Annotated in this window: 21 protein-coding genes, 2 tRNA genes and 7 rRNA genes (2 of these 30 running past the window's edge); 16 read left to right on the plus strand and 14 right to left on the minus strand. The window is 58.3% G+C overall.

What is annotated here, in order from left to right:
* The 7 genes from L1P09_RS00550 to L1P09_RS00580 all read right to left on the minus strand — a co-directional run.
* On the minus strand, nt 1-292 hold the 5' portion of the coding sequence (locus L1P09_RS00550) for a DUF2388 domain-containing protein (RefSeq protein WP_029885365.1). 26 nt of this gene lie to the left of the window's left edge; 292 of the gene's 318 nt are visible here — the first part of the coding sequence; the start codon lies at nt 290-292; its stop codon lies off the left edge, out of view.
* A 301-nt stretch (nt 293-593) separates the two neighbouring features.
* Nucleotides 594-809: a DUF1127 domain-containing protein gene (locus L1P09_RS00555; RefSeq protein WP_054904517.1), complete on the minus strand. Its 216-nt coding sequence runs from the start codon at nt 807-809 to the stop codon at nt 594-596.
* Nucleotides 810-1,139: 330 nt separating this feature from the next.
* Nucleotides 1,140-2,633 carry an acetyl-CoA hydrolase/transferase family protein gene (locus tag L1P09_RS00560; RefSeq protein ID WP_029885367.1) on the minus strand — a complete coding sequence of 498 codons (1,494 nt, stop codon included), beginning with the start codon at nt 2,631-2,633 and terminating at the stop codon, nt 1,140-1,142.
* Nucleotides 2,634-2,817: 184 nt separating this feature from the next.
* Complete coding sequence (locus tag L1P09_RS00565; protein WP_009683557.1) at nt 2,818-4,269, minus strand: NAD(P)(+) transhydrogenase (Re/Si-specific) subunit beta; 1,452 nt, start codon at nt 4,267-4,269, stop codon at nt 2,818-2,820.
* Between the two features lie 2 nt (nt 4,270-4,271).
* A complete protein-coding gene (locus L1P09_RS00570; protein WP_003256966.1) occupies nt 4,272-4,586 on the minus strand; it encodes an NAD(P) transhydrogenase subunit alpha in 315 nt (104 codons plus the stop codon).
* Between the two features lie 11 nt (nt 4,587-4,597).
* Entirely contained in the window at nt 4,598-5,719 is a 1,122-nt protein-coding gene (locus L1P09_RS00575) for a Re/Si-specific NAD(P)(+) transhydrogenase subunit alpha (RefSeq protein WP_009683556.1), read from the minus strand.
* Nucleotides 5,720-6,127: 408 nt separating this feature from the next.
* Nucleotides 6,128-7,042 (minus strand): LysR family transcriptional regulator, encoded by a 915-nt coding sequence (locus L1P09_RS00580; protein ID WP_054904518.1) that lies wholly within the window; start codon nt 7,040-7,042, stop codon nt 6,128-6,130.
* Nucleotides 7,043-7,205: 163 nt separating this feature from the next.
* On the opposite strand from L1P09_RS00580, the gene L1P09_RS00585 reads away from it, so the two are divergent.
* The 11 genes from L1P09_RS00585 (at nt 7,206) to rrf (L1P09_RS00635) (ending at nt 21,011) form a co-directional block, all read left to right on the plus strand.
* Complete coding sequence (locus tag L1P09_RS00585) at nt 7,206-8,387, plus strand: acyl-CoA dehydrogenase (RefSeq protein WP_054904519.1); 1,182 nt, start codon at nt 7,206-7,208, stop codon at nt 8,385-8,387.
* Nucleotides 8,388-8,401: 14 nt separating this feature from the next.
* Nucleotides 8,402-9,622 (plus strand): CaiB/BaiF CoA transferase family protein, encoded by a 1,221-nt coding sequence (locus tag L1P09_RS00590; RefSeq protein WP_054904520.1) that lies wholly within the window; start codon nt 8,402-8,404, stop codon nt 9,620-9,622.
* A 568-nt stretch (nt 9,623-10,190) separates the two neighbouring features.
* Nucleotides 10,191-11,727: ribosomal RNA gene (locus L1P09_RS00595) — 16S ribosomal RNA — on the plus strand.
* Nucleotides 11,728-12,008: 281 nt separating this feature from the next.
* Nucleotides 12,009-14,901, plus strand: a 23S ribosomal RNA gene (locus L1P09_RS00600).
* Between the two features lie 134 nt (nt 14,902-15,035).
* Nucleotides 15,036-15,151, plus strand: a 5S ribosomal RNA gene (rrf, locus tag L1P09_RS00605).
* 444 nt (nt 15,152-15,595) lie between these two features.
* Nucleotides 15,596-17,132: ribosomal RNA gene (locus L1P09_RS00610) — 16S ribosomal RNA — on the plus strand.
* A gap of 85 nt (nt 17,133-17,217) precedes the next feature.
* A tRNA-Ile gene (locus L1P09_RS00615) sits at nt 17,218-17,294 on the plus strand.
* A gap of 24 nt (nt 17,295-17,318) precedes the next feature.
* Nucleotides 17,319-17,394, plus strand: a tRNA-Ala gene (locus tag L1P09_RS00620).
* A gap of 249 nt (nt 17,395-17,643) precedes the next feature.
* Nucleotides 17,644-20,536 (plus strand): 23S ribosomal RNA (locus L1P09_RS00625).
* A gap of 134 nt (nt 20,537-20,670) precedes the next feature.
* Nucleotides 20,671-20,786: ribosomal RNA gene (gene rrf, locus L1P09_RS00630) — 5S ribosomal RNA — on the plus strand.
* A 109-nt stretch (nt 20,787-20,895) separates the two neighbouring features.
* Nucleotides 20,896-21,011 (plus strand): 5S ribosomal RNA (gene rrf, locus L1P09_RS00635).
* Together the 16S, 23S and 5S rRNA genes with 2 tRNA genes alongside form the textbook arrangement of a ribosomal RNA operon.
* 97 nt (nt 21,012-21,108) lie before the next feature.
* On the opposite strand, the gene L1P09_RS00640 is transcribed toward rrf (L1P09_RS00635), so the two are convergent.
* The 4 genes from L1P09_RS00640 to L1P09_RS00655 all read right to left on the minus strand — a co-directional run bounded on the left by L1P09_RS00640 (nt 21,109) and on the right by L1P09_RS00655 (nt 25,991).
* Nucleotides 21,109-23,595 carry a TonB-dependent siderophore receptor gene (locus L1P09_RS00640; RefSeq protein WP_235768310.1) on the minus strand — a complete coding sequence of 829 codons (2,487 nt, stop codon included), beginning with the start codon at nt 23,593-23,595 and terminating at the stop codon, nt 21,109-21,111.
* Between the two features lie 122 nt (nt 23,596-23,717).
* Complete coding sequence (locus L1P09_RS00645; RefSeq protein ID WP_192441382.1) at nt 23,718-24,686, minus strand: FecR domain-containing protein; 969 nt, start codon at nt 24,684-24,686, stop codon at nt 23,718-23,720.
* Nucleotides 24,687-24,690: 4 nt separating this feature from the next.
* Nucleotides 24,691-25,194, minus strand: coding sequence for a sigma-70 family RNA polymerase sigma factor (locus L1P09_RS00650; RefSeq protein ID WP_054906154.1), 504 nt, complete (start codon nt 25,192-25,194; stop codon nt 24,691-24,693).
* A 107-nt stretch (nt 25,195-25,301) separates the two neighbouring features.
* A complete protein-coding gene (locus L1P09_RS00655) occupies nt 25,302-25,991 on the minus strand; it encodes a GntR family transcriptional regulator (RefSeq protein WP_054906150.1) in 690 nt (229 codons plus the stop codon).
* Between the two features lie 204 nt (nt 25,992-26,195).
* On the opposite strand from L1P09_RS00655, the gene lapG reads away from it, so the two are divergent.
* On the plus strand, nt 26,196-26,957 hold the full coding sequence (lapG, locus tag L1P09_RS00660) for a cysteine protease LapG (protein ID WP_172828432.1): 762 nt from the start codon (nt 26,196-26,198) through the stop codon (nt 26,955-26,957).
* Between the two features lie 10 nt (nt 26,958-26,967).
* Nucleotides 26,968-28,914: a cyclic di-GMP receptor LapD gene (lapD, locus tag L1P09_RS00665; RefSeq protein ID WP_192441385.1), complete on the plus strand. Its 1,947-nt coding sequence runs from the start codon at nt 26,968-26,970 to the stop codon at nt 28,912-28,914.
* 100 nt (nt 28,915-29,014) lie between these two features.
* On the opposite strand, the gene L1P09_RS00670 is transcribed toward lapD, so the two are convergent.
* Both L1P09_RS00670 and L1P09_RS00675 read right to left on the minus strand, forming a co-directional pair.
* Nucleotides 29,015-30,391 carry an HlyD family type I secretion periplasmic adaptor subunit gene (locus L1P09_RS00670; protein WP_009685658.1) on the minus strand — a complete coding sequence of 459 codons (1,377 nt, stop codon included), beginning with the start codon at nt 30,389-30,391 and terminating at the stop codon, nt 29,015-29,017.
* Nucleotides 30,381-32,537 carry a type I secretion system permease/ATPase gene (locus tag L1P09_RS00675; protein WP_054906148.1) on the minus strand — a complete coding sequence of 719 codons (2,157 nt, stop codon included), beginning with the start codon at nt 32,535-32,537 and terminating at the stop codon, nt 30,381-30,383. The genes L1P09_RS00670 and L1P09_RS00675 overlap by 11 nt, the downstream gene beginning before the upstream one ends.
* Nucleotides 32,538-33,493: 956 nt before the next feature.
* On the opposite strand from L1P09_RS00675, the gene L1P09_RS00680 reads away from it, so the two are divergent.
* On the plus strand, nt 33,494-55,789 hold the full coding sequence (locus L1P09_RS00680) for a retention module-containing protein (RefSeq protein ID WP_329608869.1): 22,296 nt from the start codon (nt 33,494-33,496) through the stop codon (nt 55,787-55,789).
* Between the two features lie 212 nt (nt 55,790-56,001).
* Nucleotides 56,002-56,343 carry a hypothetical protein gene (locus tag L1P09_RS00695; RefSeq protein WP_054906178.1) on the plus strand — a complete coding sequence of 114 codons (342 nt, stop codon included), beginning with the start codon at nt 56,002-56,004 and terminating at the stop codon, nt 56,341-56,343.
* Between the two features lie 23 nt (nt 56,344-56,366).
* Here L1P09_RS00695 and L1P09_RS00700 read toward each other — a convergent pair whose 3' ends face one another.
* A complete protein-coding gene (locus L1P09_RS00700; protein ID WP_054906179.1) occupies nt 56,367-56,927 on the minus strand; it encodes a WCX domain-containing protein in 561 nt (186 codons plus the stop codon).
* A gap of 207 nt (nt 56,928-57,134) precedes the next feature.
* Here L1P09_RS00700 and L1P09_RS00705 point away from each other — a divergent pair, with 207 nt between their 5' ends.
* Nucleotides 57,135-57,671, plus strand: partial view of a tetratricopeptide repeat protein gene (locus L1P09_RS00705; protein ID WP_192441389.1) — the 5' portion only. Its footprint extends 258 nt past the window's final position; 537 of the gene's 795 nt are visible here — the first part of the coding sequence; it begins with the start codon at nt 57,135-57,137; the stop codon falls past the right edge of the window.

Consider the following 57,671-nt stretch of genomic DNA (forward strand, 5'->3'; position numbering starts at 1 on the left):
GTTCGGCGTCGCTGGCCTGCAGGCTTGGCATTTGTGCGCGGATGTGCCGGAACGCGCTTTCCAGCTTGGCACCGCGGATATCGCCTTGGCTGCCTACGAAGCTGGCAGCGTCGTCACGGGCGGCCTGGACGATTTTATCGTCACGGAACGACGAAGAAACATCCGAGGTGGCGTCGGTGGACGCAGCTACTGCCCCTACTACAGCGTCAGTGGTGACGACGAAACTGGTGGCGTTTGCGGTGCCAGCCAGGCTCAGCATAAGAGCGGCGCCAATCAGATATTTACGGGACATTTCGTGCACTCCTGAACTCGGGTCGGGTGGTTCTGCTTATCGGACGCTCGCATTGCTGGTCGCGGTACTTATGACAGTGGTTTCTACCAGACTGCCAAGCCAAGCGTATCACGCGCGGGTGTTTCCAGATGTTAACGAAGAACGGGCCGTCAACTGTATCGGTTTGGATTTGTACTACACAAACTGTATCTGTTCAGCGCTTGGCGCTGACCTCTGCATGCCACAAACAAAAAACCCGTCGCAGTTGCCTGCAACGGGTTTCAGGAATTCGCGGTGCCGGCCGAAGCCGGCAAGCCGGTGCTTAGCGCCAGAAAGGCTTGCTCAGCTCTTCGTAACGCTGCGACTCGCTGATGCCAGCGTCGGCCAGCAGGCGAGCGTCCAGGCGAGCCAGTTGACGGCGGCTTGCCATGCGGCGCTGCCACAGCACCAGAGTGGACAGTGCGCGCAGCGGCAGCGATGCGTTGGATTGCTGGGCATTGCTTTCAAAAACCAGACCGGAACTGAGGGTACGTTCCATGATGCTTCATCCTTCCGCTTATGGCGGGATTAGGTAGTGATTTAACTGATGCCAATGATCCTCCTCTCTTGTCCAGAACAGTAGATACAGTTCATGCGAAAGACGATGGCTCAGTTAACTGTGTAACCCTACTGTTGCACTCGAAACAGGCGAAACTGTACTGGTCTGCATCTTTATGGTGCATTTTTGGTATGTGGCGATGTTCTGCAGGCTTGAAAGAAGCCTAGGACAGGTACAGTAGTACAGTTCTGGATATTCTTGGGTCTGGACGTGAAACGCGAATGGGCTGGAACAGCAGAAGCGGGGCTGCTGTTCCATGCCGCCGCTGGATCAGCTCGCTTGCATGCGGCCGGTTTCTTCCAGGTTCTCGTGCCAGCTCAGCGCTTCGCGCAGGATATGTGGCGTATGGCCGCCACGTTGGCAGGCGCGCTCGAAGTAATCGTTCAGTGCCGCGCGGTAGTCTGGGTGCACACAGTTGTCGATGATCACGCGTGCCCGCTCGCGCGGGGCCAGGCCACGCAGGTCGGCCAAACCTTGTTCGGTGACCAGGATGTCCACGTCGTGTTCGGTATGGTCCACATGGCTGACCATTGGCACCACACTGGAAATTGCACCGCCTTTGGCAATCGACTTGGTAACGAATACAGCAAGGTGGGCGTTACGGGCGAAGTCACCCGAGCCACCGATCCCGTTCATCATCCTGGTGCCACACACGTGGGTGGAATTGACGTTGCCGTAGATGTCGAACTCCAGCGCGGTATTGATACCGATGATGCCCAAGCGCCGCACGACCTCCGGATGGTTGGAGATTTCCTGCGGGCGCAGTACGAGCTTGTCCTTGTAGCGTTCGAGGTTACCGAATACATCGGCATTGCGGCGGGTCGACAGGGTGATGGAGCTGCCCGATGCAAAGCGCAGCTTGCCGGCGTCGATCAGGTCGAAGGTCGAGTCCTGCAGCACTTCGGAGTACATGGTCAGGTCTTCGAAGGGCGACTCGATCAAGCCGCACATCACGGCGTTGGCAATGCTACCGATGCCGGCCTGCAGTGGGCCGAGCTTGTTGGTCATGCGGCCAGCTTCCACTTCCTTCTTCAGGAAGTTGATCAGGTGGTTGGCGATACCCTGGGTTTCGTCATCTGGCGGCAACACGGTAGATGGCGAGTCCGGTTGGTCGCTGATGACGATACCCACGATCTTCGCCGGGTCGATCGGGATGGCGGTGCTGCCGATACGATCGTCGACCTTGACCAGCGGAATGGGCGTGCGGGTCGGGCGATAGGTGGGGATATAGATGTCGTGCAAACCTTCGAGGTTGGTGTTGTGCGAGAGGTTGATCTCGACAATCACCTGCTTGGCGAAGATGGCGAAACTGGCCGAGTTACCCACCGATGTAGTAGGTACGATGTGGCCCTGCTCAGTGATGGCCACGGCTTCGATGACCGCGATGTCCGGCAGCTTCAATTGCTGGTTGCGCAGTTGTTCGACGGTTTCCGACAGGTGCTGGTCGATGAACATCACCTTGCCGTCGTTGATGGCCTTGCGCAGGGTGCTGTCTACCTGGAAAGGCATGCGGCGGGCCAATACACCGGCCTCGGTCAGTTGCTTGTCCAGGTCGTTGCCCAGGCTGGCGCCGGTCATCAGGCTGATCTTCAGTGGCGACTGTTTGGCACGTTCGGCCAGTGCATGCGGGACGGCCTTGGCCTCACCGGCGCGGGTAAAGCCGCTCATGCCGACAGTCATGCCGTCCTCGATCAGACCAGCGGCATCAGCCGCACTCATTACCTTGCTGTGCAGAGAGGACAAGCGGATACGGTCACGGTACATGGATTGTTATCTCGGGCTGCTGAAACTACTGCAGCGCAGTCTAGAGATTTCGCCCATTGCCGTCCCACGACCATGGTCGTATGAGAAGCCTCTCGGTAGAGCCGTTGATCCGGATCAATAAAAAGAAAGCCCCGGTAGATGCTTACCGGGGCTTCCTTTATATCGGCGGGTTTGCTGCGGCGCTTTATTCCACAGCCTTGACCATGTCTTCGATGACCTTCTTGGCGTCACCGAATACCATCATGGTTTTGTCCAGGTAGAACAGTTCGTTATCCAGGCCGGCGTAGCCACTGGCCATCGAGCGCTTGTTGACGATGATGGTCTTGGCCTTGAACGCTTCGAGAATCGGCATGCCGGCAATGGGCGACTTGGGATCGTTTTTTGCCGCCGGGTTGACCACGTCGTTGGCGCCCAGCACCAGTACCACGTCGGCCTGGCCAAACTCGGCGTTGATGTCTTCCATCTCGAAGACCTGGTCGTAAGGGACTTCGGCTTCGGCCAGCAGCACGTTCATATGCCCAGGCATACGCCCCGCAACCGGGTGAATCGCGTACTTCACGGTTACACCGTTGTGGGTCAGCTTTTCGGTCAGTTCCTTGAGTGCATGCTGGGCACGGGCCACCGCCAGGCCATAGCCCGGAACGATGATCACGCTGTCGGCATTGCTCAACAGGAAGGTGGCATCGTCAGCCGAGCCGGACTTGACCGGGCGCTGCTCTTGCGAGCCTTGCGCCGCCCCCGCGTCGGTGTCGCCACCAAAGCCGCCGAGGATGACGTTGAAGAACGAACGGTTCATCGCCTTGCACATGATGTACGACAGGATGGCGCCAGAAGAGCCCACCAACGAGCCCGCGATGATCAGCATCGAGTTGTTCAGCGAGAAGCCGATACCCGCAGCTGCCCAACCCGAGTAGCTGTTGAGCATTGAAACAACCACCGGCATGTCGGCGCCGCCAATCGGAATGATGATCAGCACACCCATGACAAAGGCCAAGGCCAGCATCAGGGTGAAGGCACTGTAATGGCCGGTGAACGTGAACAGCAGGCCCAAGGCGATGGTGGTCAGGCCCAGGATCAGATTGAGCTTGTGCTGACCGGCGAACTGTACGGGTGCGCCCTGGAAGAGGCGGAATTTGTATTTGCCCGACAGCTTGCCGAAAGCGATCACCGAGCCAGAGAAGGTAATGGCACCAATGGCTGCGCCGAGGAACAGTTCCAGGCGGTTACCGGTAGGGATCGGGTCGCTGATGGCTGCAACGATGCCCATCGACTGCGGTTCGAGCACTGCGGCGATGGCGATGAACACCGCAGCCAGGCCGATCATGCTGTGCATGAAGGCGACCAGCTCGGGCATCTTGGTCATCTCGACCCGCTTGGCCATGATCGAACCGGCGGTACCACCGACCAGCAGGCCGACCAGTACGTAACCGATGCCGGTCGTAGCCCCACCGTTGCCGATGGAGAGCGCCGCGAGCTTGTAGATGAGGCCAACCGTAGTGAGGATGGCGATGCCCATGCCGATCATGCCGAACAGGTTGCCGCGCCGCGAGGTTGTCGGGTGCGACAGGCCCTTGAGCGCCTGGATGAAGCACACCGAGGCGACGAGGTAGAGGAGCGTTACCAGATTCATGCTCATGCTTACTTCTGCGCCTCGTTCTTGGTTTTCTTCTTGAACATTTCCAGCATGCGGCGGGTGACCAGGAAGCCACCGAACACATTGACTGCGGCCAGGGCCACCGCCAGGGTGCCCATCAGTTTGCCGGCAGGGGTCACGGTCAGGGCGGCGGCCAGCATGGCACCGACGATGACGATCGCCGAGATGGCATTGGTGACCGCCATGAGTGGGGTGTGCAGCGCCGGGGTGACGTTCCACACCACGTGGTAGCCCACATAAATGGCCAGCACGAAGATGATCAGGTTGTAGATGCCGTGGGAAATCAGCATGTCTTCCATTGTCGTGCTCCTTAGCCGTTCTTGCGGACGACCTGGCCATCGCGGCACATCAGGCAGGCCGCGACGATGTCGTCTTCGAGGTTGATGGTCAGTGCGCCGTCCTTGTCGAACAGCAGCTTCATGAAGTCCAGCAGGTTGCGCGCATACAGCGCCGAGGCATCGGCGCCGACCTGGGCCGGCAGGTTGGTAGGGCCGACGATGGTCACGCCATGCGCCTGAACGACCTGGTCCGCCACGGTCAGCGGGCAGTTGCCGCCTTGGGCCGCGGCCAGGTCGATGACGACCGAGCCAGGCTTCATCTGGGCCACTGTTTCGGCACTGAGCAGGGTTGGCGCCTTGCGGCCAGGGATCAATGCGGTGGTGATGACGATATCCGCCTGCTTGGCGCGCTCGTGCACGGCCTGGGCCTGGCGTTGCATCCAACTGGCTGGCATCGGCCGGGCATAGCCGCCGACGCCTTCGGCGCACGCCCGTTCTTCGTCGGTCTCGTAGGGGACGTCGATGAACTTGGCGCCCAGCGACTCGATCTGCTCCTTCACCGCCGGGCGTACGTCGGACGCCTCGATCACTGCGCCCAGGCGCTTGGCCGTGGCGATGGCCTGCAGGCCGGCAACGCCCGCACCCAGGATCAGTACCCGGGCGGCTTTGACCGTACCGGCGGCGGTCATCAGCATGGGCATGAAGCGTGGGTAGTGATGGGCAGCCAGCAGCACGGCCTTGTAACCGGCAATGTTCGCCTGTGACGACAGCACGTCCAGGCTCTGCGCCCTTGACGTGCGGGGCGCGGCCTCCAGCGCGAAGGCGGTGATCCCGCGTTCGGCCATCTTGCCGATCAGTTCGCTGTTGAAGGGGTTGAGCATACCTACCAGCAGGCTGCCGCTGTTGATCAGGGCCAGTTCCTGGTCGTTGGGCGCGACCACCTTCAGGACCAGTTGGGCGCCGTATGCATCGGCTGCGGTCCCCAGGGAAGCACCCACGGCCTCATAGGCACTGTCCGGAATGGCGGCGTTGAGCCCTGCCCCCCGTTGAACGGTGACCTGATGGCCCTGGCCAATCAGTTTCTTGATGGTTTCGGGGGTCGCAGCGACCCTTGTCTCACCGGTCTGCGTCTCGAGAGGAACACCAATGTGCACGACTATTTCTCCTGCGGTGACCTTTGTTTTTGTCAAAGCCAGCGCACTGCGAATGGTGTGCTGGGTGGCTGTGGAGCGCCATCCCGCCGGATCCTGGGCGGGCGAAGCATTTTGCAGACGAACCCATAGGGCTTCAACCGGTTCTGGAGCGAAACGAAGTTAAAACTACAAGTCACCCTGTGACCGCTTGTCGCACGCATAAGGTCGCAGCCCATCAACTACGGGCTTTTGCCAGATTAGGAGGAAAAAACAAAAAAATTTTGGCCAGTTCGCTGATGGCTTGTTCGATGTCGCAAAATAACCCGCAAAGCCCCGTAGTCAGGACGGTTAGCGGGTATTTTTGTGCGTACGTAACAGTTTACGAATATGCGACAAATATATATATCTGTAGGTGTTAAAAATAATTGACTACGGGGTCAGGTTGTCCCGTTCCTGGGCATATGCCTGCGCTTGGCTCACCAGCCAGTCACGGAATGCGCGCAGAGATGCGGACTCCACCTTGCGTTCTGGAATCATCAGATAGTAGGCCTTGTCGCTAGTCAGGACGTGTCTGTTAGCGACTACCAGCCTACCCTCCTGCAACTCGCGCTGGATCAGAAACGGCGGTATCAGCGCGACGCCCATCTCGTGCATGGCCGCTTGGGCAAGCATCGAAAACAGCTCATAGCGTGGGCCGGTCATGTCACGTTCCACATTCATGGCCACGCTTGCGAACCATTGCCGCCACGCGTACGGCCGCGTGCTCTGCTGCAACAGTGGCAGCTCAGCGATGTGCCGTGCTTCGAGCGTGCCTTGCCCGCCCAGCAGTGCCGGGCTGCATACGGGTAACGGGTTTTCCCCCATCAGCCGCTGCGACTGTGTGCCAGACCAGTCGCCATCACCAAAATAGATGGCGGCATCGAATGTTGTGTCCGCGAACAGAAATGGCCGGGTGCGGTTGGTGAGGTTCACGGTGACCTCCGGGTGGCGCTGCTGGAAGTCTTTGAGGCGCGGTAGCAGCCATTGGGTACCGAAGGTCGGTACTACTGCCAGTTCGATCACGCTGGCGCCCTGCTGTCGCATCACTGACAAGGTGTCGCGCTCCACTGCGTCCAGTTGCGCGGCAACCTGTCGGCTGTACGACAGGCCCGCCTCGGTCAGCTTCACACCACGGCGCGAGCGGCGGAACAACTCTACGTTAAGGAACGTTTCCAGGCTGGCAATCTGTCTGCAGACGGCGCCTTGGGTCAGGGAAAGCTCCTGGGCGGCCTTGGTGAAGCTCTGGTGACGTGCAGCGGCCTCGAAGCAAACCAATGCAGAGGTGCTGGGGATCTTGCGTCGCATGTACGTCAACCTCACTCGTAAGGCCGAAAATGTGGCGGGGTTCTGATTTTCGAAGTGACAAAATATCACTATATGGTGCGCAATCCTCGTTTGTATCAGCGGGCAATCAGTCCTAGGCTCAAAGGCACATAAAAACTCCGCCCCCTTCTCGAGGATTCCGCTCATGGCTGGTAAAGCAAGCTTCAACTGGATCGATCCACTGCTGCTGGATCAGCAGCTCACTGAAGAAGAGCGCATGGTGCGTGACAGCGCTTATCAGTTCGCCCAGGGCAAGCTGGCCCCGCGTGTACTCGAGGCGTTTCGTCATGAGCAGACCGACCCGGCGATTTTTCGCGAAATGGGGGAAGTGGGCCTGCTGGGTGCGACCATCCCCGAGCAATACGGCGGCAGTGGCTTGAACTATGTGTGCTATGGCCTGATTGCCCGCGAAGTGGAGCGCATCGACTCCGGTTATCGCTCGATGATGAGCGTTCAGTCTTCGCTGGTGATGGTGCCGATCAACGAATTTGGCACCGAAGCCCAGAAACAGAAGTACTTGCCCAAGTTGGCGAGTGGGGAATGGATCGGTTGCTTCGGTTTGACCGAGCCTAACCATGGCTCTGACCCGGGCTCGATGATTACCCGGGCCAAGAAGGTCGAGGGCGGTTATCGCCTGAGCGGCAGCAAAATGTGGATCACCAACAGCCCGATCGCTGACGTATTCGTGGTCTGGGCCAAGGATGACGCCGGAGATATCCGTGGCTTCGTCCTGGAAAAGGGCTGGCAGGGCCTGAGTGCGCCTGCAATTCATGGCAAGGTCGGTCTGCGCGCGTCGATTACCGGCGAGATCGTCATGGATAATGTGTTTGTGCCGGAAGAGAACATCTTCCCCGATGTGCGTGGCCTCAAAGGTCCGTTCACTTGCCTGAATTCGGCCCGTTACGGCATTTCCTGGGGGGCGCTGGGTGCTGCAGAGGCCTGCTGGCACACCGCCCGCCAATACACGCTGGACCGTCAGCAGTTCGGTCGCCCACTTGCTGCAAACCAGCTGATCCAGAAAAAGCTGGCCGACATGCAGACCGAGATCACGCTGGCGCTGCAAGGCTGCCTGCGCCTTGGGCGAATGAAGGACGAAGGCACCGCGGCGGTGGAAATTACCTCGATCATGAAGCGCAACTCCTGCGGCAAGGCGCTGGATATCGCACGCATGGCGCGCGACATGCTTGGTGGTAACGGGATTTCCGACGAGTTCGGTGTCGCCCGTCATCTGGTCAACCTGGAGGTGGTCAACACCTATGAAGGTACGCACGACGTGCATGCGCTGATCCTGGGCCGCGCGCAAACCGGTATCCAGGCTTTCTATTGATAAGGAGCCAGTCCATGGGCGCGTTATCACATCTGCGGGTGCTGGACCTGTCGCGCGTGTTGGCCGGTCCGTGGTCTGGCCAGATCCTCGCTGACCTGGGGGCTGACGTGATCAAGGTCGAGCGGCCGGGCAGTGGGGACGATACCCGCTCCTGGGGGCCGCCCTTCCTTAAAGGTGCCAATGGCGAGAACACGAGCGAGGCGGCTTATTATCTGTCGGCCAACCGCAATAAGCGGTCGGTGACGATCGATTTCACGCGGCCCGAGGGCCAGCGCCTGGTGCGTGAGCTGGCGGCGAAGTGCGATATCGTCATCGAGAACTTCAAGGTGGGTGGGCTGGCGGCCTATGGGCTGGATTACCAGAGCCTCAAGGCCGACAATCCGCGGCTTATCTATTGCTCCATTACCGGTTTCGGGCAGACCGGGCCTTATGCCCGGCGCGCTGGCTATGACTTCATGATCCAGGGGCTAGGTGGGCTGATGAGCCTGACGGGGCGCCCGGAAGGTGAGGAAGGCGCAGGCCCGGTCAAGGTGGGTGTCGCCCTTACCGACATTCTGACCGGGCTGTACTCAACGGTGGCCATGTTGGCTGCCCTCGCCCACCGTGACCAGACTGGGGTCGGTCAGCACGTCGACATGGCGCTGCTGGATGTGCAGGTGGCTTGCCTGGCGAACCAGGCAATGAACTACCTGACCACGGGCACGGCGCCCCGTCGCCTGGGCAATGCGCACCCCAACATCGTGCCTTATCAGGATTTTCCGACGGCGGATGGCGATTTCATTCTTACCGTGGGCAACGACAGCCAGTTCCGCAAGTTCGCCGAGGTGGCCGGGCAGCCTCAATGGGCGACTGACCCTCGCTTTGCCACCAACAAGCTGCGTGTGGCCAACCGGGCTGAGCTGATTCCATTGATTCGCCAGGCCACCGTGTTCAAGACCACGGCCGAATGGGTGAGCAAGCTGGAGGCAGCGGGTGTGCCGTGTGGGCCAATCAATGATCTTGCCCAGGTGTTCCGCGACCCCCAAGTGCTGGCTCGCGGGCTGGCGGTCAGTATCCCGCATGCGTTGGCAGGCAATGTGCCGCAGGTGGCGAGCCCGATACGTTTGTCGGCGACGCCTGTCGAGTATCGGCTGGCGCCGCCTATGTTGGGTGAGCATACCGAGGTGGTGCTTGAGGAGGTGTTAGGGCTAGGAGCGGAAGAAGTGCGCCAGTTGCGCAGCGTTGGCGTGTTGTAGGGAATGCTGGTCTAGCTATATAACGGGGAGGCCGCCAGGCCTCCCCGCTTTGCTTTTTAAGCGCCCTGAAAGTTTATTTGAATTAAAGGTTGACGCCCTCTCGAATCCCCTTATAATGCGCCCCACTTCCAGCGACAACGGAACGACAAACTCCTTGAAATTCAATGAGTTGAACGATTCGGAAGGCGCTGTAAGGGCTACGATCGAATGATCGAATGCGGTTGAGATGATGGTTGACAGCGCTTCTAAACGCTGTATGATTCGCCTCCCGCTACGAGAGATCGCAGCGAGTCAAGTGTTTGAAGCTAAACGAGTTTCTCGCAAAAAACTTCAAAATAAACGCTTGACAGCAAATGAGGAAAGCGTAGAATGCGCGCCTCGGTTGAGACGAAACGCTCTTAACCACCGCTCTTTAACAAATCGAATCAAGCAATTCGTGTGGGTGCTTGTGAGTACGGACTGATAGTCAAAAAGATTATCAGCATCACAAGTGGCCATGCGAGAAATCACATAGTCATTTGAGATTGCTGAGCCAAGTTTAGGGTTTCTTAAAAACCCAAGCAGTATTGAACTGAAGAGTTTGATCATGGCTCAGATTGAACGCTGGCGGCAGGCCTAACACATGCAAGTCGAGCGGATGACGGGAGCTTGCTCCTTGATTCAGCGGCGGACGGGTGAGTAATGCCTAGGAATCTGCCTGGTAGTGGGGGACAACGTTTCGAAAGGAACGCTAATACCGCATACGTCCTACGGGAGAAAGCAGGGGACCTTCGGGCCTTGCGCTATCAGATGAGCCTAGGTCGGATTAGCTTGTTGGTGAGGTAATGGCTCACCAAGGCGACGATCCGTAACTGGTCTGAGAGGATGATCAGTCACACTGGAACTGAGACACGGTCCAGACTCCTACGGGAGGCAGCAGTGGGGAATATTGGACAATGGGCGAAAGCCTGATCCAGCCATGCCGCGTGTGTGAAGAAGGTCTTCGGATTGTAAAGCACTTTAAGTTGGGAGGAAGGGCAGTAAGTTAATACCTTGCTGTTTTGACGTTACCGACAGAATAAGCACCGGCTAACTCTGTGCCAGCAGCCGCGGTAATACAGAGGGTGCAAGCGTTAATCGGAATTACTGGGCGTAAAGCGCGCGTAGGTGGTTTGTTAAGTTGGATGTGAAAGCCCCGGGCTCAACCTGGGAACTGCATCCAAAACTGGCAAGCTAGAGTACGGTAGAGGGTGGTGGAATTTCCTGTGTAGCGGTGAAATGCGTAGATATAGGAAGGAACACCAGTGGCGAAGGCGACCACCTGGACTGATACTGACACTGAGGTGCGAAAGCGTGGGGAGCAAACAGGATTAGATACCCTGGTAGTCCACGCCGTAAACGATGTCAACTAGCCGTTGGAATCCTTGAGATTTTAGTGGCGCAGCTAACGCATTAAGTTGACCGCCTGGGGAGTACGGCCGCAAGGTTAAAACTCAAATGAATTGACGGGGGCCCGCACAAGCGGTGGAGCATGTGGTTTAATTCGAAGCAACGCGAAGAACCTTACCAGGCCTTGACATGCAGAGAACTTTCCAGAGATGGATTGGTGCCTTCGGGAACTCTGACACAGGTGCTGCATGGCTGTCGTCAGCTCGTGTCGTGAGATGTTGGGTTAAGTCCCGTAACGAGCGCAACCCTTGTCCTTAGTTACCAGCACGTTATGGTGGGCACTCTAAGGAGACTGCCGGTGACAAACCGGAGGAAGGTGGGGATGACGTCAAGTCATCATGGCCCTTACGGCCTGGGCTACACACGTGCTACAATGGTCGGTACAGAGGGTTGCCAAGCCGCGAGGTGGAGCTAATCTCACAAAACCGATCGTAGTCCGGATCGCAGTCTGCAACTCGACTGCGTGAAGTCGGAATCGCTAGTAATCGCGAATCAGAATGTCGCGGTGAATACGTTCCCGGGCCTTGTACACACCGCCCGTCACACCATGGGAGTGGGTTGCACCAGAAGTAGCTAGTCTAACCTTCGGGAGGACGGTTACCACGGTGTGATTCATGACTGGGGTGAAGTCGTAACAAGGTAGCCGTAGGGGAACCTGCGGCTGGATCACCTCCTTAATCGACGACATCAGCCTGCTGATGAGCTCCCACACGAATTGCTTGATTCATTTGCTGATGAGAATTCAGAAATGAACATTCGTTGATGAATGTTGATTTCTGACTTTTGTCAGACCGTTCTTTAAAAATTCGGATATGTGATAGATATAGACTGACACGCACTTTCACTGGTGTGTGATCAGGCTAAGGTAAAATTTGTGAGTTCTGCTCTTAATTGAGCGAAATGCGAATTTTCGGCGAATGTCGTCTTCACAGTATAACCAGATTGCTTGGGGTTATATGGTCAAGTGAAGAAGCGCATACGGTGGATGCCTTGGCAGTCAGAGGCGATGAAAGACGTGGTAGCCTGCGATAAGCTTTGGGGAGTCGGCAAACAGACTGTGATCCAGAGATCTCTGAATGGGGGAACCCACTCAGCACAAGCTGAGTATCTTGTACTGAATACATAGGTGCAAGAGGCGAACCAGGGGAACTGAAACATCTAAGTACCCTGAGGAAAAGAAATCAACCGAGATTCCCTTAGTAGTGGCGAGCGAACGGGGACCAGCCCTTAAGTTGATTTGAGATTAGTGGAACGCTCTGGAAAGTGCGGCCATAGTGGGTGATAGCCCCGTACACGAAAATCTCTTATCAATGAAATCGAGTAGGACGGAGCACGAGAAACTTTGTCTGAATATGGGGGGACCATCCTCCAAGGCTAAATACTACTGACTGACCGATAGTGAACCAGTACCGTGAGGGAAAGGCGAAAAGAACCCCGGAGAGGGGAGTGAAATAGAACCTGAAACCGTATGCGTACAAGCAGTGGGAGCCTACTTTGTTAGGTGACTGCGTACCTTTTGTATAATGGGTCAGCGACTTATATTCAGTGGCGAGCTTAACCGAATAGGGGAGGCGTAGCGAAAGCGAGTCTTAATAGGGCGTTTAGTCGCTGGGTATAGACCCGAAACCGGGCGATCTATCCATGGGCAGGTTGAAGGTTAGGTAACACTGACTGGAGGACCGAACCGACTACCGTTGAAAAGTTAGCGGATGACCTGTGGATCGGAGTGAAAGGCTAATCAAGCTCGGAGATAGCTGGTTCTCCTCGAAAGCTATTTAGGTAGCGCCTCATGTATCACTGTAGGGGGTAGAGCACTGTTTCGGCTAGGGGGTCATCCCGACTTACCAAACCGATGCAAACTCCGAATACCTACAAGTGCCGAGCATGGGAGACACACGGCGGGTGCTAACGTCCGTCGTGAAAAGGGAAACAACCCAGACCGTCAGCTAAGGTCCCAAAGTCATGGTTAAGTGGGAAACGATGTGGGAAGGCTTAGACAGCTAGGAGGTTGGCTTAGAAGCAGCCACCCTTTAAAGAAAGCGTAATAGCTCACTAGTCGAGTCGGCCTGCGCGGAAGATGTAACGGGGCTCAAACCATGCACCGAAGCTACGGGTATCATCTTATGATGATGCGGTAGAGGAGCGTTCTGTAAGCCTGTGAAGGTGAGTTGAGAAGCTTGCTGGAGGTATCAGAAGTGCGAATGCTGACATGAGTAACGACAATGCGAGTGAAAAACTCGCACGCCGAAAGACCAAGGTTTCCTGCGCAACGTTAATCGACGCAGGGTTAGTCGGTCCCTAAGGCGAGGCTGAAAAGCGTAGTCGATGGAAAACAGGTTAATATTCCTGTACTTCCAGTTATTGCGATGGAGGGACGGAGAAGGTTAGGCCAGCCTGGCGTTGGTTGTCCAGGTTTAAGGTGGTAGGCTGGAATCTTAGGCAAATCCGGGATTTCAAGGCCGAGAGCTGATGACGAGTTGCCTTTAGGCGACGAAGTGGTTGATACCATGCTTCCAAGAAAAGCTCCTAAGCTTCAGATAACTGGGAACCGTACCCCAAACCGACACAGGTGGTTAGGTAGAGAATACCAAGGCGCTTGAGAGAACTCGGGTGAAGGAACTAGGCAAAATGGCACCGTAACTTCGGGAGAAGGTGCGCCGGCGAGGGTGAAGGACTTGCTCCGTAAGCTCATGCCGGTCGAAGATACCAGGCCGCTGCGACTGTTTATTAAAAACACAGCACTCTGCAAACACGAAAGTGGACGTATAGGGTGTGACGCCTGCCCGGTGCCGGAAGGTTAATTGATGGGGTTAGCGCAAGCGAAGCTCTTGATCGAAGCCCCGGTAAACGGCGGCCGTAACTATAACGGTCCTAAGGTAGCGAAATTCCTTGTCGGGTAAGTTCCGACCTGCACGAATGGCGTAACGATGGCGGCGCTGTCTCCACCCGAGACTCAGTGAAATTGAAATCGCTGTGAAGATGCAGTGTATCCGCGGCTAGACGGAAAGACCCCGTGAACCTTTACTATAGCTTTGCACTGGACTTTGAATTTGCTTGTGTAGGATAGGTGGGAGGCTTTGAAGTGGGGACGCCAGTTCTCATGGAGCCATCCTTGAAATACCACCCTGGCAACTTTGAGGTTCTAACTCAGGTCCGTTATCCGGATCGAGGACAGTGTATGGTGGGTAGTTTGACTGGGGCGGTCTCCTCCCAAAGAGTAACGGAGGAGTACGAAGGTGCGCTCAGACCGGTCGGAAATCGGTCGTAGAGTATAAAGGCAAAAGCGCGCTTGACTGCGAGACAAACACGTCGAGCAGGTACGAAAGTAGGTCTTAGTGATCCGGTGGTTCTGTATGGAAGGGCCATCGCTCAACGGATAAAAGGTACTCCGGGGATAACAGGCTGATACCGCCCAAGAGTTCATATCGACGGCGGTGTTTGGCACCTCGATGTCGGCTCATCACATCCTGGGGCTGAAGCCGGTCCCAAGGGTATGGCTGTTCGCCATTTAAAGTGGTACGCGAGCTGGGTTTAGAACGTCGTGAGACAGTTCGGTCCCTATCTGCCGTGGACGTTTGAGATTTGAGAGGGGCTGCTCCTAGTACGAGAGGACCGGAGTGGACGAACCTCTGGTGTTCCGGTTGTCACGCCAGTGGCATTGCCGGGTAGCTATGTTCGGAAGAGATAACCGCTGAAAGCATCTAAGCGGGAAACTTGCCTCAAGATGAGATCTCACTGGGATCTTGAATCCCCTAAAGGGCCGTCGAAGACTACGACGTTGATAGGTTGGGTGTGTAAGCGCTGTGAGGCGTTGAGCTAACCAATACTAATTGCCCGTGAGGCTTGACCATATAACACCCAAGCAATTTGCTAGCGCAGATTGCGGTGGTGAAGATGACATGAACCGAAAGTTCGCAAGGCATCACAAACATCACATATCCGAATTCGCTGGGCTGTCCATCTGGACATTCTGGCTACAGAATTTCTTGACGACCATAGAGCATTGGAACCACCTGATCCCATCCCGAACTCAGCAGTGAAACGATGCATCGCCGATGGTAGTGTGGGGTTTCCCCATGTGAGAGTAGGTCATCGTCAAGATTCATTTCGCAAAACCCCTATCTGCGCATGCAGGTAGGGGTTTTGTCTTTAAGTAGAAGCTGTCGCTTCTCCTGGTTGGCTCACGAGCCCTCCAGTGGTGGTAAAAGGTGGTTGACAGTGTTTTTGAATACTGTATTATTCACCTCCCGCGACGAGAGATCGAAGCGAGTCAAGTGTCTGAAGCTAAACGAGTTTCTCGAAAATCTTCAAAATTAACGCTTGACAGGCTCTGAGGAAAGCGTAGAATGCGCGCCTCGGTTGAGACGAAACGCTCTTAACCACCGCTCTTTAACAAATCGAATCAAGCAATTCGTGTGGGTGCTTGTGAGTACGGACTGATAGTCAAAAAGATTATCAGCATCACAAGTGGCCATGCGAGAAATCACATAGTCATTTGAGATTGCTGAGCCAAGTTTAGGGTTTCTTAAAAACCCAAGCAGTATTGAACTGAAGAGTTTGATCATGGCTCAGATTGAACGCTGGCGGCAGGCCTAACACATGCAAGTCGAGCGGATGACGGGAGCTTGCTCCTTGATTCAGCGGCGGACGGGTGAGTAATGCCTAGGAATCTGCCTGGTAGTGGGGGACAACGTTTCGAAAGGAACGCTAATACCGCATACGTCCTACGGGAGAAAGCAGGGGACCTTCGGGCCTTGCGCTATCAGATGAGCCTAGGTCGGATTAGCTTGTTGGTGAGGTAATGGCTCACCAAGGCGACGATCCGTAACTGGTCTGAGAGGATGATCAGTCACACTGGAACTGAGACACGGTCCAGACTCCTACGGGAGGCAGCAGTGGGGAATATTGGACAATGGGCGAAAGCCTGATCCAGCCATGCCGCGTGTGTGAAGAAGGTCTTCGGATTGTAAAGCACTTTAAGTTGGGAGGAAGGGCAGTAAGTTAATACCTTGCTGTTTTGACGTTACCGACAGAATAAGCACCGGCTAACTCTGTGCCAGCAGCCGCGGTAATACAGAGGGTGCAAGCGTTAATCGGAATTACTGGGCGTAAAGCGCGCGTAGGTGGTTTGTTAAGTTGGATGTGAAAGCCCCGGGCTCAACCTGGGAACTGCATCCAAAACTGGCAAGCTAGAGTACGGTAGAGGGTGGTGGAATTTCCTGTGTAGCGGTGAAATGCGTAGATATAGGAAGGAACACCAGTGGCGAAGGCGACCACCTGGACTGATACTGACACTGAGGTGCGAAAGCGTGGGGAGCAAACAGGATTAGATACCCTGGTAGTCCACGCCGTAAACGATGTCAACTAGCCGTTGGAATCCTTGAGATTTTAGTGGCGCAGCTAACGCATTAAGTTGACCGCCTGGGGAGTACGGCCGCAAGGTTAAAACTCAAATGAATTGACGGGGGCCCGCACAAGCGGTGGAGCATGTGGTTTAATTCGAAGCAACGCGAAGAACCTTACCAGGCCTTGACATGCAGAGAACTTTCCAGAGATGGATTGGTGCCTTCGGGAACTCTGACACAGGTGCTGCATGGCTGTCGTCAGCTCGTGTCGTGAGATGTTGGGTTAAGTCCCGTAACGAGCGCAACCCTTGTCCTTAGTTACCAGCACGTTATGGTGGGCACTCTAAGGAGACTGCCGGTGACAAACCGGAGGAAGGTGGGGATGACGTCAAGTCATCATGGCCCTTACGGCCTGGGCTACACACGTGCTACAATGGTCGGTACAGAGGGTTGCCAAGCCGCGAGGTGGAGCTAATCTCACAAAACCGATCGTAGTCCGGATCGCAGTCTGCAACTCGACTGCGTGAAGTCGGAATCGCTAGTAATCGCGAATCAGAATGTCGCGGTGAATACGTTCCCGGGCCTTGTACACACCGCCCGTCACACCATGGGAGTGGGTTGCACCAGAAGTAGCTAGTCTAACCTTCGGGAGGACGGTTACCACGGTGTGATTCATGACTGGGGTGAAGTCGTAACAAGGTAGCCGTAGGGGAACCTGCGGCTGGATCACCTCCTTAATCGACGACATCAGCCTACTGATGAGCTCCCACACGAATTGCTTGATTCATTGTAAAAGACGATGCTGTAACGCAACCCTGTTATAGGTCTGTAGCTCAGTTGGTTAGAGCGCACCCCTGATAAGGGTGAGGTCGGCAGTTCAAATCTGCCCAGACCTACCATTACATGGTTCAGCCGTAGAATACGGGGCCATAGCTCAGCTGGGAGAGCGCCTGCCTTGCACGCAGGAGGTCAGCGGTTCGATCCCGCTTGGCTCCACCACTTTCTGCGGTAGATGTTGCTCCTGCTCAGAAATTAGAAATGAACATTCGTCGATGAATGTTGATTTCTGACTTTTGTCAGATCGTTCTTTAAAAATTCGGATATGTGATAGATATAGACTGACATGCACTTTCACTGGTGTGTGATCAGGCTAAGGTAAAATTTGTGAGTTCTGCTCTTAACTGAGCGAAATGCGAATTTTCGGCGAATGTCGTCTTCACAGTATAACCAGATTGCTTGGGGTTATATGGTCAAGTGAAGAAGCGCATACGGTGGATGCCTTGGCAGTCAGAGGCGATGAAAGACGTGGTAGCCTGCGATAAGCTTTGGGGAGTCGGCAAACAGACTGTGATCCAGAGATCTCTGAATGGGGGAACCCACTCAGCACAAGCTGAGTATCTTGTACTGAATACATAGGTGCAAGAGGCGAACCAGGGGAACTGAAACATCTAAGTACCCTGAGGAAAAGAAATCAACCGAGATTCCCTTAGTAGTGGCGAGCGAACGGGGACCAGCCCTTAAGTTGATTTGAGATTAGTGGAACGCTCTGGAAAGTGCGGCCATAGTGGGTGATAGCCCCGTACACGAAAATCTCTTATCAATGAAATCGAGTAGGACGGAGCACGAGAAACTTTGTCTGAATATGGGGGGACCATCCTCCAAGGCTAAATACTACTGACTGACCGATAGTGAACCAGTACCGTGAGGGAAAGGCGAAAAGAACCCCGGAGAGGGGAGTGAAATAGAACCTGAAACCGTATGCGTACAAGCAGTGGGAGCCTACTTTGTTAGGTGACTGCGTACCTTTTGTATAATGGGTCAGCGACTTATATTCAGTGGCGAGCTTAACCGAATAGGGGAGGCGTAGCGAAAGCGAGTCTTAATAGGGCGTTTAGTCGCTGGGTATAGACCCGAAACCGGGCGATCTATCCATGGGCAGGTTGAAGGTTAGGTAACACTGACTGGAGGACCGAACCGACTACCGTTGAAAAGTTAGCGGATGACCTGTGGATCGGAGTGAAAGGCTAATCAAGCTCGGAGATAGCTGGTTCTCCTCGAAAGCTATTTAGGTAGCGCCTCATGTATCACTGTAGGGGGTAGAGCACTGTTTCGGCTAGGGGGTCATCCCGACTTACCAAACCGATGCAAACTCCGAATACCTACAAGTGCCGAGCATGGGAGACACACGGCGGGTGCTAACGTCCGTCGTGAAAAGGGAAACAACCCAGACCGTCAGCTAAGGTCCCAAAGTCATGGTTAAGTGGGAAACGATGTGGGAAGGCTTAGACAGCTAGGAGGTTGGCTTAGAAGCAGCCACCCTTTAAAGAAAGCGTAATAGCTCACTAGTCGAGTCGGCCTGCGCGGAAGATGTAACGGGGCTCAAACCATGCACCGAAGCTACGGGTATCATCTTATGATGATGCGGTAGAGGAGCGTTCTGTAAGCCTGTGAAGGTGAGTTGAGAAGCTTGCTGGAGGTATCAGAAGTGCGAATGCTGACATGAGTAACGACAATGCGAGTGAAAAACTCGCACGCCGAAAGACCAAGGTTTCCTGCGCAACGTTAATCGACGCAGGGTTAGTCGGTCCCTAAGGCGAGGCTGAAAAGCGTAGTCGATGGAAAACAGGTTAATATTCCTGTACTTCCAGTTATTGCGATGGAGGGACGGAGAAGGTTAGGCCAGCCTGGCGTTGGTTGTCCAGGTTTAAGGTGGTAGGCTGGAATCTTAGGCAAATCCGGGATTTCAAGGCCGAGAGCTGATGACGAGTTGCCTTTAGGCGACGAAGTGGTTGATACCATGCTTCCAAGAAAAGCTCCTAAGCTTCAGATAACTGGGAACCGTACCCCAAACCGACACAGGTGGTTAGGTAGAGAATACCAAGGCGCTTGAGAGAACTCGGGTGAAGGAACTAGGCAAAATGGCACCGTAACTTCGGGAGAAGGTGCGCCGGCGAGGGTGAAGGACTTGCTCCGTAAGCTCATGCCGGTCGAAGATACCAGGCCGCTGCGACTGTTTATTAAAAACACAGCACTCTGCAAACACGAAAGTGGACGTATAGGGTGTGACGCCTGCCCGGTGCCGGAAGGTTAATTGATGGGGTTAGCGCAAGCGAAGCTCTTGATCGAAGCCCCGGTAAACGGCGGCCGTAACTATAACGGTCCTAAGGTAGCGAAATTCCTTGTCGGGTAAGTTCCGACCTGCACGAATGGCGTAACGATGGCGGCGCTGTCTCCACCCGAGACTCAGTGAAATTGAAATCGCTGTGAAGATGCAGTGTATCCGCGGCTAGACGGAAAGACCCCGTGAACCTTTACTATAGCTTTGCACTGGACTTTGAATTTGCTTGTGTAGGATAGGTGGGAGGCTTTGAAGTGGGGACGCCAGTTCTCATGGAGCCATCCTTGAAATACCACCCTGGCAACTTTGAGGTTCTAACTCAGGTCCGTTATCCGGATCGAGGACAGTGTATGGTGGGTAGTTTGACTGGGGCGGTCTCCTCCCAAAGAGTAACGGAGGAGTACGAAGGTGCGCTCAGACCGGTCGGAAATCGGTCGTAGAGTATAAAGGCAAAAGCGCGCTTGACTGCGAGACAAACACGTCGAGCAGGTACGAAAGTAGGTCTTAGTGATCCGGTGGTTCTGTATGGAAGGGCCATCGCTCAACGGATAAAAGGTACTCCGGGGATAACAGGCTGATACCGCCCAAGAGTTCATATCGACGGCGGTGTTTGGCACCTCGATGTCGGCTCATCACATCCTGGGGCTGAAGCCGGTCCCAAGGGTATGGCTGTTCGCCATTTAAAGTGGTACGCGAGCTGGGTTTAGAACGTCGTGAGACAGTTCGGTCCCTATCTGCCGTGGACGTTTGAGATTTGAGAGGGGCTGCTCCTAGTACGAGAGGACCGGAGTGGACGAACCTCTGGTGTTCCGGTTGTCACGCCAGTGGCATTGCCGGGTAGCTATGTTCGGAAGAGATAACCGCTGAAAGCATCTAAGCGGGAAACTTGCCTCAAGATGAGATCTCACTGGGATCTTGAATCCCCTAAAGGGCCGTCGAAGACTACGACGTTGATAGGTTGGGTGTGTAAGCGCTGTGAGGCGTTGAGCTAACCAATACTAATTGCCCGTGAGGCTTGACCATATAACACCCAAGCAATTTGCTAGCGCAGATTGCGGTGGTGAAGATGACATGAACCGAAAGTTCGCAAGGCATCACAAACATCACATATCCGAATTCGCTGGGCTGTCCATCTGGACATTCTGGCTACAGAATTTCTTGACGACCATAGAGCATTGGAACCACCTGATCCCATCCCGAACTCAGCAGTGAAACGATGCATCGCCGATGGTAGTGTGGGGTTTCCCCATGTGAGAGTAGGTCATCGTCAAGATTCATTTCGCAAAACCCCTATCTGCGCATGCAGGTAGGGGTTTTGTCTTTAAGTAGGAACTACAGAGATTCGCAGGCACGTTCCAGTGACGGGCCAGCACACAGAATTTCTTGACGACCATAGAGCATTGGAACCACCTGATCCCATCCCGAACTCAGCAGTGAAACGATGCATCGCCGATGGTAGTGTGGGGTTTCCCCATGTGAGAGTAGGTCATCGTCAAGATTCAAACCCAAAGCCCCTGTCTGCAATGCAGACAGGGGCTTTGTCTTTTCAGGTACAGGGGCTGCGGTGAAAGTGCCAAACAGCCCTGGCCATCTGCCTAGAACTGATAACTCAGTGTTGCACTCACATTGCGCTCTTCACCCATGTAGCAGTAGTTCAGGCTGGCACATGAAGTGATGTAGCTTTCATTGGTGAGGTTATTGGCGTTCAGGCGCACATCTACACCGGTCAGGCCGACCTTGCCCAGGTCATAGCCCACGGAAGCATCGAACAGCGTGTAGGAGGGCACCTTCATGCTGTTTTCCGCATCCACCCAGCTGTAGCCCACATAACGCACGCCGCCGCCCAGCCGCAGGCCATCCAGGGCCCCTTGGTGGAAGTTGTAGTCAGCCCATAGCGAGAGCATCTGCTTTGGCGCCTGAGTCGGCGAGTTGCCCTTGTTGTCCAGGTTGCCCGACACCAGGCTCGGCATCGACTTGGAATACTCGATATCGGTAAAGGTGTAGCCACCCAGCAGCTTCAGGCTGTCGCTGAGTTGCACATGTGCCTCCAGCTCCAGGCCCTGCGAGCGCACTTGACCTACGGCGCGATAGAAGTCTTCGTTCGGTTGTTTCGACGCCAGGTTCTCTTGCTCGATGCGGAATACCGACGCGGTGAACAAATTGTCGCTGCCGCTGGGTTGATACTTGATGCCCGCCTCCCACTGCGTACCCTCGGTAGGTGCCAGAGGCCGGCCATCCTGATCGGAGACGGTATTCGGGTTGAATGACTCCGAGTAACTGACATAGGGCGCAATGCCATTTTCGAACAGGTAAAGCACGCCGGCACGCGTTGTGAACTTAGAGCGTTGGTCATTCACCTTGGTATCACTGTCACGGTTCTGTTCGGACACCTTCACCCAGTCCTGACGCAGCCCCAGGGAAAAGCGCCACTGATCAAGCTCCACTAGATCCTGTAGGTATACCCCCGTTTGCTGCAAACGGCGCTGATAGCGGTTTTCTCCCAGCAGCTGCAGGTTGCCATTACCGTACTGCGGGTTGCCGGCGTCCAACGGGTTTACGGTACCGTAACGCCATTCAACGTCAGCTTTGCGTCGCTGGTAGTCCGTGCCCATTAGCAGGGTGTGCTTGGCGGCGCCGGTGAAGAATTCTGCCTGCAGCATGTTATCGATGATGTACGAATGCAGCCGCTCGTCGCCGCCGGTGTAGGCGCGGTTCAGGATATTGCTTTCGGCATCTGCCCAACCGGCGGAATAAACCTGGTCCATCGACACATCGGAATCCTGGTAACGGAAGTTCTGCCGAGCGGTGAAGATGTCATTGAAGCGGTGCTCGAACTGATAGCTGAACGACTGTTGCGTGCGTTCGTAGCTGTCGATACCCGTTTCGCCTTCAAAGAAGTGATCGGAAAGGCGCAAACCATTACGCGGGTGCAGCATGCCGTCTGCCGGGTTACCGCCGTGGTAGCCGCCGTTGGGGTCGTGCTGCAGATAGGCCTGCAAGGTCAGCGAAGTATCTTCGCTGAAGTCCACGCTGATCGCGGGAGCAATGGCGTAGCGTTCTTCCTTGTTGTGGTCGAACTGCGTATCAGAGGCATCCGCCAGGCCCGTCAGGCGATAGGCGATACGCTGGTCTTCATCCACTGGGCCGCTGAAATCGAAGCCCATGCCGCGCTGGCCCTGGGTGCCGACCGTAGCTTGTACCTGATGGTAGGCGGAAAACAGCGGTTTCTTGGTGGTCAACGCGACCAACCCACCTGGTGAGCTGCGGCCGTACAGAACCGAGGACGGCCCCTTGAGGATGTCGATGCGCTCCAGGAAATACGGGTCCACCTGCATGGTGCTATAGGTGCCGTTGTCGCCCATGGATTTGAGCCCGTCGACGTAGATGTTGTCTACCGAGCCGTCGTTGAAGCCGCGCATCGCCACATAGTCATAGCGGTGCGTGGCACCGTAGGGGTTGGTTAGCACCCCGGGCGTATAGCGCATGGCCTGGGCGACGGTCTGTGACCCTTGGTCGTCGATCTGCTGGCGGGTCACCACAGATACCGATTGCGATGTTTCCACAAGCGGCATGCTGGTCTTGGTCGCCACTTGGCTGTGGGTCGCGTTATAGCCCTCGGTTCTACCCAGCGCATTACCCAGGCTGAAACCGCGGACGTCGGTGTCTGGTAACGACAACGCTGCGCCCAGCGGCTGCGCTTGCAACACGTAGCTGTGCCCCCCTTGGCTGACAGCGCGCAAACCACTGCCATTGAGGAGTTGGCGCAGAGCCTGTTCGGTGGCGTATTGCCCATTGAGGCCACTGGACTGCAAACCGTTGGTGAGCTGCGGCGTGCTCGACAGTGTGATGCCGGCTTGGCGGGCGAACTGGCTGAGCACATCGTCCAGCTGGCCTGCAGGTATGGAATAGTGCTGGCTGACCTGGGCTGTTTCCGCCGCCATGGCGGCCAGTGGAATAGTACTCAGGCCCAGGGCCGTGCCAAGTGCAGCTGCCCGCACTGCATTGCGTAACAATGCTGAGTGCAAGACAGGTCGAAAATCATTCGCGTTGAGTGTGCATACGTGCACGGTGTCGTTAGACATGTTCAAGTCCGTAGGGCTGTTGAGGGCGGAAGGTGTTGCTTACTGTCCTAGCCGGACTGCCATTCAAAACCCGCCAAAATACCTGGCACCGCCCTACGGCCACACCTGCATGTGCCGCCTGCTCAAGCCAGGCTTTCCACGCGTACCCACCAGCGTGTGCGTTGGCGCAGCCTCACTGGCAGCGTCTGGGGGAGTAGCTGCAGCAAAAGCTCCGGGTCTTCAAGGCGGAAGACCCCTGAGAGGCGCAAGCCGGCAACCGCTTCGCTGCAACCCAGGTAACCACGGCGATAGCGGCTGACCTGCGCGAGGAAGTCCGCCAGGCGCATGTCCCGGGTAACGATCAGCCCCTCGCTCCAGGCCATTGCGTCCATGTCCACGTGCTGCAGACGCTGCGCACCCTGTGCGTCCAGGCGCCAGTTCTGGCCGCTTTCGATCCACTGCAGCGGGCCGGTACCAGGCTGGTGAATCGCTACCCTGCCAGTGCCGACGCTGACGTGCGTACAGTCGCTGTCCTGGCGTACCACGAAGTGCCCGGCAAACCCTTCAAGCAAGGCATCGCGGCTTTGTACCAGCAGGGGGCGCTGCGCCGTGGTTGCCTGGCCGCAGGTAATCATCATTTCCCCCTGCTTCAGGCGAACCAGTCGCTGCTGCTCGTCGAAGGCCAGGTCCACGGCACTGTCTGTATTGAGTTGCATCAGGGTGCCATCTGGCAGCGTGAAGCTGCGGCGTTCACCCATGCTCGTGGCGTAGTCGGCGGTCCAGTAGCTGAGCCCATCCAGGTCTCGGCCCAGCCATGCCGCTGCGCCGACCATGGCCGTGCCACCCAGCAGTTTCAGCGCCTGGCGACGGTGCAGCCGACGCTGGCTGGTTTCAAGGGTCTGCAAGGCCAAACCGGCACCGGGAATGCCGCGCAGGTCGAGATCCTGGTGCATCTGCATCACCCGTTGCCAGGCTTGCTCATGCTCTTGGCGGGCCGCGCGCCACTGCACGCATTGCTGTTGCAGGGCGGCATCATGCCCGTTCTCGCGCAGCCTCAACATCCAGTGAATGGCCTGCTTGACCGCTTGTGTTCCGGGTTGTGCAGCAGCCATGGCGTCAGCATTCATCCTGATAGCGCAGCACGTAGCAGTGGTAGAGCGCATCAGCGATGTAGCGCTCCACGGTACGCACGGAGATACCCATCTGGTCAGCGATGACCTGGTGCTTCAGCCCCTCGCACTGGGCGAGCAGGAAAGCCCGGCGCACTTTGGGTTTCAGGCCATCGAGCATGCGCGCGATGCGCTCCAGCAACTCCAGCAACAGTTCGCGGGTTTCAGCCGCAGGCGCCAATGCTTCTGGCAGATTGGACAAGGCCTCGAGGTACGCCTTGTGTAGCTCCTCGCGACGCCAATGATCGATCACCAGCCCGCGTGCAACTTTGCGCAGAAACGCACGTGGCGTGTTCAAGTGCAGTTGCTCACGGCGCTGTAACAGGCGAACGAAGGTGTCCTGGGCCAGGTCGGCAGCATCAGCGGCGTTGCCCAGCTGGCTGCGCAGCCAGGCATGCAGCCAGCCGTGGTGGTCACTGTAAAGCGTTTGCACGGAGTCGTCGCTGGGCATGTGCGAGGTATCAACAATGGACATTAATGATAATTAGTCTCATTGTTGGCGGTGGCGCCATAATTTGCAACCTGTGCGTTTTCCAGCGGCGCATTGGCGGACGCACACTAGTGTCGCGGTTGGCCATCCAGGTATTTGCGGATCACCCTTGCGCCGCTGTTCAGGTGTCGCTCCAGCACGGCAATGGCTTCTTCGACGTGCTTGTCACTGGCTGCGTTGACCAATGCGTTGTGATCATCCTGGGTGAGCTTGCCCAGCCCCATGGAGGAGAGGTGGAAGCGCAAAAAGCGTTCCTCCTCGTTGAGCTCGTCTTCGATCAGGCGTAGCAACTTCTTGTTTTTTGCCTTGCTGTACAAGGCCATGTGCAACAGACGGTTTAGCCGGCCGATTTCAGCGTGGCGGGTTTCATTCTCCAACTGCTGGATGTAGCCGCGTGCCTGGGCGATGTCGCTGGGCTCCAGCAACGGGATGGACTGGCGTAGCGCCTCGCTCTCAAGCAGTATGCGCAGCCCGTAGGTGTCTACCGCGTCCTCGCCGATCAAGGGCGCAACCACGGCGCCCTTGTGCATTTCCACTTTCAGCAGTGATTGCGCTTCCAGCTGGCGCAAGGCTTCGCGTACAGGCATGCGGCTCACCCCGAACAAGCTGGCCAGCTCTTGCTGGCGCACGGCGGTGCCAGGGGGCAAGCGACCGTCGAGAATGGCACTGCGCAGGCGTTCTTCGATCACGCCACGAGCCTGGTGCGGCAACAGTTGCTCGCTGGCCAACACATTGCTCAGTTTGAGTTTCTCGGCCACGTAAAGCCTGCCTTAACGATGACTAAAGTTGGATCCAATTACACTAGTAACTGCCTGTCAGGGTGTCAAACTCGGTCGATAGCGCCAGTAGCACCCCACAAGGCGCGGCTATGGTGGATGAAGTCGCCTGCCAAAGGAAGCAGCCTATAAAAGGATATAGTCATAAAGAGGGTGCAAGCTGACCAGCGGGTGGATGATTGCAGGGTGCCATTGTCTTTTGCCTTGGCAAGCCCCACCATCGCTGCTTTCGACTGGCCTGAACAGGGCTTCGCAGTGGCGATATCCTGGATGCTCAAACGCCTTGTGCGACCTGCCTTCCTTGCCGTGCTGCTGGGCGGTCTGCTGCTGGGCGGCTTGCACGCGGATTGGGACTTTTCCCAGATCAGCCGCAAGTCCCAGGCTTTGTATGGCCCGCTGGGCGCGGGGCAGGGTCGTATCGACGCCTGGCAGCGCCTGATGGCAACGCAGGCCCAAGGCAGCGAGCTGGAACGGTTGCAGGTGGTGAACCGCTTTTTCAACCAGCAACTGCGTTATGTCGAGGACATCGACCTGTGGCAGGAGGTCGATTACTGGGCCACACCGGTGCAGGCACTCATCAAAGGGGCCGGTGACTGCGAGGACTACGCCATAGCCAAGTATTTCAGCTTGCGGCGCATGGGTATTGCCAGCGAAAAGCTGCGTATCACCTACGTCAAGGCGTTGCGGCAGAACCGAGCGCACATGGTCCTGACCTATTATTCAAGCCCACAGGCCCAGCCATTGGTCCTCGATAGCCTGATGGACGCCATCAAACCTGCCAGCCAACGAACCGACCTGTTGCCGGTCTATGCCTTCAATGGCGAGGGGTTGTGGCTGACGGGGGCCGCAGGCAACAAAAAGGTCGGTGATACCAAGCGGCTTTCCCGCTGGCAGGATTTGCTGAAGAAAATGCAGGCCGAAGGCTTCCCGGCCGAACCGGTCTATTGAAGGAGCACAGATGTCACTGTTCAAACAATTGCTGTTGGCCATTTGCCTGTTCCTGGTGGTCGCCTTCAGTGGCAGTTTCATGGTCAGCCTGGAAAGCTCACGCAGCCAGTATGTCAACCAGCTGCGCTCGCATGCCCAGGATGCGGCGACCGCGCTGGCGCTGTCGCTGACGCCGAACATCGACGACCCGGCGATGGTCGAGCTGATGATCAGCTCAATCTTCGACAGTGGTTACTACGCAAGCATCAAAGTTGTCGACTTGGGCTCAAATGCGGTACTGGTGGAGCGCCACGCCGAGCCGGACCCCGGCGGCGTGCCACAGTGGTTCGTGCGCTTGATCGGCCTTGAAGCCGCAGGTGGCGATGCCATCGTCAGCCGCGGCTGGCAGCAGGCCGCGCGCGTCGAAGTGGTCAGCCATCCGATGTTCGCCATCGCCAAACTTTGGCAGAGCGCTCTGGGCAGCTTGGGTTGGCTGCTGTTGTGTGGTGCCGCCAGTGCCGTGCTCGGTGCCTTGTTATTGCGCCGCCAGCTGCGCCCGCTGGACTATATGGTCGAGCAGTCCCATGCCATTGCCCGCCGCGAATTCCTGAGCCTGCCAGAGCTGCCGCGTACCCCGGAGCTGCGCCGGGTCGTGCAGGCCATGAACCAGATGGTTGAAAAGCTCAAGGCGCTGTTTACCGAACAGGCCGAGCGCAGTGAGCGGCTGCGGGCAGAGTCCTACCAGGACAGCCTCACCGGGCTGTCCAACCGCCGTTATTTCGAGATGCAGCTGAACACCCGGGTCAGTAATCTGGAAGAGGCCCGCGCCGGCTACTTGCTGCTCTTGCGGGTACAAGGCCTGGCCGGTTTGAACGCCCGCCTGGGCGGTCAGCGCACCGATCAGTTGCTACAGGCGGTGGGGGAGCAGTTGCGCCGTACCTGTGCCAGTTTCCCGGAAACCAAAGACCTGATTTCCCGCAGCCGCGGCGGCGAGTTCGCCGTATTGGCGCCGAGCATGGTGCATGAAGAGGCGGTACAGCTTGCCCAGGCGCTGGAAGCGACCCTGCTCAGCCTGCATGAAACCGGCGCCAGTGATGTTCACCCGGTGGCCTGCATCGGCCTTGCACCCTATAGCCCTGGTGACGCGCCACAGGCGCTGCTCAAGCTCGCCGACGAAGCCCTGGCCCGCGCCGAGAACCAGCCAACCCCTGGGTGGGTGTGCCTTGAACAAGGCGTTGCCGCCGTAGCAGCGGACAGCCAGCATGCGTGGCACGAGCGCCTGGACCAGGCTTTCAACAATGGCCGCTTCGAGTTGTTCTTCCAACCGGTGGTGGACACCGCCACAGCGCAACGGGTACTGCACCACAAGGTGATTTCGCGCTTGCAGGACGGGCAGGGCGAGGCCTTGCCCGCAGGGCGCTTCCTGCCGTGGCTGGAACGCTTTGGCTGGATGCCGCGGCTGGACGTACTGGTACTGGAGAAAGTACTGGCCCACCTGCGCGGGCACGATCAGGTGGTGGCGCTCAACCTCTCCGCAGCCACCCTTGGCGACGCCAAGGCGCTGCAGCGGGTCTTCGAGCTGCTAGGCCAGAACGCAGCATTGGGCCCGCGCCTGGTGTTCGAAATCGGCGAAGAGCAACTGCCTGACCAGGCCGCCCTGGAACAGCTCACCCGGCGGCTGCACGGGCTAGGCTTCGGCCTGGCGCTGCAGCGTTTCGGCGGGCGCTTCAGCATGATTGGCAACTTGGCCCATCTGGGCTTGGCCTACCTCAAGATCGACGGCAGCTACATCCGTAACATCGACCACGAGCAGCACAAGCGGCTGTTCATCGAAGCGATCCAGCGGGCCGCGCACAGCATTGATTTGCCATTGATCGCAGAACGGGTCGAGACCGAAGGGGAGCGCAAGGTACTGCAGGAGATGGGCGTAGGCGGAATACAGGGGCAGCTGGTTGGCGAGCCTGCGCCCTGGCGCTGATCGCATGAGGGAGGGAGCAGCCTGGTGTTGTGAAAGGGCCGCAGTGCGGCCCCTGTCGCGACGCAAGGCCGCTCTTGCTGTTAGCCCTCACAGCCCTTGATCAGCGCTCGCGCAGTGCTTCCGAACGTGCCTTCATGATCGGCTTGAGCAGGTAGCTCATGATGGTCTTCTTGCCGGTCATGATATCCACCGTTGCCACCATGCCTGGGATGATCAGCAGGGGCTTCTCATCGGTGCCCAGGTGGCTGCGATCAGTGCGCAGCTTGATCAGGTAGTACGTGGTCTTCTTGTCTTCATCTGTGATGGTGTCGGCACCGATCTGCTCCAGCTTGGCCTTGAGCCCGCCATAGATGGTGTAGTCATAGGCTGTGAATTTGACTGTGGCTTCCTGGCCAGGGTGCAGGAATGCGATGTCCTTGGGCAGGATCTTCGCCTCGATCACCAGCGTGTCGTCCAGCGGTACCACTTCGATGATGTCGCTACCTGGCTGGATAACCCCGCCAATGGTGTTCACCAGCAGCTGCTTGACGATACCTCGCACGGGCGAGGTCACCAGCGTGCGGTTTACCCGGTCGTCCAGCGCTTTGCTGGTTGCGGTGGCCTTGTTCAGCTCGGTGCGCGCTTCGTTCAACTGGGTCAGCGCTTCACTGCGGAACTTGCCGCGGGTCTCTTCGATCTTGCTCTGCACCTCGCGGATGGCCGCCTCTGCGCGAGGAATGGCCAGTGCCGTGGAGTCCAGCTGACCACGGTTTTCCACTTCGGCACGGCGCAGGCGCAGCACCTCGACCTGGGAAATCGCGCCGGTGGCCACCAGCGGTTCAGACATGCTGATTTCCTTTCGCAGCAACTCCAGGCTGTTGGCGTACTGGGCGCGCTTGGAGCTGTATTCGCGCAGTTCCTGCTGGCGCTGGACCAACTGCTGCTGCAAGCCGCCAATCTCGTCCTGCAGCTGCTGGCGCCGGCTCTGGTACAGCGACTCTTCGCTGGCAGCCTGGCTGGGTGCCGCCTTGCGCAAGGCTTCGTCGATTTTCAGTGGGCTGTCCTGCACCTCTGCACTCAGGCGCTCGACACGCAGGGCCATGGCCAGTCGGTCGGCCTCGGTTTCACCCACGTTGGAGGCGAAGCGGGTTTCATCCAGACGCAATAGCGGCTGGCCCACTTCGACAATCTGCCCTTCCTTGGCGAAGATCTCGGCGACGATGCCACCCTCCAGGTTCTGGATTTTCTGCACCTTGGACGACGGAATGGCCTTGCCTTCACCCCGGGTGACCTCGTCAATGGGGGCCACGCTGGCCCACACGATCAGGAACACGAAAAACAGGATGACGCCCCAGATAGTCAGCCGCACCACCCGTGGGGCATCCTCGATCAGGGCCTTGTTGACCTCTGGCAGCGGTTGGCCGCCCAGTGACTCGGAGCCTTTGAAATAGCGCCGCAAGCTATCCTTGAACTGCCCGATATCCAGCTTATGCAACACTGATCTGCCCCTTCTTCAGCGCGTCCATGACCGCGGCTTTCGGGCCGTCGGCGACAATCTGCCCGCGATCGATCACGATCAAGCGGTCTACCAGCGACAGCAGCGAGGCACGGTGGGTGACGAGCAGTACTGTCTTGCCTTCCACCACCGCCTGCAAACGTTGCTTGAGGCGCTCTTCACCGGTGTTGTCCATGGCACTGGTGGGTTCGTCCAGCAGCAGGATCTGCGGGTTGAGCAGCAGCGCACGGCCCAGGGCAACGTTCTGCCGCTGACCGCCGGACAGGTTCTGCCCGCGTTCGCCTACCTGCAGCTCATAGCCGTCCGGGTGCAGCCGGGCGAATTCATGTACGCCAGCCAGTTCAGCGGCCTGCAGGATCAGTTCGTCCTCGATGTAACGCGCACCGCTGACCAGGTTGTCACGCAGGGTGCCCGCCAGCAGTTGGATATCCTGCGGGACGTAGCCGATGTTATGGCGCAATTCGCTGACGTCGATCTGGCGGATGTCCACACCGTCCACCAGCAGCGACCCGCCGTCGGCCTCGTACAGGCCGACGATGAGCTTGGCCAGTGAACTCTTGCCCGAACCACTGCGGCCGATGATGCCGACCTTTTCGCCGGGGCGTATGGTCAGGTTGATGTTCTTCAGCGCCATGTTCTGCTGGTTCGGGTAGGTGAAGTCGACCCCACGAAACTCCACGCTGCCCTGCAGTACCTTGCGGCTCAGTGGGCGCTCTTCGAAATTGCGCTCTTGCGGCAGCTCCATCATGTGGTCCGTGGAGACCATGGTCACCTTGGCTTGCTGGTATCGCGCGAGCAGGCCGTTGAGCTGGCCCAGCGGGCCCAGGGCACGGCCGCTGAGCATGTAGCACGCTACCAGGCCACCCATGCTGAGGTTGCCGTCGATGATCAGGTACACGCCGACGCAGATCATTGCCACGCCTGCCAACTGCTGTATCAGCAGGGTGATGTTCATCGCCAGGCTCGACAGCACCTTCACACGCAGCTCCAGACGGCTGAGGGTGCCAAGGGTCTGCTCCCACATGTATTGGCGTTCGCTTTCGGCATTGTTGACCTTGACCGCATCCAGGCCGGCCAATGTCTCGATCAGGCTGGACTGGCGCTCAGAGGCTAGCGCCATGGTTCGCTCCATGGTTGCCATCAACGGCCGCTGCAGGGCATAGCCGATACCCAGGGCCAGGGGGAAGGCGATGATCGGAATCCATACGAGGTGCCCGCCAATGATGGCGATCACGATCAGGATCAGGATCGTGAAGGGCAGGTCGATCAGGCTGGTCAGGGTCAGCGAGGCAAGGAAGTCGCGTAGGCCCTGGAACTCGTGAATGTTCTGGGCAAAGCTGCCGACCCTCGCCGGCCGGTATTTCATCGACATGCCGACAATACGTTCAAACAGCGTTGCCGAGATGATCAGGTCGGTTTTCTTGCCGGCCAGGTCCAGGCACAGGCCGCGCAGGCCTTTGAGAATCAAGTCGAAGATATAGGCGCCGGCGATACCGATGGCCAATACCCAGAGCGTCGAAGTGGCTTGGTTGGGTACCACCCTGTCATACACGTTCATCACGAACAGCGGGGCGGCAAGGGCAATCAGGTTGATCACCAGGCTGGCGGCGATGGCATCGATGTACAGCCACTTGCTGCGCAACAGCGTGTCGCGGAACCACGACTTCGCCCGCGGGATCAGGTTGCCGTGGTTGACGTCGAACTTGTGCTGCGGCTGTGCGAAGAACACACGGCCGCTGTAGTCGCCTAGCAGGGCTTCGCGGCTGACGTGCACCTCGCCGCCGTCGCTTTCGCTAAGCAACAGGCGGGCGGTATCTTCGTTCTCCCAGCCCAGCAGAACGGCGCTGCGGCCCTCCTTGAGCAGCAGCATGGCCGGCATGGCTATAGTCGGGATCTGCTCAAGTTTGCGCTGCAGCAGACGCCCTTGCAGGCCGGCGCGGGCGGCGGCGCGGGGCAGCAGCTCGGGGCTCAGGCGCTGGGCGGGCAGCGGCAGGCCTGTGGTCAGCATGACCCGGCTGGCGGGTTTCTGGTGCAGGACACACAGGCTCAGCAGACTATCCAGCAACGGATCGTCATGCTGACTGCGTGGATCGTGGCTGAGTTGGACTCGACTGACTTCGGATTCCACGCGGCGCTCTCTTCATCCTTGTGGTGGGTGGGATAGGTGGGCTGCCGTTCAAGCTCGGCCGGCTCACCTTGGCATTCTAGGGTGCTGCCAGGCAGTACTGATGGCGGTGTGATACCGCAGGGCTCGGGCAGATGGCCATGGTCGCCTTGAATCGTTACTGAGTAAACAGTTCTGCGTGCTTCATTTCGACCAGAGGGTGCCGTGCAGTGAATGTTTCATATTCTGACTTGGCCCGTCGTGGTTTTGACGCCTGAATTCAGCATAGCTTGCCCTTTTTTCATGGCATGTGGTCTTGGAAAACCAGTGTAGACATGGTCAGTAAGCAGGCGCTGTTTTATTGGCGTTTTCTCGTCGGTTGTTAGTCAAAATTCATCTATAAAAAGCAGCCTGCCAAAGCATCCGCGATCAATAATCGCAGCTGGGTTTCAATCCCTCCTGGCGCAGCACTTCGCACCGATCGTTATCTCTTTGATTTGCACCGAGGAATGGCCCCTGACGGCGTGGCGCCAGCAGGTTGCGTGGTTGTCTGGCGACTCGGTTTTGCGAGGTTCGCGGTGTAGTTCGGCAAGGTTTATGCTTGCAAAGCGATAGCGTTGTCGAGTGATTGCAGGCGATCAGAATAATGGCGCCAGGTTGCTGCCTATCCAGTGGAAACCGGCCGTTGTGGCGCGGAAATAGTTAACCGTACTGCGCGCGAAACACCGGTTCGCTGACATACGACATTTGTCCTGCGGATAGGCTTGGCTAAGGTACGAATATCAATGTGACATTACATTGCCGATTGTTTAGGATGGCCTGTATAAGGTCAATAGTTTGGCAGTTAAGTAATTCCAAACAGTTATAGACGGAATATTGACGTCAAAAAACGTCAAAGATCATCGACATAGTTCCGCCTGAAGTGGCCTGCAAGTGCCGCTCTGGCACGGAAGTACCCACCGGGTCACACGGAGAGTCCAATGAGCAGCGTTGTAGCCATCGTCAAAAGTATTGTCGGCCAGGTTATCGCGGTATCCCCAGAGGGCATCCGGCGTGTACTCATTGAAGGTGACCGTCTGTTGGCCGGTGAGGAAGTGCTCACTGGCCCTGGTGGCGCAGTTACCCTGGAACTGGCTGATGGCCGCCTGCTCGACCTTGGCCGTGACAGCCAGTGGAGCGCCGATACACCCGACAGCAGCACCGACCTTGCCCAGGCCACTGCCCAGGCAGCGCCTTCGGTAGAAGAGCTGCAGCAGGCGATTGCTGCGGGTGTCGACCCGACTACCGAGCTTGAAGCTACCGCTGCTGGTCCGTCGGCAGCGGGTGGTGGTGGCGCGGCGGGCGGCGGCCATAGCTTCGTAATGCTGGAAGAGACTGCGGGCCGGGTTGATCCGACCGTCGGTTTCCCAACCGAGGGTTTAAGCTCTGCAGCCGCGCTCAACAGCGTGCAGGTCGGTCAGCTGGGCACCAACAACAATCTGGTGACCCCACCGACCACCGACGCCAACGTTGCTACCGACCTTGTCCTCGGCGCCACCCCTTCCATCAGTGAAGCGGGTGGCGTCATCGTCTATACCGCCACCGTGGGTCAGGCGCCAACTACCGACCTGGTGATTACCCTGTCCAATGGTGCCGTGATCACCATACCGGCGGGGCAGACAAGCGGCAGTGTCAATGTCCAGGTACCGGCAAACGATACGCCTTACATTGATGGCGGGCAGATCTCGACGACCGTCACCGGGAGTACTGGCGGTGGCGGCCTGACCGTCACATTGCCGCAAACGCCGGCGGTCACCCAGGTGACTGATACCATCGACACCACCACCGCAACGCTTACGGCTTCGCCGAGTGTGACCGAGGGCGGCGTGATCACCTATACCGTGACCCTGAGCAATCCTGCTCAGACCCCGGTAACCGTGACCCTGTCCAACGGCCAGACTGTGACCGTTGAAGCTGGCAAGACTCAGGGCAGTGTCGATTTCCAGACCCCGGCCAACGACGTCTACAACAACGGCTCGACCATCAGCGTCACCATCGAAAACGCTACTGGCGGTAACTTTGAACAGCTGACCCCGAACCCGACTCCGGCTCAGACCACGATCAATGACTCGGTCGACACCACCACTGCAACGTTGACCGCGAGCCCGTCGGTGACCGAAGGCGGTGTGATCACCTACACCGTGACCCTGAGCAATCCTGCCCAGACGCCGGTTACTGTGACCCTGTCCAACGGCCAGACCGTAACCGTTGAAGCCGGCAAGACCCAGGGCAGTGTCGATTTCCAGACGCCGGCCAACGACGTCTACAACAACGGCTCGACCATCAGCGTCACCATCGAAAACGCTACTGGCGGTAACTTTGAACAGCTGACCCCGAACCCGACTCCGGCTCAAACCACGATCAATGATTCGGTCGACACCACCACCGCGACCCTCACTGCATCGCCGAGCGTGACCGAAGGCGGCGTGATCACCTATACCGTGACCCTGAGCAACCCTGCTCAGACGCCGGTAACCGTGACCCTGTCCAACGGCCAGACTGTGACCGTTGAAGCTGGCAAGACTCAGGGCAGTGTCGATTTCCAGACCCCGGCCAACGACGTCTACAACAACGGCTCGACTGTCAGCGTCACCATCGAGAACGCCACCGGCGGTAACTTCGAACAACTGACCCCGAACCCGACTCCGGCTCAAACCACGATCAATGATTCGGTCGACACCACCACCGCGACCCTCACTGCATCGCCGAGCGTGACCGAAGGCGGCGTGATCACCTATACCGTGACCCTGAGCAACCCTGCTCAGACGCCGGTAACCGTGACCCTGTCCAACGGCCAGACTGTGACCGTTGAAGCTGGCAAGACTCAGGGCAGTGTCGATTTCCAGACCCCGGCCAACGACGTCTACAACAACGGCTCGACTGTCAGCGTCACCATCGAGAACGCCACCGGCGGTAACTTCGAACAACTGACCCCGAACCCGACTCCGGCTCAAACCACGATCAATGATTCGGTCGACACCACCACCGCGACCCTCACTGCATCGCCGAGCGTGACCGAAGGCGGCGTGATCACCTATACCGTGACCCTGAGCAACCCTGCTCAGACGCCGGTAACCGTGACCCTGTCCAACGGCCAGACCGTGACCGTTGAAGCGGGTAAGACCCAGGGCAGTGTCGATTTCCAGACGCCGGCCAACGACGTTTACAACAATGGCTCCACCGTTAGCGTCACCATCGAAAACGCCACTGGCGGTAACTTCGAACAACTGACGCCGAACCCGACCCCAGCTCAAACCACGATCAATGACTCGGTCGACACCACCACTGCAACGTTGACCGCGAGCCCGTCGGTGACCGAAGGCGGTGTGATCACCTACACCGTGACCCTGAGCAATCCTGCCCAGACGCCGGTTACTGTGACCCTGTCCAACGGCCAGACTGTGACCGTTGAAGCTGGCAAGACTCAGGGCAGTGTCGATTTCCAGACCCCGGCCAACGACGTCTACAACAACGGCTCGACTGTCAGCGTCACCATCGAGAACGCCACCGGCGGTAACTTCGAACAACTGACCCCGAACCCGACTCCGGCTCAAACCACGATCAATGATTCGGTCGACACCACCACCGCGACCCTCACTGCATCGCCGAGCGTGACCGAAGGCGGCGTGATCACCTATACCGTGACCCTGAGCAACCCTGCTCAGACGCCGGTAACCGTGACCCTGTCCAACGGCCAGACTGTGACCGTTGAAGCTGGCAAGACTCAGGGCAGTGTCGATTTCCAGACCCCGGCCAACGACGTCTACAACAACGGCTCGACTGTCAGCGTCACCATCGAGAACGCCACCGGCGGTAACTTCGAACAACTGACCCCGAACCCGACTCCGGCTCAAACCACGATCAATGATTCGGTCGACACCACCACCGCGACCCTCACTGCATCGCCGAGCGTGACCGAAGGCGGCGTGATCACCTATACCGTGACCCTGAGCAACCCTGCTCAGACGCCGGTAACCGTGACCCTGTCCAACGGCCAGACTGTGACCGTTGAAGCTGGCAAGACTCAGGGCAGTGTCGATTTCCAGACCCCGGCCAACGACGTCTACAACAACGGCTCGACCATCAGCGTCACCATCGAAAACGCTACTGGCGGTAACTTTGAACAGCTGACCCCGAACCCGACTCCGGCTCAAACCACGATCAATGATTCGGTCGACACCACCACCGCGACCCTCACTGCATCGCCGAGCGTGACCGAAGGCGGCGTGATCACCTATACCGTGACCCTGAGCAACCCTGCTCAGACGCCGGTAACCGTGACCCTGTCCAACGGCCAGACTGTGACCGTTGAAGCTGGCAAGACTCAGGGCAGTGTCGATTTCCAGACCCCGGCCAACGACGTCTACAACAACGGCTCGACTGTCAGCGTCACCATCGAGAACGCCACCGGCGGTAACTTCGAACAACTGACCCCGAACCCGACTCCGGCTCAGACCACGATCAATGATTCGGTCGACACCACCACCGCAACCCTCACTGCATCGCCGAGCGTGACCGAAGGCGGCGTGATCACCTACACCGTCACCCTGAGCAACCCTGCTCAGACGCCGGTAACCGTGACCCTGTCCAACGGCCAGACCGTGACCGTTGAAGCGGGCAAGACCCAGGGCAGTGTCGACTTCCAGACCCCGGCCAACGACGTTTACAACAACGGCTCGACCGTCAATGTCACCATCGAAAACGCCACTGGCGGTAACTTCGAACAACTGACGCCGAACCCGACCCCAGCTCAAACCACGATCAATGACTCGGTCGACACCACCACTGCAACGTTGACCGCGAGCCCGTCGGTGACCGAAGGCGGTGTGATCACCTACACCGTGACCCTGAGCAATCCTGCCCAGACGCCGGTTACTGTGACCCTGTCCAACGGCCAGACTGTGACCGTTGAAGCTGGCAAGACTCAGGGCAGTGTCGATTTCCAGACCCCGGCCAACGACGTCTACAACAACGGCTCGACTGTCAGCGTCACCATCGAGAACGCCACCGGCGGTAACTTCGAACAACTGACCCCGAACCCGACTCCGGCTCAGACCACGATCAATGATTCGGTCGACACCACCACCGCAACCCTCACTGCATCGCCGAGCGTGACCGAAGGCGGCGTGATCACCTACACCGTCACCCTGAGCAACCCTGCTCAGACGCCGGTAACCGTGACCCTGTCCAACGGCCAGACCGTGACCGTTGAAGCGGGCAAGACCCAGGGCAGTGTCGACTTCCAGACCCCGGCCAACGACGTTTACAACAACGGCTCGACCGTCAATGTCACCATCGAAAACGCCACTGGCGGTAACTTCGAACAACTGACGCCGAACCCGACCCCAGCTCAAACCACGATCAATGACTCGGTCGACACCACCACTGCAACGTTGACCGCGAGCCCGTCGGTGACCGAAGGCGGTGTGATCACCTACACCGTGACCCTGAGCAATCCTGCCCAGACGCCGGTTACTGTGACCCTGTCCAACGGCCAGACCGTAACCGTTGAAGCCGGCAAGACCCAGGGCAGTGTCGATTTCCAGACCCCGGCCAACGACGTCTACAACAACGGCTCGACTGTCAGCGTCACCATCGAGAACGCCACCGGCGGTAACTTCGAACAACTGACCCCGAACCCGACTCCGGCCCAGACCACGATCAATGATTCGGTCGACACCACCACCGCGACTCTCACTGCAGCGCCGAGCGTGACCGAAGGTGGCGTGATCACCTACACCGTCACCCTGAGCAACCCTGCTCAGACGCCGGTAACCGTGACCCTGTCCAACGGCCAGACCGTGACCGTTGAAGCTGGCAAGACCCAGGGCAGTGTCGACTTCCAGACCCCGGCCAACGACGTTTACAACAACGGCTCGACCGTCAATGTCACCATCGACAAAGCTACCGGTGGCAACTTCGAGCAACTGACGCCGGACCCAACACCTGCATCGACTGTCATCCAGGACAGCATTGACCCTGTAACTGTGAGCATCGTCAGCAATGGCAATGTGACTGAAGATCAGCAGCCTGTCTTTACTGTGAAAGTCAGTCAGGCGCTGGATAGGCCACTGACCGTTACCCTGTCCAATGGCGACAAGGTCACCATTGAAGCCGGTAAAACAGAGGTGGAGTACAAGGCGGCAGCCCAAGGTGATGATGTCTTCAAAGATCCCGGCTCTCTCACTCTTGGCGTTACTGACGCAAGCGTCCCAGGTGCCACCTTTGAGAAGCTGGAGTTCGGTAGCCCCGCGACTGTTGAAATCTCAGACACCATCAGTGAGGTTGTAGCCACGCTGACCGCGAGCCCTTCGGTGACCGAAGGCGGCGAGATTACCTACACCATCACGCTGACCAACAAAGATGGCCTGCCGATCAACAACCCTTCGGACCTGTACTTCAAGCTGACCGACGGCACCAACATTGTCGTGGCGGCCAACAGCACCGCCGGTTCGGCCACGGTTATCGCGCCGGACAACGTCTACGTCGGCACCAATGCGCCAGTGGTCAACGCCATTGACTCGGTCAGCGGCCAAGACGCGTGGAAGTTCGAGCAGCTGACCCTGGACAAGGCTGAGGTCAGCACCCAAGTCACCGACGAGCCTGGCACCCCGGGCAACGAAGGCGACATCGTCAAGGTCACCATCACGGCCGACCAGACCTCGGTCGCCGAGAACGTCAAACCGACGTTCACCGTGCATATCAATCAGCCTTTGGCTCACGACCTGGTCGTGACCCTGAGCAACGATGCCAAGGTCACCATCAAGGCTGGCGAAACCACCGCGGCTTACGAGCACGCAGCACAGGGCGATGACGTCTACCAAGATGCCGGCGAAATCACCTTGGGCATCAAGTCGGCAGCCGACGCTACCGGTGCAGCGTTCGAGAACCTGCAACTGGGCGGCGACGCTTCGGTAAAAGTCACCGACACCATCGATGAAGTGGTCGCCAAACTGACCGCTACCCCATCGGTGGCCGAAGGCGGCGAGATTACCTACACCATCACGCTGACCAACAAAGATGGCCTGCCGATCAACAACCCTTCGGACCTGTACTTCAAGCTGACCGACGGCACCAACATTGTCGTGGCGGCCAACAGCACCGCCGGTTCGGCCACGGTTATCGCGCCGGACAACGTCTACGTCGGCACCAATGCGCCAGTGGTCAACGCCATTGACTCGGTCAGCGGCCAAGACGCGTGGAAGTTCGAGCAGCTGACCCTGGACAAGGCTGAGGTCAGCACCCAAGTCACCGACGAGCCTGGCACCCCGGGCAACGAAGGCGACATCGTCAAGGTCACCATCACGGCCGACCAGACCTCGGTCGCCGAGAACGTCAAACCGACGTTCACCGTGCATATCAATCAGCCTTTGGCTCACGACCTGGTCGTGACCCTGAGCAACGATGCCAAGGTCACCATCAAGGCTGGCGAAACCACCGCGGCTTACGAGCACGCAGCACAGGGCGATGACGTCTACCAAGATGCCGGCGAAATCACCTTGGGTATCAAGTCGGCAGCCGACGCTACCGGTGCAGCGTTCGAGAACCTGCAACTGGGCGGCGACGCCTCGGTAAAAGTCACCGACACCATCGATGAAGTGGTCGCCAAACTGACCGCTACCCCATCGGTAACCGAAGGCGGCGAGATTACCTACACCATCACGCTTACCAACAAAGATGGCCTGCCGATCAACAACCACGCGGAGCTGTACTTCAAGCTGAGCGACGGTACCAATATCGTTGTGGCGGCCAACAGCACCACCGGTTCGGCCACGGTTATCGCGCCGGACAACGTCTACGTCGGCACCAATGCGCCAGTGGTCAACGCCATTGACTCGGTCAGCGGCCAAGACGCGTGGAAGTTCGAGCAGCTGACCCTGGACAAGGCTGAGGTCAGCACCCAAGTCACCGACGAGCCTGGCACCCCGGGCAACGAAGGCGACATCGTCAAGGTCACCATCACGGCCGACCAGACCTCGGTCGCCGAGAACGTCAAACCGACGTTCACCGTGCATATCAATCAGCCTTTGGCTCACGACCTGGTCGTGACCCTGAGCAACGATGCCAAGGTCACCATCAAGGCTGGCGAAACCACCGCGGCTTACGAGCACGCAGCACAGGGCGATGACGTCTACCAAGATGCCGGCGAAATCACCTTGGGCATCAAGTCGGCAGCCGACGCTACCGGTGCAGCGTTCGAGAACCTGCAACTGGGCGGCGACGCTTCGGTAAAAGTCACCGACACCATCGATGAAGTGGTCGCCAAACTGACCGCTACCCCATCGGTAACCGAAGGCGGCGAGATTACCTACACCATCACGCTTACCAACAAAGATGGCCTGCCGATCAACAACCACGCGGAGCTGTACTTCAAGCTGAGCGACGGTACCAATATCGTTGTGGCGGCCAACAGCACCACCGGTTCGGCCACGGTTATCGCGCCGGACAACGTCTACGTCGGCACCAATGCGCCAGTGGTCAACGCCATTGACTCGGTCAGCGGCCAAGACGCGTGGAAGTTCGAGCAGCTGACCCTGGACAAGGCTGAGGTCAGCACCCAAGTCACCGACGAGCCTGGCACCCCGGGCAACGAAGGCGACATCGTCAAGGTCACCATCACGGCCGACCAGACCTCGGTCGCCGAGAACGTCAAACCGACGTTCACCGTGCATATCAATCAGCCTTTGGCTCACGACCTGGTCGTGACCCTGAGCAACGATGCCAAGGTCACCATCAAGGCTGGCGAAACCACCGCGGCTTACGAGCACGCAGCACAGGGCGATGACGTCTACCAAGATGCCGGCGAAATCACCTTGGGTATCAAGTCGGCAGCCGACGCTACCGGTGCAGCGTTCGAGAACCTGCAACTGGGCGGCGACGCCTCGGTAAAAGTCACCGACACCATCGATGAAGTGGTCGCCAAACTGACCGCTACCCCATCGGTAACCGAAGGCGGCGAGATTACCTACACCATCACGCTTACCAACAAAGATGGCCTGCCGATCAACAACCACGCGGAGCTGTACTTCAAGCTGAGCGACGGTACCAATATCGTTGTGGCGGCCAACAGCACCACCGGTTCGGCCACGGTTATCGCGCCGGACAACGTCTACGTCGGCACCAATGCGCCAGTGGTCAACGCCATTGACTCGGTCAGCGGCCAAGACGCGTGGAAGTTCGAGCAGCTGACCCTGGACAAGGCTGAGGTCAGCACCCAAGTCACCGACGAGCCTGGCACCCCGGGCAACGAAGGCGACATCGTCAAGGTCACCATCACGGCCGACCAGACCTCGGTCGCCGAGAACGTCAAACCGACGTTCACCGTGCATATCAATCAGCCTTTGGCTCACGACCTGGTCGTGACCCTGAGCAACGATGCCAAGGTCACCATCAAGGCTGGCGAAACCACCGCGGCTTACGAGCACGCAGCACAGGGCGATGACGTCTACCAAGATGCCGGCGAAATCACCTTGGGCATCAAGTCGGCAGCCGACGCTACCGGTGCAGCGTTCGAGAACCTGCAACTGGGCGGCGACGCTTCGGTAAAAGTCACCGACACCATCGATGAAGTGGTCGCCAAACTGACCGCTACCCCATCGGTAACCGAAGGCGGCGAGATTACCTACACCATCACGCTGACCAACAAAGATGGCCTGCCGATCAACAACCACGCGGAGCTGTACTTCAAGCTGAGCGACGGCACCAATATCGTCGTGGCGGCCAACAGCACCACCGGTTCGGCCACGGTTATCGCGCCGGACAACGTCTACGTCGGCGCCAACGCGCCAGTGGTCAACGCTATTGACTCGGTCAGCGGCCAGGATGCGTGGAAGTTCGAGCAGCTGACCCTGGACAAGGCCGAGGTCAGCACCCAGGTCACCGACGAGCCTGGTACCCCGGGCAACGAAGGCGACATCGTCAAGGTCACCATCACAGCTGACCAGGTTTCGGTCGCCGAGAACGTCAAACCGACCTTTACCGTGCACATAAACACGGTGCTGGCGCATGACCTGACTGTGACCCTGAGCAATAACGCAGTCGTGACAATCAAGGCCGGTCAAACTTCGAGCGAGCCGTACACTCACGACGCACAGGGCGATGACGTCTACCAAGACGCCGGCGAAATCACCTTGGGCATCAAGTCGGCGGCCGATGCTACCGGTGCAGCGTTCGAGAACCTGCAACTGGGCGGCGACGCTTCGGTAAAAGTCACCGACACCATCGATGAAGTGGTCGCCAAACTGACCGCTACCCCATCGGTGGCCGAAGGCGGCGAGATTACCTACACCATCACGCTGACCAACAAAGATGGCCTGCCGATCAACAACCCTTCGGACCTGTACTTCAAGCTGACCGACGGCACCAACATTGTCGTGGCGGCCAACAGCACCACCGGTTCGGCCACGGTTATCGCACCGGACAACGTCTACGTCGGCACCAACGCACCAGTGGTCAACGCCATTGATTCGGTCAGCGGCCAGGATGCGTGGAAGTTCGAGCAACTGACTCTGGACAAGACCGAGGTACAAACTCAGGTTACTGACGAGCCGTCTGGCCAAGGCGACTTGGTCAAGGTCAGCATCGCTGCCGATCAGCTGTCTGTGAATGAGGCTACTGCGCCGACCTTCACCGTTACCCTGAACAAGGCGCTCGACAAGCCGTTCACCGTAACCCTGAGCACCGGTGCGACCCTGACCTTCGCAGCAGGCGAGACCACTAAGTCCTACGCCGCTCCGGCGCAGGGCGATGACGTGTTCAAGGACGAAGGCAAGATCACTGTCAGCATCACCAAGGCCGAAGTGGTCGGCGAGCAGCTGGAAAATCTGCAGATCGGCCAGCCTGCTACCGTTGCGGTCACCGATACGCAGAGCCCGGTTACTGCCCAGCTCACTGTGGATAACACCACTGTGTCCGAAGGCGGCAAGATCACCTATACCGTGACTCTGGTCAGCGCAGATCCAAGCCTGCCAGTGACTAATCACAAAGGCCTGACCTTCACCCTGACTGACGGCACCACTGTGACCGTCAAGGCAGGCGAGGCCACCGGTTCGGTTACCGTCACTGCGCCAGACAACGTCTACGTCAACGATCCAGTGACCATCACCCAAGGCCTGACCAAGGTCGAAGGCGCTGGCGCCGATCAGTTCGAGCAGCTGAATCTGGGCAAAGATACTGTCAGCACAGTAGTCACCGATGAGCCAGGCACTCCGGGTAACCCGGGCGGCAACAACGAAGGTGACTTGGTCAAAGTCTCTATCGTGGCCGATCAAGTTTCAGTCAACGAAGCCACTGAACCAACCTTCACCATTACCCTGAACAAGGCGCTCGACAAGCCGTTCACCGTGACCTTGAGCACTGGTGCGACCCTGACCTTCGCGGCCGGCGAGACCACCAAGTCCTATGCCGCTCCGGCGCAGGGCGATGACGTGTTCAAGGACGAAGGCAAGATCACCGTCAGCATCACCAAGGCCGAAGTGGTCGGTGAGCAGCTGGAAAACCTGCAGATCGGCCAGCCTGCGTCCGTAGCTGTGACCGATACGCAGAGCCCGGTTACTGCTCAGCTCACTGTGGATAACACCACTGTGGCCGAAGGTGGCAAGATCACTTACACCGTGACCCTGGTCAGCGCCGATCCGAGCCTGCCAGTGACCAACCACAAGGGCCTGACCTTCACCCTGACCGACGGCACAATCGTCACGGTCAAAGCCGGTGAATCGGTCGGCACCACCACCGTCACTGCGCCAGACAACGTCTACGTAAACGATCCGGTCACCATCACCCAAGGTCTGACCAAGGTCGAAGGCGCTGGCGCTGATCAATTCGAACAACTGAACCTGGGCAAAAATACCGTCAGCACAGTAGTTACCGATGAGCCGGGCACTCCAGGTAACCCAGGTGGCAATAACGAAGGCGACCTGGTCAAGGTCACCATCGCTGCGGATCAGCTGTCCGTGAATGAGGCGACTGAGCCAACCTTCACCGTCACCCTGAACAAGGCGCTCGACAAGCCGTTCACCGTAACCCTGAGCACCGGTGCGACCCTGACCTTCGCGGCCGGCGAGACTACCAAGTCCTATGCCGCTCCGGCGCAGGGCGATGACGTGTTCAAGGACGAAGGCAAGATCACCGTCAGCATCACCAAGGCAGAAGTGGTCGGCGAGCAGCTGGAAAATCTGCAGATCGGTCAGCCTGCGTCCGTAGCTGTGACCGATACGCAGAGCCCGGTTACTGCTGAACTGTCGGTAGACAACACTACCGTCGCTGAAGGCGGCAAGATCACCTACACCGTGACTCTGGTCAGCGCTGATCCAAGCTTGCCAGTAACCAACCACAAAGGTCTGACCTTCACGCTGACTGACGGCACTACTGTGACTGTCAAGGCAGGCGAGGCTACCGGTTCCGTTACCGTCACTGCGCCAGACAACGTCTACGTCAACGATCCAGTCACCATCACTCAAGGCCTGACCAAGGTCGAAGGCGCTGGCGCCGATCAGTTCGAGCAGCTGAACCTGGGCAAAGATACCGTCAGCACCTCCGTGACTGACGAGCCGGGTACTCCGGGTAACCCAGGTGGCAATAACGAAGGCGATCTGGTCAAGGTCAGCATCGTGGCTGACCAAGTCTCGGTCAACGAAGCCACTGAGCCAACCTTCACCGTCACCCTGAACAAGGCTTTGGACAAGCCGTTCACCGTGACCTTGAGCACTGGTGCGACCCTGACCTTCGCGGCCGGCGAGACCACCAAGTCCTATGCCGCACCGGCGCAGGGCGATGACGTGTTCAAGGACGAAGGTAAGATCACTGTCAGCATCACCAAGGCCGAAGTGGTCGGTGAGCAGCTGGAAAACCTGCAGATCGGCCAGCCTGCGTCCGTAGCTGTGACCGATACGCAGAGCCCGGTTACTGCCCAGCTCACTGTGGATAACACCACTGTGGCCGAAGGCGGCAAGATCACCTATACCGTGACCCTGGTCAGCGCTGATCCAAGCCTGCCAGTAACCAACCACAAAGGTCTGACCTTCACCCTGACTGACGGCACCACTGTGACCGTCAAGGCAGGCGAGGCCACCGGTTCGGTTACCGTTACTGCACCAGACAACGTCTACGTCAATGATCCAGTCACCATCACCCAAGGCCTGACCAAGGTAGAAGGCGCTGGCGCCGATCAGTTCGAGCAGCTGAACCTAGGCAAGGATACTGTCAGCACAGTAGTCACCGATGAGCCAGGCACCCCTGGTAACCCAGGCGGCAACAACGAAGGCGATCTGGTCAAGGTCAGCATCGTGGCTGACCAAGTCTCGGTCAACGAAGCAACCGAACCTACCTTCACCGTCACCCTGAATAAGGCTTTGGACAAGCCGTTCACCGTGACCTTGAGCACTGGTGCGACCCTGACCTTCGCGGCCGGCGAGACCACCAAGTCCTATGCCGCACCGGCGCAGGGCGATGACGTGTTCAAGGACGAAGGTAAGATCACTGTCAGCATCACCAAGGCCGAAGTGGTCGGTGAGCAGCTGGAAAACCTGCAGATCGGCCAGCCTGCGTCCGTAGCTGTGACCGATACGCAGAGCCCGGTTACTGCCCAGCTCACTGTGGATAACACCACTGTGGCCGAAGGCGGCAAGATCACCTATACCGTGACCCTGGTCAGCGCTGATCCAAGCCTGCCAGTAACCAACCACAAAGGTCTGACCTTCACCCTGACTGACGGCACCACTGTGACCGTCAAGGCAGGCGAGGCCACCGGTTCGGTTACCGTTACTGCACCAGACAACGTCTACGTCAATGATCCAGTCACCATCACCCAAGGCCTGACCAAGGTAGAAGGCGCTGGCGCCGATCAGTTCGAGCAGCTGAACCTAGGCAAGGATACTGTCAGCACAGTAGTCACCGATGAGCCAGGCACCCCTGGTAACCCAGGCGGCAACAACGAAGGCGATCTGGTCAAGGTCAGCATCGTGGCTGACCAAGTCTCGGTCAACGAAGCAACCGAACCTACCTTCACCGTCACCCTGAACAAGGCTTTGGACAAGCCGTTCACCGTGACCCTGAGCACCGGTGCGACCCTGACCTTTGCGGCAGGCGAGACCACCAAGTCCTACGCCGCACCGGCGCAGGGCGATGACGTGTTCAAGGACGAAGGCAAGATCACCGTCAGCATCACCAAGGCGGAAGTGGTCGGCGAGCAACTGGAAAACCTGCAGATCGGCCAGCCTGCGTCCGTAGCTGTGACCGATACGCAGAGCCCGGTTACTGCTCAGCTCACTGTGGATAACACCACTGTGGCCGAAGGTGGCAAGATCACTTACACCGTGACCCTGGTCAGCGCCGATCCGAGCCTGCCAGTAACCAACCACAAAGGTCTGACCTTCACGCTGACTGATGGCACTACTGTGACCGTCAAGGCAGGTGAGGCCACCGGTTCGGTTACCGTCACTGCGCCAGACAACGTCTATGTCAACGACCCGGTCAACATCACCCAAGGCCTGACCAAGGTCGAAGGTGCTGGCGCCGATCAGTTCGAACAACTGAATCTGGGCAAAGATACCGTCAGCACAGTAGTCACCGATGAGCCTGGCACTCCAGGCAACCCGGGCGGCAACAACGAAGGTGACTTGGTCAAAGTCACCATCGTGGCCGATCAGGTTTCGGTCAACGAAGCCACAGAACCTACCTTCACCGTCACCTTGAACAAGGCTTTGGACAAGCCGTTCACCGTGACCCTGAGCACCGGTGCCACCCTGACCTTTGCGGCAGGCGAGACCACCAAGTCCTACGCCGCACCGGCGCAGGGCGATGACGTGTTCAAGGACGAGGGCAAGATCACTGTCAGCATCACCAAGGCCGAAGTGGTCGGTGAGCAGCTGGAAAATCTGCAGATCGGCCAGCCTGCGTCCGTAGCTGTGACCGATACGCAGAGCCCGGTTACTGCCCAGCTCACTGTGGATAACACCACTGTGTCCGAAGGCGGCAAGATCACCTATACCGTGACTCTGGTCAGCGCAGATCCAAGCCTGCCAGTGACTAATCACAAAGACCTGACCTTCACCCTGACTGACGGCACCACTGTGACCGTCAAGGCAGGCGAGGCCACCGGTTCGGTTACCGTCACTGCACCAGACAACGTCTACGTCAACGATCCAGTGACCATCACCCAAGGCCTGACCAAGGTCGAAGGCGCTGGCGCCGATCAGTTCGAGCAGCTGAACCTGGGCAAAGATACCGTCAGCACCTCCGTGACTGACGAGCCGGGTACTCCGGGTAACCCAGGTGGCAATAACGAAGGCGATCTGGTCAAGGTCAGCATCGTGGCTGACCAAGTCTCGGTCAACGAAGCAACCGAACCTACCTTCACCGTCACCCTGAACAAGGCTTTGGACAAGCCGTTCACCGTAACCCTGAGCACCGGTGCCACCCTGACCTTCGCGGCCGGCGAGACCACCAAGTCCTACGCCGCTCCGGCGCAGGGCGATGACGTGTTCAAGGACGAAGGCAAGATCACCGTCAGCATCACCAAGGCAGAAGTGGTCGGCGAGCAGCTGGAAAACCTGCAGATCGGTCAGCCTGCGTCCGTAGCTGTGACCGATACGCAGAGCCCGGTTACTGCCCAGCTCACTGTGGATAACACCACTGTGGCCGAAGGTGGCAAGATCACTTACACCGTGACCCTGGTCAGCGCCGATCCGAGCCTGCCAGTGACCAACCACAAGGGCCTGACCTTCACCCTGACCGACGGCACAATCGTCACGGTCAAAGCCGGTGAATCGGTCGGCACCACCACTGTCACTGCGCCAGACAACGTCTACGTAAACGATCCGGTCACCATCACCCAAGGTCTGACCAAGGTCGAAGGCGCTGGCGCTGATCAATTCGAACAACTGAACCTGGGCAAAGATACCGTCAGCACAGTAGTTACCGATGAGCCGGGCACTCCAGGTAACCCAGGTGGCAATAACGAAGGCGACCTGGTCAAGGTCACCATCGCTGCGGATCAGCTGTCCGTGAATGAGGCGACTGAGCCAACCTTCACCGTCACCCTGAACAAGGCGCTCGACAAGCCGTTCACCGTAACCCTGAGCACCGGTGCGACCCTGACCTTCGCGGCCGGCGAGACTACCAAGTCCTATGCCGCTCCGGCGCAGGGCGATGACGTGTTCAAGGACGAAGGCAAGATCACCGTCAGCATCACCAAGGCCGAAGTGGTCGGTGAGCAGCTGGAAAACCTGCAGATCGGCCAGCCTGCGTCCGTAGCTGTGACCGATACGCAGAGCCCGGTTACTGCTCAGCTCACTGTGGATAACACCACTGTGGCCGAAGGTGGCAAGATCACTTACACCGTGACCCTGGTCAGCGCCGATCCGAGCCTGCCAGTAACCAACCACAAAGGTCTGACCTTCACCCTGACCGACGGCACAATCGTCACGGTCAAAGCCGGTGAATCGGTCGGCACCACCACCGTCACTGCGCCAGACAACGTCTACGTAAACGATCCGGTCACCATCACCCAAGGTCTGACCAAGGTCGAAGGCGCTGGCGCTGATCAATTCGAACAACTGAACCTGGGCAAAAATACCGTCAGCACAGTAGTTACCGATGAGCCGGGCACTCCAGGTAACCCAGGTGGCAATAACGAAGGCGACCTGGTCAAGGTCAGCATCGTGGCCGATCAAGTCTCGGTCAACGAAGCCACTGAGCCAACCTTCACCGTCACCCTGAACAAGGCGCTCGACAAGCCGTTCACCGTAACCCTGAGCACCGGTGCGACCCTGACCTTCGCAGCAGGCGAGACCACTAAGTCCTACGCCGCTCCGGCGCAGGGCGATGACGTGTTCAAGGACGAAGGCAAGATCACCGTCAGCATCACCAAGGCGGAAGTGGTCGGTGAGCAGCTGGAAAACCTGCAGATCGGCCAGCCTGCGTCCGTAGCTGTGACCGATACGCAGAGCCCGGTTACTGCCCAGCTCACTGTGGATAACACCACTGTGGCCGAAGGCGGCAAGATCACCTATACCGTGACCCTGGTCAGCGCTGATCCAAGCCTGCCAGTAACCAACCACAAAGGTCTGACCTTCACCCTGACTGACGGCACCACTGTGACCGTCAAGGCAGGCGAGGCCACCGGTTCGGTTACCGTTACTGCACCAGACAACGTCTACGTCAATGATCCAGTCACCATCACCCAAGGCCTGACCAAGGTAGAAGGCGCTGGCGCCGATCAGTTCGAGCAGCTGAATCTGGGCAAAGATACTGTCAGCACAGTAGTTACCGATGAGCCGGGCACTCCAGGTAACCCAGGTGGCAATAACGAAGGCGACCTGGTCAAGGTCAGCATCGTGGCCGATCAAGTCTCGGTCAACGAAGCCACTGAGCCAACCTTCACCGTCACCCTGAATAAGGCTTTGGACAAGCCGTTCACCGTGACCTTGAGCACTGGTGCGACCCTGACCTTCGCGGCCGGCGAGACCACCAAGTCCTATGCCGCACCGGCGCAGGGCGATGACGTGTTCAAGGACGAAGGTAAGATCACTGTCAGCATCACCAAGGCCGAAGTGGTCGGTGAGCAGCTGGAAAACCTGCAGATCGGCCAGCCTGCGTCCGTAGCTGTGACCGATACGCAGAGCCCGGTTACTGCCCAGCTCACTGTGGATAACACCACTGTGGCCGAAGGCGGCAAGATCACCTATACCGTGACTCTGGTCAGCGCAGATCCAAGCCTGCCAGTAACCAACCACAAAGGTCTGACCTTCACGCTGACTGACGGGACTACTGTGACCGTTAAAGCAGGTGAGGCCACCGGTTCTGTTACCGTCACCGCGCCAGACAACGTCTACGTCAACGATCCAGTCACCATCACCCAAGGTCTGACCAAGGTCGAGGGCGCCGGCGCTGATCAGTTCGAGCAGCTTAACCTGGGCAAGGATACTGTCAGCACAGTAGTCACCGATGAGCCAGGCACTCCGGGTAACCCGGGCGGAAACAACGAAGGCGACTTGGTCAAAGTCACGATCGTGGCCGATCAAGTTTCGGTCAACGAAGCAACCGAACCAACCTTCACCGTCACCCTGAACAAGGCTTTGGACAAGCCGTTCACCGTAACCCTGAGCACCGGTGCGACCCTGACCTTCGCGGCAGGCGAGACCACCAAGTCCTACGCCGCTCCGGCGCAGGGCGATGACGTGTTCAAGGATGAAGGCAAGATCACCGTCAGCATCACCAAGGCAGAAGTGGTCGGCGAGCAGCTGGAAAATCTGCAGATCGGTCAGCCTGCGTCCGTAGCTGTGACCGATACGCAGAGCCCGGTGACTGCTGAACTGTCGGTAGACAACACCACTGTGTCCGAAGGCGGCAAGATCACCTATACCGTGACTCTGGTCAGCGCAGATCCAAGCCTGCCAGTGACTAATCACAAAGGCCTGACCTTCACGCTGACTGATGGCACTACTGTGACCGTCAAGGCAGGTGAGGCCACCGGTTCGGTTACCGTCACTGCGCCAGACAACGTCTACGTCAACGACCCGGTCACCATCACCCAAGGCCTGACCAAGGTCGAAGGTGCTGGCGCCGATCAGTTCGAACAACTGAATCTGGGCAGCACCAAAGTCAGCACATCGGTAACCGACGAACCGTCTGGCCAAGGCGACCTGGTCAAGGTCAGCATCGTTGCCAACCAGTCTTCGGTCAACGAAGCCACTGCACCAACCTTCACCGTCAGCCTGAACAAGCCGCTGGACAAGGACCTGACCGTCACCCTGAGCAACAACGACACCGTGCTCTTCAAGGCGGGCGAGACCAGCAAGGTCTACACCGCACCGGCGCAAGGTGACGACGTGTTCAAGGACCCGGGCACCGTCACGGTGGGTATCAGCAAGGCCGAAGTGCCGAACGCCACCTTCGAGAAGCTGGAGTTCAGCAACCCGGCCTCGGTCAGCGTGACCGATACCGAAAGCAAGGTCACTGCAGTGCTGTCGGTGGACAAGTCCACCGTGGCCGAAGGTGGCGCGATCACGTACACCGTGACCCTGGTGGGCGATAACAGCAACCTGCCGGTTACCGGCCATGGCGGTGTGACCGTCACCCTGAGCGGTGGCACCCAGGTCACCATCAATGCGGGTTCGGCCACCGGCAGCGTCACCATCAATGCGCCGGACGACGTATACGTAGGCGGCCAGCCGACGATCACCAAGTCGATCACCGACATCACCGTGAGCGGCGACAAGGTGTTCGAGAAACTGGTGCCGAGCACTACCAGCGTCAGCACATCGGTTACCGATGAACCGTCTGGCCAAGGCGACCTGGTCAAGGTCAGCATCGTTGCCAACCAGTCTTCGGTCAACGAAGCCACTGCACCAACCTTCACCGTCAGCCTGAACAAGCCGCTGGACAAGGACCTGACCGTCACCTTGAGCAACAACGACACCGTGCTCTTCAAGGCGGGCGAGACCAGCAAGGTCTACACCGCACCGGCGCAAGGTGACGACGTGTTCAAGGACCCGGGCACCGTCACGGTGGGTATCAGCAAGGCCGAAGTGCCGAACGCCACCTTCGAGAAGCTGGAGTTCAGCAACCCGGCCTCGGTCAGCGTGACCGATACCGAAAGCAAGGTCACTGCAGTGCTGTCGGTGGACAAGTCCACCGTGGCCGAAGGTGGCGCGATCACGTACACCGTGACCCTGGTGGGCGATAACAGCAACCTGCCGGTTACCGGCCATGGCGGTGTGACCGTCACCCTGAGCGGTGGCACCCAGGTCACCATCAATGCGGGTTCGGCCACCGGCAGCGTCACCATCAATGCGCCGGACGACGTATACGTAGGCGGCCAGCCGACGATCACCAAGTCGATCACCGACATCACCGTGAGCGGCGACAAGGTGTTCGAGAAACTGGTGCCGAGCACCACCAGCGTCAGCACATCGGTCACCGACGAGCCGTCTGGCCAAGGTGACGTTGCCAAAGTCAGCATCAACGGCACGACGTCTCTGAACGAAGGCGAGACGGGTACTTACACCCTGAACCTCACCCACGAGGCCAAGGACGAAGTCACCGTTACGCTCAGCTACAGCGGCACCGCCAAGAACGGCGAGGACTTCATCGGTGTGACCACTGTGAAGATTCCGGCCAATAGCAGCGGTACCACGTTCACCATCGGCACCATCGACGACAAGCTGGTCGAAGGTACCGAAAACTTTGTGGTAACGATCGTAGGCGTGTCGGGTGGCAAGTTCGAGAACCTGCAGGTGGATACCAGCAAGTCGAGCGTTACCACGGCCATCGTGGACAACGACCACCTGCCAGTTTCGAGCGGCGGTGCAGTGTTTGGTGTGGAAGACACCGACTATGTGTTTGCCTGGAGCGACTTCAATGTTTCCGACCCCGATGGCAACACTGGTCTGTCGGTAACCATCAGCTCGATCCCGGGCTCCGGCACGTTGCAGTTCTTCAACGGCACGGCCTGGACGAATGTGGGCGTTGGCCAGGTTGTCAGCCAGGCCAGCATCGAGGCCGGCAACCTGAAGTTCGTTCCGCTGCGCAACGAGTCGGGGACCGATAATTATGGCGGCAACGGCGTGGGCAACCAGCAAGCCGACTACGCGCAATTCAAGTTCAAGCCGAATGACGGCACCAACGTAGGCACAGATTCGACCATGAAGGTCGACATTCGCCCGGTTGCCGACAAGCCGACGCTGAATTTCGGCAGCGCCGACATCGATTCCAAAGGCCTCACCAAGGAAGTCTGGAACAGCCTCAAAGGTCTTGGCACGGGTGGTAACGGCATTACCGGCGATGACCTGAAGACGGTCTTTGCCAACTCGGGCAGTGCCAGCTCCAGCAGCACCACGACCAATGTTCAGTCCGATGGCAGCGTTGCAGGTGGCACCGGTTCGAAAACCTCTGGCCTGATCTACCTCGAAGCCGGCAAGACGTACACCTTCAGCGGCACTGCCGACGACAGCTTCGTGGTCACCATCGGCGGCAAGACTGTGGTCACTGCCACCTGGGGTGCTGGTGGCCAGGTGTCGGGGACCTTTACCCCGAACACCAGCGGCTACTACCCGATCGAGGTCTACCATGCCAACCAGGCCGGCCCAGGCAGCTATGACCTGAACATCAAGGTCGGCGACGGTCGCGTCACCGACCTGAGCAGCTCGAACATCAAGATGTACCAGAACGTGACCGAGATGGCCAAGGCTGGCCTGGGCGTGTCCGATCTGCACACTGTGAACGGGCAAAGCTACTACGACGGCTACAAGCTCAACGAGGGGCCGGAGGGCGGCTCGGTCAAACTGGTGGCTATCTCTACCGCCCTGACCGACACTGACGGTTCGGAAACCCTGAGCGTAAGCCTCAGTGGTATCCCCAAAGGGACCGTGCTCAGCGACGGTGCAGGCCATACTGTCACAGTAGGCAGCACGCCGGTGGACGTAACGGGCTGGAAACTCAGCAGCCTGACGCTGACGCCACCGACCTACTACAAAGGTTCGTTCGACGTTACGGTCATCTCGACTGCCACTGAAAGCGTGGGTGGTTCGGCTATTACCACCGGCAATATCCCGGTAACCGTGTATCCCGCGACCTACAAGGCCAGCGTAGGCACATCGGGCAACGACGCCCTCACCGGCAGCGAAGGTAACGACATCATCGTCGCCGACGTGGCGGGCCTGAACGTGGTCCAGGGCAAGAACTACAACATTGCCTTCATGGTCGACAGCTCGGGCAGCATGAGCGATAAGTCGATTGCCGATGCCAAGACGCAGTTGGCTTCGGTATTCAACTCGCTCAAGGCCAGCCTGGGTGCTGATACCTCGGGTACGGTGAACATCTTCCTCGTCGACTTCGACAGCCAGGTGAACAAGAACGTGGCGGTGAACCTTGCCGACGCGGATGCATTGAGCAAGTTGCAGGCGGTACTTAACTCGATGGTGGGTGGTTACTACGGGGGCGGCACCAACTACGAGGACGCCTTCAAGACCACGTCCAACTTCTTCAAGAGCACCATCGCCACCGGTAACAAAGGTGCTGAAAACCTGACGTACTTCATTACCGATGGTAAGCCAACGTTCTATCAGAGTGGCGAGTCGACCAACCCTCGTTTGTGGACCGGCGGCAAGTACCTGGACGATGTGGTGAACGTCAACAATTACAAAATTGGCGATACGTTCAGCACCATGGTCGATAGTACGCACAGGTTCGACATCGACAGCAGTGGCACTGTTTACGTCTACACGTACAAGAGCAATGGTACTGTCGATACCTACGAAGTGGGCACCATCCATGCCCAAGGTGATGGCACCTACGAGATATCCTCGCGAGCGGGCTGGGGGAATGAGTGGAGCTATAGCGAGGCGGCCTCGGGTTCCACGGCTAGCTTCGCTGTGCTGGGTGGCACTAACGGTTTGAGCAAAGTCCAGGCTATCGGCTTGAACAGCGATGTGACGCTCACTGATTTGAAGCCGTACGACAGCGCAGGCAAGCCGCAGACCAACATCGACCCGTCCGACCTGGCGAAGGCGATTCTCGGTCATACCGAAGCCACGGTGCCAGGTGCCGATACCATCGACGGTGGCAACGGCAACGACATCATCTTCGGCGACCTGATTACCCTCAATGGTGTCGTCAGCGAGGGCTATCAGGCCCTGCAAAGCTATGTCGCACAGAAGAGCGGCGTTGATGTCAGCTCCATCACCACCAGCAATGTCCACCAGTACATCACTGAGCACTACAACGAGTTCGACATCTCCGGCGCCAAAGACGGCAACGACATCCTGTCAGGCGGCAATGGCAACGACATTCTCTTTGGCCAAGGTGGTAACGACACGCTCGATGGTGGCAAAGGCAACGATATCCTGCTGGGCGGTACCGGGAACGACACCCTCATCGGTGGCCAGGGCGACGATATCCTGATCGGTGGCAGCGGCGCAGACACCTTCGTGTGGAAGGCGGGTGATTTCGGTAACGACGTCATCAAGGACTTCAAGATGGGGGACAAGGACAAGATCGACTTGAGCGATCTGCTGCAAGGCGAGAAGGGCAGTACTATCGACAATTACCTGAAGCTCACCACGGTTGAAGGTACGACCACCTTGCAGGTCAGCAGCGAAGGCAAGCTCAACGCCGCAGGCGGTATCGCCAATGCCGATGTGACCATCAAGCTTGAAGGGGTGAACTGGTCCAACACCACGATCAACTCGTTGATCAGCGGTGCTGACCCGACCATCATCATCCACAACAAGGACAGCTGATGTGTTGAAGGGGCCGCGCCTGACCGTCGCGGCCCCTGTTTCATTCCACAAGGCCGCGCCCGCAAGGGCCCCATCAACCAGGTAATGGCCGTGCCGGCTCTTTCCTGGCACCTTCCGACAGCGCATACTCAGGCGCTGGGCCTGCGTGCCTGCTGATCTTTGCCTATGCTGCTGCCTACCAACAAGGAACCAAAGTGACGAGGGACACCGCCATGTTCTACGTGCAACGCAATGCCGCCGGTAAGTTGCTGCGTGTAGAGGCAGCCGCTTTTGATGAGTTCACCGAGATGCTCCCAGCCGACCATGCCGATATTCAGGAATGGTTTGCCGATGATGTCGTGGAAAACAGCCTCAATCAGCTCAAGCAAAGTGACCTGGACATGATCCGCGTGCTTGAAGACCTGATCGATGTGCTGACTGCCAAAGGGGTATTCAAGATCACTGACCTGCCGCCGGGTGCACAGGCCAAGCTGCTGAACCGCGCTACCGCGCGCAAGGCCCTCAGCAGCCTGAATAACCTGATCGACGAAGATGAGCAGGGCGGGTTGATCTAAGCCTGATTCAGCCCCGGCGCAGGCTAGCGATTCTGGTACTGCGCAGCCGCATTGCTCAAGGTTTTGCCAATCTCCTCGCGCAACCCCATCGGCTGCTCCACCACCACCCCGTCCCCCTGGCTCAACAGCCACCAGCGCAGCGGCCAGCCATCGCTGACCGTGGCTCGCAGCCGGTGCCCATGCTCCAGCGCCGTCAGCTGCATGTCGCTGCTCAGCGGGGCCTCGCGCAACTGCCGCGCCAATGCATCGCTGATCCACGCAACCAACTCCACGCCCTCCCCCTGGGCCGGTTGCAGTGCATCGCCGCGCAAGTGGGTCAACAAGTCGAAATTACCGCGCAGTTCGCCCACGGCACCGGCCGCCCAGTGCCAGCCGAAAGGTATGCTCTTGTCATTGCGCTCCAGCGGAAAAATCAACGAAAGCTCATTCAGGTCGCGTTCAACGGTACGCTTGCTGACAGTGAAGCCCACGTCGCGCAGGCGCCACACCAGCTCGGCGCTGGTAATGCCCGGGGAGCGACTGGGTAGCTGACGCAGCAGCGCCCATTGACGGCTGAGGGTGGCGCGAGTGGTGGCGAACGGCAAAAGATAACGTCCTTGTCTAGGCTTGCCGTCATAGCATGGCGGCAGGCGAGGGTCATGGCAATTGGCCACGCCCTGCTCAGATCAAATAAGTCGCATTTGGTTGCCTGGTGTCGAATCGTTCGCGACAGGTTTTGACGTGACATCACGCAGAATCACGCCTCATCACAGCCGAAGGTTGGGGTTGTGCGTCGTTCAATGAGGATGAACATGTCTGCTGCCAGCAATATCCATTCGCTGCTTGCCCGCCTTTTGCCCGAACGGGTCATCGCCGCCCCGGCACCGGCCGGCAGGCGGCACCGGTTGTTCGCCGGGGTAGGCTTGCCCAGCCAGCGCTCGCTGCTGATCAACCGCTTGGATGAAGCCAGTGACCTGCAGGCGGTTTACGCCGACCTGCGCCACCAGGCGTTGCAAGGTAGCGTAGCGGCACTCAACGACCTGGGCTGGATCTGGCTCAACGGCAAGTATTGGCGCGCTGACACCGTGCTGGCCGGGCACCTGTTGCGCATGGCGGCGCTGCAGGGCAATGCTGCCGCGTGGTTCAACCTGGGCCAGCAGCATTACTTCGGCAAGGGCGTCGACACCTCCTATGCCCAGGCGGCGGATTGCTACCGGCAGGCCTTCGAGCGCGGCATGTTGCATGCCGCAGCGGCCTTGGGTGACCTGTATGAAGAAGAAGTGTGCGATGGCGAGCAGCAATGGCAGGTAGACCTGGTGCAGGCTTACCAGTGGTTCATGCGCGGGGCC

The organism is Pseudomonas juntendi (assembly GCF_021560075.1).
Classification (GTDB): Bacteria; Pseudomonadota; Gammaproteobacteria; order Pseudomonadales; family Pseudomonadaceae; genus Aquipseudomonas; species Aquipseudomonas juntendi.

Coding starts and splice junctions, on each gene's coding strand:
- L1P09_RS00555 (WP_054904517.1), bottom strand. CDS start 809: ATGGAACGTACCCTCAGTTCCGGTCTGGTTTTTGAAAGCAATGCCCAG.
- L1P09_RS00560 (WP_029885367.1), bottom strand. CDS start 2,633: ATGTACCGTGACCGTATCCGCTTGTCCTCTCTGCACAGCAAGGTAATG.
- L1P09_RS00565 (WP_009683557.1), bottom strand. CDS start 4,269: ATGAGCATGAATCTGGTAACGCTCCTCTACCTCGTCGCCTCGGTGTGC.
- L1P09_RS00570 (WP_003256966.1), bottom strand. CDS start 4,586: ATGGAAGACATGCTGATTTCCCACGGCATCTACAACCTGATCATCTTC.
- L1P09_RS00580 (WP_054904518.1), bottom strand. CDS start 7,042: ATGCGACGCAAGATCCCCAGCACCTCTGCATTGGTTTGCTTCGAGGCC.
- L1P09_RS00585 (WP_054904519.1), top strand. CDS start 7,206: ATGGCTGGTAAAGCAAGCTTCAACTGGATCGATCCACTGCTGCTGGAT.
- L1P09_RS00590 (WP_054904520.1), top strand. CDS start 8,402: ATGGGCGCGTTATCACATCTGCGGGTGCTGGACCTGTCGCGCGTGTTG.
- L1P09_RS00640 (WP_235768310.1), bottom strand. CDS start 23,595: ATGTCTAACGACACCGTGCACGTATGCACACTCAACGCGAATGATTTT.
- L1P09_RS00645 (WP_192441382.1), bottom strand. CDS start 24,686: ATGGCTGCTGCACAACCCGGAACACAAGCGGTCAAGCAGGCCATTCAC.
- L1P09_RS00650 (WP_054906154.1), bottom strand. CDS start 25,194: ATGCCCAGCGACGACTCCGTGCAAACGCTTTACAGTGACCACCACGGC.
- lapD (WP_192441385.1), top strand. CDS start 26,968: ATGTCACTGTTCAAACAATTGCTGTTGGCCATTTGCCTGTTCCTGGTG.
- L1P09_RS00680 (WP_329608869.1), top strand. CDS start 33,494: ATGAGCAGCGTTGTAGCCATCGTCAAAAGTATTGTCGGCCAGGTTATC.
- L1P09_RS00695 (WP_054906178.1), top strand. CDS start 56,002: ATGTTCTACGTGCAACGCAATGCCGCCGGTAAGTTGCTGCGTGTAGAG.